Source organism: Mesorhizobium sp. WSM4306, assembly GCF_007003975.1.
In the GTDB taxonomy this organism is placed as follows: domain Bacteria; phylum Pseudomonadota; class Alphaproteobacteria; order Rhizobiales; family Rhizobiaceae; genus Mesorhizobium.
This window is the reverse complement of sequence record NZ_VFTC01000023.1, coordinates 56116-111768: the sequence shown is the minus strand read 5'-3', so window position 1 is coordinate 111768 and position 55653 is coordinate 56116. Positions and strand designations below refer to the sequence as shown.

The 55653-nt window shown below is 63.8% G+C and carries 56 protein-coding genes and 2 pseudogenes (1 of these 58 only partly in view); 32 read left to right on the top strand and 26 right to left on the bottom strand.

What is annotated here, in order from left to right; translation table 11 throughout:
• Positions 1–85: 85 nt before the first annotated feature.
• Positions 86–313 (top strand): annotated as a pseudogene (locus tag FJV77_RS23860) (ABC transporter permease); the annotation flags it as partial.
• 274 nt (positions 314–587) lie between these two features.
• Here the strand turns inward: FJV77_RS23860 and FJV77_RS23855 are convergent.
• Positions 588–1028, bottom strand: a complete 441-nt coding sequence (locus FJV77_RS23855) for a hypothetical protein (protein WP_142869053.1) — start codon at positions 1026–1028, stop codon at positions 588–590.
• A 420-nt stretch (positions 1029–1448) separates the two neighbouring features.
• On the bottom strand, positions 1449–2330 hold the full coding sequence (locus tag FJV77_RS23850) for a transcriptional regulator GcvA (protein WP_142869052.1): 882 nt from the start codon (positions 2328–2330) through the stop codon (positions 1449–1451).
• A gap of 127 nt (positions 2331–2457) precedes the next feature.
• Here FJV77_RS23850 and FJV77_RS23845 point away from each other — a divergent pair, with 127 nt between their 5' ends.
• On the top strand, positions 2458–3183 hold the full coding sequence (locus FJV77_RS23845; protein ID WP_142869051.1) for an SDR family oxidoreductase: 726 nt from the start codon (positions 2458–2460) through the stop codon (positions 3181–3183).
• A gap of 218 nt (positions 3184–3401) precedes the next feature.
• Here the strand turns inward: FJV77_RS23845 and FJV77_RS23840 are convergent, their stop codons facing one another.
• From FJV77_RS23840 to FJV77_RS23825, 4 genes are all read right to left on the bottom strand, one after another.
• The gene (locus FJV77_RS23840) at positions 3402–3761 is read right to left on the bottom strand and encodes a hypothetical protein (protein ID WP_142869050.1); all 360 of its coding nucleotides are present in this window, start codon (positions 3759–3761) and stop codon (positions 3402–3404) included.
• A gap of 88 nt (positions 3762–3849) precedes the next feature.
• Positions 3850–4998: an amidohydrolase gene (locus tag FJV77_RS23835; RefSeq protein ID WP_142869049.1), complete on the bottom strand. Its 1149-nt coding sequence runs from the start codon at positions 4996–4998 to the stop codon at positions 3850–3852.
• Positions 4999–5023: 25 nt separating this feature from the next.
• On the bottom strand, positions 5024–5440 hold the full coding sequence (locus FJV77_RS23830) for a hypothetical protein (RefSeq protein ID WP_142869048.1): 417 nt from the start codon (positions 5438–5440) through the stop codon (positions 5024–5026).
• A 35-nt stretch (positions 5441–5475) separates the two neighbouring features.
• A complete protein-coding gene (locus FJV77_RS23825; RefSeq protein ID WP_142869047.1) occupies positions 5476–5874 on the bottom strand; it encodes a hypothetical protein in 399 nt (132 codons plus the stop codon).
• Positions 5875–6143: 269 nt separating this feature from the next.
• On the opposite strand from FJV77_RS23825, the gene FJV77_RS23820 reads away from it, so the two are divergent.
• Positions 6144–7133, top strand: a complete 990-nt coding sequence (locus FJV77_RS23820; RefSeq protein WP_142869046.1) for a GlxA family transcriptional regulator — start codon at positions 6144–6146, stop codon at positions 7131–7133.
• Here FJV77_RS23820 and FJV77_RS23815 read toward each other — a convergent pair.
• From FJV77_RS23815 to FJV77_RS23805, 3 genes are read right to left on the bottom strand one after another with little or no spacing between them, the layout of a single operon-like run.
• The gene (locus tag FJV77_RS23815; RefSeq protein WP_142869045.1) at positions 7120–8439 is read right to left on the bottom strand and encodes an HlyD family type I secretion periplasmic adaptor subunit; all 1320 of its coding nucleotides are present in this window, start codon (positions 8437–8439) and stop codon (positions 7120–7122) included. The genes FJV77_RS23820 and FJV77_RS23815 overlap by 14 nt on opposite strands.
• A 3-nt stretch (positions 8440–8442) precedes the next feature.
• Positions 8443–10215, bottom strand: coding sequence for a type I secretion system permease/ATPase (locus tag FJV77_RS23810; RefSeq protein WP_142869044.1), 1773 nt, complete (start codon positions 10213–10215; stop codon positions 8443–8445).
• On the bottom strand, positions 10216–11640 hold the full coding sequence (locus tag FJV77_RS23805) for a family 16 glycosylhydrolase (protein WP_142869043.1): 1425 nt from the start codon (positions 11638–11640) through the stop codon (positions 10216–10218).
• Positions 11641–12057: 417 nt separating this feature from the next.
• On the opposite strand from FJV77_RS23805, the gene FJV77_RS23800 reads away from it, so the two are divergent.
• Positions 12058–12501: an SRPBCC family protein gene (locus FJV77_RS23800; protein WP_142869042.1), complete on the top strand. Its 444-nt coding sequence runs from the start codon at positions 12058–12060 to the stop codon at positions 12499–12501.
• Positions 12502–12575: 74 nt separating this feature from the next.
• On the opposite strand, the gene FJV77_RS23795 is transcribed toward FJV77_RS23800, so the two are convergent.
• From FJV77_RS23795 to FJV77_RS23785, 3 genes and pseudogenes are all read right to left on the bottom strand, one after another.
• On the bottom strand, positions 12576–13541 hold the full coding sequence (locus FJV77_RS23795; protein ID WP_142869041.1) for a hypothetical protein: 966 nt from the start codon (positions 13539–13541) through the stop codon (positions 12576–12578).
• A 136-nt stretch (positions 13542–13677) separates the two neighbouring features.
• Entirely contained in the window at positions 13678–15180 is a 1503-nt protein-coding gene (locus tag FJV77_RS23790; RefSeq protein WP_142869040.1) for an ATP-binding protein, read from the bottom strand.
• A 136-nt stretch (positions 15181–15316) separates the two neighbouring features.
• Positions 15317–15958 (bottom strand): annotated as a pseudogene (locus FJV77_RS23785) (glutathione S-transferase family protein).
• A gap of 151 nt (positions 15959–16109) precedes the next feature.
• Between FJV77_RS23785 and FJV77_RS23780 the strand changes: the two are divergent.
• The 3 genes from FJV77_RS23780 to FJV77_RS23770 all read left to right on the top strand — a co-directional run bounded on the left by FJV77_RS23780 (position 16110) and on the right by FJV77_RS23770 (position 16930).
• Complete coding sequence (locus FJV77_RS23780) at positions 16110–16340, top strand: hypothetical protein (RefSeq protein ID WP_142869039.1); 231 nt, start codon at positions 16110–16112, stop codon at positions 16338–16340.
• Positions 16341–16414: 74 nt separating this feature from the next.
• A complete protein-coding gene (locus FJV77_RS23775) occupies positions 16415–16675 on the top strand; it encodes a DUF982 domain-containing protein (protein ID WP_142869038.1) in 261 nt (86 codons plus the stop codon).
• 66 nt (positions 16676–16741) lie between these two features.
• A complete protein-coding gene (locus FJV77_RS23770) occupies positions 16742–16930 on the top strand; it encodes a DUF3606 domain-containing protein (protein WP_142869037.1) in 189 nt (62 codons plus the stop codon).
• Between the two features lie 47 nt (positions 16931–16977).
• On the opposite strand, the gene FJV77_RS23765 is transcribed toward FJV77_RS23770, so the two are convergent.
• Positions 16978–17463, bottom strand: a complete 486-nt coding sequence (locus FJV77_RS23765) for a hypothetical protein (protein ID WP_142869036.1) — start codon at positions 17461–17463, stop codon at positions 16978–16980.
• A 178-nt stretch (positions 17464–17641) separates the two neighbouring features.
• Between FJV77_RS23765 and FJV77_RS23760 the strand changes: the two genes are divergently transcribed.
• Positions 17642–18007 carry a RidA family protein gene (locus FJV77_RS23760; RefSeq protein ID WP_142869035.1) on the top strand — a complete coding sequence of 122 codons (366 nt, stop codon included), beginning with the start codon at positions 17642–17644 and terminating at the stop codon, positions 18005–18007.
• A 29-nt stretch (positions 18008–18036) separates the two neighbouring features.
• Positions 18037–19263, top strand: coding sequence for an amidohydrolase/deacetylase family metallohydrolase (locus tag FJV77_RS23755; RefSeq protein ID WP_142869034.1), 1227 nt, complete (start codon positions 18037–18039; stop codon positions 19261–19263).
• A gap of 154 nt (positions 19264–19417) precedes the next feature.
• Here FJV77_RS23755 and FJV77_RS23750 read toward each other — a convergent pair whose 3' ends face one another.
• Complete coding sequence (locus tag FJV77_RS23750) at positions 19418–21208, bottom strand: NAD(P)/FAD-dependent oxidoreductase (protein ID WP_142869033.1); 1791 nt, start codon at positions 21206–21208, stop codon at positions 19418–19420.
• 364 nt (positions 21209–21572) lie between these two features.
• Here FJV77_RS23750 and FJV77_RS23740 point away from each other — a divergent pair, with 364 nt between their 5' ends.
• From FJV77_RS23740 to FJV77_RS23710, 6 genes are all read left to right on the top strand, one after another.
• Positions 21573–21662: a K(+)-transporting ATPase subunit F gene (locus FJV77_RS23740; protein WP_023669708.1), complete on the top strand. Its 90-nt coding sequence runs from the start codon at positions 21573–21575 to the stop codon at positions 21660–21662.
• Positions 21663–21680: 18 nt separating this feature from the next.
• Positions 21681–23384 carry a potassium-transporting ATPase subunit KdpA gene (gene kdpA, locus FJV77_RS23735; protein WP_142869031.1) on the top strand — a complete coding sequence of 568 codons (1704 nt, stop codon included), beginning with the start codon at positions 21681–21683 and terminating at the stop codon, positions 23382–23384.
• 220 nt (positions 23385–23604) lie between these two features.
• Positions 23605–25698 carry a potassium-transporting ATPase subunit KdpB gene (gene kdpB / locus FJV77_RS23725; protein WP_142869029.1) on the top strand — a complete coding sequence of 698 codons (2094 nt, stop codon included), beginning with the start codon at positions 23605–23607 and terminating at the stop codon, positions 25696–25698.
• A gap of 12 nt (positions 25699–25710) precedes the next feature.
• Positions 25711–26277: a potassium-transporting ATPase subunit KdpC gene (kdpC, locus tag FJV77_RS23720; RefSeq protein ID WP_142869028.1), complete on the top strand. Its 567-nt coding sequence runs from the start codon at positions 25711–25713 to the stop codon at positions 26275–26277.
• Positions 26278–26330: 53 nt separating this feature from the next.
• Positions 26331–29066, top strand: a complete 2736-nt coding sequence (locus FJV77_RS23715; RefSeq protein ID WP_142869027.1) for a sensor histidine kinase KdpD — start codon at positions 26331–26333, stop codon at positions 29064–29066.
• Positions 29063–29755 (top strand): response regulator transcription factor, encoded by a 693-nt coding sequence (locus FJV77_RS23710; protein ID WP_142869026.1) that lies wholly within the window; start codon positions 29063–29065, stop codon positions 29753–29755. The genes FJV77_RS23715 and FJV77_RS23710 overlap by 4 nt, the downstream gene beginning before the upstream one ends.
• A gap of 15 nt (positions 29756–29770) precedes the next feature.
• Here FJV77_RS23710 and FJV77_RS23705 read toward each other — a convergent pair whose 3' ends face one another.
• Positions 29771–30349 (bottom strand): invasion associated locus B family protein, encoded by a 579-nt coding sequence (locus tag FJV77_RS23705; protein ID WP_142869025.1) that lies wholly within the window; start codon positions 30347–30349, stop codon positions 29771–29773.
• A 195-nt stretch (positions 30350–30544) separates the two neighbouring features.
• Here FJV77_RS23705 and FJV77_RS23700 point away from each other — a divergent pair, with 195 nt between their 5' ends.
• Positions 30545–30847, top strand: a complete 303-nt coding sequence (locus FJV77_RS23700; RefSeq protein WP_246691367.1) for a hypothetical protein — start codon at positions 30545–30547, stop codon at positions 30845–30847.
• A gap of 122 nt (positions 30848–30969) precedes the next feature.
• Positions 30970–31446 carry an NUDIX hydrolase gene (locus FJV77_RS23695; RefSeq protein WP_142869024.1) on the top strand — a complete coding sequence of 159 codons (477 nt, stop codon included), beginning with the start codon at positions 30970–30972 and terminating at the stop codon, positions 31444–31446.
• A gap of 3 nt (positions 31447–31449) precedes the next feature.
• On the opposite strand, the gene FJV77_RS23690 is transcribed toward FJV77_RS23695, so the two are convergent.
• The 5 genes from FJV77_RS23690 to FJV77_RS23670 all read right to left on the bottom strand — a co-directional run bounded on the left by FJV77_RS23690 (position 31450) and on the right by FJV77_RS23670 (position 36661).
• The gene (locus FJV77_RS23690; RefSeq protein ID WP_142869023.1) at positions 31450–32301 is read right to left on the bottom strand and encodes a citryl-CoA lyase; all 852 of its coding nucleotides are present in this window, start codon (positions 32299–32301) and stop codon (positions 31450–31452) included.
• On the bottom strand, positions 32298–33476 hold the full coding sequence (locus FJV77_RS23685) for a CoA transferase (protein ID WP_142869022.1): 1179 nt from the start codon (positions 33474–33476) through the stop codon (positions 32298–32300). The genes FJV77_RS23690 and FJV77_RS23685 overlap by 4 nt, the downstream gene beginning before the upstream one ends.
• Before the next feature lie 15 nt (positions 33477–33491).
• Positions 33492–35015: a tripartite tricarboxylate transporter permease gene (locus FJV77_RS23680; RefSeq protein WP_142869021.1), complete on the bottom strand. Its 1524-nt coding sequence runs from the start codon at positions 35013–35015 to the stop codon at positions 33492–33494.
• A 4-nt stretch (positions 35016–35019) separates the two neighbouring features.
• The gene (locus tag FJV77_RS23675; protein WP_142869020.1) at positions 35020–35556 is read right to left on the bottom strand and encodes a tripartite tricarboxylate transporter TctB family protein; all 537 of its coding nucleotides are present in this window, start codon (positions 35554–35556) and stop codon (positions 35020–35022) included.
• A gap of 127 nt (positions 35557–35683) precedes the next feature.
• Positions 35684–36661 carry a tripartite tricarboxylate transporter substrate-binding protein gene (locus tag FJV77_RS23670; RefSeq protein WP_142869019.1) on the bottom strand — a complete coding sequence of 326 codons (978 nt, stop codon included), beginning with the start codon at positions 36659–36661 and terminating at the stop codon, positions 35684–35686.
• A gap of 304 nt (positions 36662–36965) precedes the next feature.
• On the opposite strand from FJV77_RS23670, the gene FJV77_RS23665 reads away from it, so the two are divergent.
• Both FJV77_RS23665 and FJV77_RS23660 read left to right on the top strand, forming a co-directional pair.
• Complete coding sequence (locus FJV77_RS23665; RefSeq protein WP_142869018.1) at positions 36966–37718, top strand: IclR family transcriptional regulator; 753 nt, start codon at positions 36966–36968, stop codon at positions 37716–37718.
• A gap of 332 nt (positions 37719–38050) precedes the next feature.
• Positions 38051–40537 carry an EAL domain-containing protein gene (locus FJV77_RS23660; RefSeq protein ID WP_142869017.1) on the top strand — a complete coding sequence of 829 codons (2487 nt, stop codon included), beginning with the start codon at positions 38051–38053 and terminating at the stop codon, positions 40535–40537.
• A gap of 25 nt (positions 40538–40562) precedes the next feature.
• Here FJV77_RS23660 and FJV77_RS23655 read toward each other — a convergent pair whose 3' ends face one another.
• Both FJV77_RS23655 and FJV77_RS23650 read right to left on the bottom strand, forming a co-directional pair.
• Positions 40563–41663 (bottom strand): OmpA family protein, encoded by a 1101-nt coding sequence (locus FJV77_RS23655; protein ID WP_246691366.1) that lies wholly within the window; start codon positions 41661–41663, stop codon positions 40563–40565.
• Between the two features lie 119 nt (positions 41664–41782).
• On the bottom strand, positions 41783–42322 hold the full coding sequence (locus tag FJV77_RS23650) for a GNAT family N-acetyltransferase (protein WP_142869016.1): 540 nt from the start codon (positions 42320–42322) through the stop codon (positions 41783–41785).
• A gap of 249 nt (positions 42323–42571) precedes the next feature.
• Here FJV77_RS23650 and FJV77_RS23645 point away from each other — a divergent pair, with 249 nt between their 5' ends.
• The 4 genes from FJV77_RS23645 (at position 42572) to FJV77_RS23630 (ending at position 46234) form a co-directional block, all read left to right on the top strand.
• Complete coding sequence (locus FJV77_RS23645; protein ID WP_142869015.1) at positions 42572–43027, top strand: DUF2214 family protein; 456 nt, start codon at positions 42572–42574, stop codon at positions 43025–43027.
• A 162-nt stretch (positions 43028–43189) separates the two neighbouring features.
• Positions 43190–44167, top strand: a complete 978-nt coding sequence (locus FJV77_RS23640; RefSeq protein WP_142869014.1) for a tripartite tricarboxylate transporter substrate-binding protein — start codon at positions 43190–43192, stop codon at positions 44165–44167.
• Between the two features lie 87 nt (positions 44168–44254).
• Positions 44255–44716 carry a tripartite tricarboxylate transporter TctB family protein gene (locus tag FJV77_RS23635; protein ID WP_142869013.1) on the top strand — a complete coding sequence of 154 codons (462 nt, stop codon included), beginning with the start codon at positions 44255–44257 and terminating at the stop codon, positions 44714–44716.
• Positions 44717–44725: 9 nt separating this feature from the next.
• The gene (locus tag FJV77_RS23630) at positions 44726–46234 is read left to right on the top strand and encodes a tripartite tricarboxylate transporter permease (protein WP_142869012.1); all 1509 of its coding nucleotides are present in this window, start codon (positions 44726–44728) and stop codon (positions 46232–46234) included.
• Here FJV77_RS23630 and nth read toward each other — a convergent pair.
• Positions 46231–47037 carry an endonuclease III gene (nth, locus tag FJV77_RS23625; protein ID WP_142869011.1) on the bottom strand — a complete coding sequence of 269 codons (807 nt, stop codon included), beginning with the start codon at positions 47035–47037 and terminating at the stop codon, positions 46231–46233. The two genes, FJV77_RS23630 and nth, sit on opposite strands and share 4 nt — an antisense overlap.
• A 22-nt stretch (positions 47038–47059) precedes the next feature.
• Here nth and FJV77_RS23620 point away from each other — a divergent pair, with 22 nt between their 5' ends.
• On the top strand, positions 47060–47554 hold the full coding sequence (locus FJV77_RS23620; RefSeq protein ID WP_142869010.1) for a DUF2244 domain-containing protein: 495 nt from the start codon (positions 47060–47062) through the stop codon (positions 47552–47554).
• 9 nt (positions 47555–47563) lie between these two features.
• Here the strand turns inward: FJV77_RS23620 and FJV77_RS23615 are convergent, their stop codons facing one another.
• The gene (locus FJV77_RS23615) at positions 47564–48379 is read right to left on the bottom strand and encodes a class I SAM-dependent methyltransferase (RefSeq protein WP_142869009.1); all 816 of its coding nucleotides are present in this window, start codon (positions 48377–48379) and stop codon (positions 47564–47566) included.
• A 115-nt stretch (positions 48380–48494) separates the two neighbouring features.
• On the opposite strand from FJV77_RS23615, the gene FJV77_RS23610 reads away from it, so the two are divergent.
• From FJV77_RS23610 to FJV77_RS23585, 6 genes are all read left to right on the top strand, one after another.
• Positions 48495–49400 carry a methylated-DNA--[protein]-cysteine S-methyltransferase gene (locus tag FJV77_RS23610; protein WP_185970406.1) on the top strand — a complete coding sequence of 302 codons (906 nt, stop codon included), beginning with the start codon at positions 48495–48497 and terminating at the stop codon, positions 49398–49400.
• Between the two features lie 149 nt (positions 49401–49549).
• Positions 49550–50458, top strand: a complete 909-nt coding sequence (locus tag FJV77_RS23605) for a ribokinase (protein WP_142869008.1) — start codon at positions 49550–49552, stop codon at positions 50456–50458.
• On the top strand, positions 50455–51915 hold the full coding sequence (locus tag FJV77_RS23600) for an amidase (RefSeq protein ID WP_142869007.1): 1461 nt from the start codon (positions 50455–50457) through the stop codon (positions 51913–51915). The genes FJV77_RS23605 and FJV77_RS23600 overlap by 4 nt, the downstream gene beginning before the upstream one ends.
• 116 nt (positions 51916–52031) lie before the next feature.
• The gene (locus FJV77_RS23595; protein WP_142869006.1) at positions 52032–52646 is read left to right on the top strand and encodes a LysE family translocator; all 615 of its coding nucleotides are present in this window, start codon (positions 52032–52034) and stop codon (positions 52644–52646) included.
• Between the two features lie 86 nt (positions 52647–52732).
• Positions 52733–53047 (top strand): hypothetical protein, encoded by a 315-nt coding sequence (locus FJV77_RS23590; RefSeq protein WP_246691365.1) that lies wholly within the window; start codon positions 52733–52735, stop codon positions 53045–53047.
• 42 nt (positions 53048–53089) lie between these two features.
• Positions 53090–53431 carry a hypothetical protein gene (locus FJV77_RS23585; protein WP_142869004.1) on the top strand — a complete coding sequence of 114 codons (342 nt, stop codon included), beginning with the start codon at positions 53090–53092 and terminating at the stop codon, positions 53429–53431.
• Between the two features lie 64 nt (positions 53432–53495).
• On the opposite strand, the gene FJV77_RS23580 is transcribed toward FJV77_RS23585, so the two are convergent.
• Positions 53496–54437: a nucleoside hydrolase gene (locus FJV77_RS23580; protein WP_142869003.1), complete on the bottom strand. Its 942-nt coding sequence runs from the start codon at positions 54435–54437 to the stop codon at positions 53496–53498.
• Between the two features lie 144 nt (positions 54438–54581).
• Between FJV77_RS23580 and FJV77_RS23575 the strand changes: the two genes are divergently transcribed.
• Entirely contained in the window at positions 54582–55007 is a 426-nt protein-coding gene (locus FJV77_RS23575; protein WP_142869002.1) for an Hsp20 family protein, read from the top strand.
• A 65-nt stretch (positions 55008–55072) separates the two neighbouring features.
• Entirely contained in the window at positions 55073–55330 is a 258-nt protein-coding gene (locus tag FJV77_RS23570) for a DUF1150 family protein (RefSeq protein WP_023683072.1), read from the top strand.
• Positions 55331–55464: 134 nt separating this feature from the next.
• Here the strand turns inward: FJV77_RS23570 and ptsN are convergent, their stop codons facing one another.
• Positions 55465–55653 carry the final stretch of a PTS IIA-like nitrogen regulatory protein PtsN gene (gene ptsN, locus FJV77_RS23565; RefSeq protein WP_135898701.1) on the bottom strand. The gene runs 276 nt beyond the window's last position, so 189 of the gene's 465 nt are visible here — the last part of the coding sequence; its start codon lies off the right edge, out of view; its stop codon occupies positions 55465–55467.

Here is a 55653-nt window from a genome sequence, read left to right as displayed (position 1 = left end):
CGCCGAGCGCCCCTCCCTAGTACCTTGGGGTTATGGCCGCGCTGCGCCGGCTAAGTCATGGTGCCGTCAACTTCGAGAAATGCGATCGGAACTGCTGGTGCTACCCTCGGTCGCCGCCGCCGTGATCGGCGGCACCTCGATCTTCGGCGGCCGCGGCGGCTACACCGGCACCATCATCGGCGCGCTGATCCTGACCGTGCTGACGACGCTGCTGACGATCCTGCAGATGCCGGAGGGGGCAAGGCGGATTCTGTTCGGGCTGATCGTGCTGTTTGTCACGGCCGCGTATCTCAGGATTGTGGAGGAGCGGTAGGGACCGGCATTTCGGGCTTGCCGTCCAAGGCGCAGGCAATCGGATAGGGCGCTCCCCCTCTCCGTCTCGACTTCGTCGAGCCACCTCTCCCCCACTTTGTAGGGGCGAGGAACTCAAGCCTATGAATGCCGCGACCTCCGCGATTAGCGTTTCCTCGCCCCCATGAAATGGGGGAGAGGTGGCCGCGTAGCGGACGGAGAGGGGGCTGGCCGCTGCCCTAGGCGATTGCCGCCGCCCTAAGCGGTCTCACTCACCCGCCCTCGCAACTCCCGCCCTACTTCAACGAAATAGCCATCCCACTCAAATCCGCGTTCACCTGCAGCCCCACCTGCCGGCCCGTGAGCTCGAGCTGGGCGCCCTTGTCATTGGTCATGACGATTACCTGGGCGCCCTTGCCAAGCGCGCCGCCGCCGCCCGCCGCGCCGTAAACCCCGGTCGCATCCCGCACCCTGCGGATGTGCCGCACGGTGCCCCGGAAATAGGTCTTGGAAACGCCGAAGGCGAAGCCACCCGAGACGCCGCCGATCGAGATCGGGTAGCTGCGGCCATGAAAGGTCAGCGTCCCCTCGCCGCCGGAACCACCGACGAAGAAGGCCGCCTTGTAAACGGAAAAGCGGATCGTGCCGCTGTCGGCATGCGCGGCACTGGCAGCGCTGACAGCAACAGCGGCGACAGCCGCAACCGCGAGCGAACGAAAGCTGGATGAAATGGTCATGATGCAAGCTCCACAAAATCGCCGCTCACCCAACCGGCAGGCGGCGTCGAATAAAACTGGAACAGTTTAGGCTGGGATTTGGTTCCAGGCAGGCGGCGAGAGGATCGCTACGAAACGTGGGCAGGCGCTTGCTCCCTCTCGCCCGCTGTCCGCCTAATGCTGGTCATCGCTGCCGCGATCGGCGGCGATTCCATCTCCGGCCCGAGGGCGGCGCTGCTACGCGACAACATCATCTGGCCCTGGCCGCACTGACGACCGACGTGCCGCTCGCGCGACGGCGGCGATGTCGCGCGATTCCGGGTAGATGTAGGCCCACGTCGAGCTACCCTTTGCCGTCACGATGATTTGCCGGTGCCCGACAGCAGGCAGGCAGCTGGGCGACTTTTTTTGTGAAGACATAGTCCCACTGGAAGCCCGCCCCTACCCCACCTCCGCAAACAGCCAATCCCGAAACGCCTTTACCTTCCGCTGCCGGATCGCCTCCGGCGGGTACACCACGTAAAAACTCGAAATCGCCTTCAGCGCGTGGTCGAAAGGCCGCACCAGCCGCCCTGTCGCGAGGTCGGCTGAGACCAGCATGGTGCGGCCGAGCACCACGCCTTCGCCCTGCACGGCCGACTCGACCGCGAAGGTGGCGGAATCGAACGTCAGCCCGCTGTTGGGGTCGACGCCTTCGACGCCGGCGCTGGCCAGCCACGCCGCCCAGTCGATGCGGTAGCCGTCGCGGATCAGCGTGTGGTGTTTGAGATCCTGCGGCGTGCGCAGCGCGTGCGGTCCTTCGAGCAGCCTTGGGCTGCAGACCGGAAACACCTCCTCGCCGGTGAGGAATTCCGACGTCAGCCCGGGATAATGGCCGGCGCCATAGCGGATGGCGATGTCGATGCCGTCGCCGAGGAAATTGGTGAGCTTGCCCGATGTCGAGACGCGCACATCGATGTCGGCATGGGCGCGGTGGAAGCGGTAGAGCCGGGGCACCAGCCATTTGCCGGCAAAGCCATCTGAGGTGCTGACGTTCAGGCTCGTGTTGGAATGGCGCGATGTCGCAGCTAGCGTCGCCACCGTCAGCTGGTCCAGCATCTCGCGCACGGCGCGGGCATAGGGCTCGCCGACCGGGGTGAGGCGCACCGAACGCGTCGCTCGCTCGAACAGCTGCACGCCGAGCTGCTCCTCCAGATGCTTTATCGCCCGGCTGATGGCTCCATGGGTGAGGTTGAGCTCGTCGGCCGCCCTGGAGAAATTCAGATGCCGGGCGGCGGCCTCGAAGGCCGGCAATGCGTTCAGCGGTGGCAGTTTGCGGGGCATGTGCTGATGCCAGGTATCTGTGAGCGTTGGTAACAAATACTTGCCAAATTTTGGTTTGTCCATGCGGCTTTTGCCGGCCACAAATGCTCACAAGATTTGTGATCAAACCTCACTTTAGGAGGACGGCATGGCATCGCTCAACGGACAAAAAATCGTCATCGTCGGCGGCAGTTCCGGCATCGGTCTCGGCGTGGCGAAGGCCGCGGTGGAAGACGGCGCGGAGGTGGTGATCGTCGGCCGCTCGGCGGACAGGCTGAAGGCGGCCGAAAGGGCGCTTGGCGGCCGGGCAACAAGCATTGCCGCCGACATGACCAGCGAAGCGGAGATCGCCCGCCTGTTCGACGCGGTCGGCGCCTTCGATCACCTCGTCTCCACCGCCGGCACGCCGCCGCCCAACTATCCGATCGGCGATACCGACATGGATTTCGTGCGCGGCTTCGTCGACAACAAGCTGATCGGCGCGGTCATGCTGGCCAAGCATGCCGTGCGCGGCATGAAGAAGGGCGGCTCGATGATTTTCACCTCTGGCATCAACAAGGACCGCCCGCCGGTGCCCGGCGGTTCGGTGGTCTCGGCGATCGCCGGCTCGTTCAGCTATTTCGCCCGCGCGTTGGCGCAGGAGCTGGCGCCCAGCCGCGTCAACATCGTCTCGCCCGGCTGGGTCGACACGCCAATGTGGGATGAACTCGTCGGCGAGGCCAAGTCCGGCTACTTCGCCGCCATGGCCGGGCGCGTGCCGGCGGGCAAGGTCGCGGCGCCGGCGGATGTGGCGCCGGCCTATCTCTATCTAATGGCAAGCGAGTTCATGACCGGCGAGACGATCCATATCGATGGTGGGCAAAGGTTGGTTTGACGGGGCAAATCGCATAGGGCGCTCCCCCTCTCCGTCTCGGCTTCGCCGAGCCACCTCTCCCCACTCCCGTGGGGGCGAGGAACCCAAGCTTTTCGAGGCTGCGGCCTTCGCGGTTGGCATTTCCTCGCCCCCATGAAATGGGGGAGAGGTGGCCGCGCAGCGGACGGAGAGGGGGCTGGCGCGGCCTTATACGATTGCGCTGGCTACGATGAATAGCCTCAGGGATATTTCGCCGGCTTCGGTGCGTAGATTTGCGGATCGAAATCCAGATTCTTCGGCAGCGGCAGGCTCGAGCACTGCAGATGCACCTGGCGGGCAAGCAGCCTTCGCTGCTGCTGCTGATGTTCCTTGGCCGCCGCGACGAGGCCCATGCTGTAGGGCCCAAGCAGCACGCCGAAGCCCCATCCCGGCTGCCCCTTCTCGCGCTGGTCGTAATTCATGGCATCGGTGCGGGCCTGCTGGCATTCCGGCGTCGCCCATTTCGGATCCTGCGGCGAAAGCGATGCCCCGTACTGGACTGGAGAACTGACGCATCCCGCCACTGTCGCGGTCAACGCGACGACCACTGCAATTCTCATCCGCAAGCCCTCCTAATTTAGGGCGGCGACTACAGCACGATTCGAGCCGCAAAAAGGCAGCATCGGGATGCGGATTTCGCAGAGCCGCTCAGCCCAGCAGATTGCGCGCCGCGCGCATGAAGATCTTCGAGCCGATCGGAATCAGATCGTCGGGAAAATCATAGTCCGGATTGTGCAGCGAAGGGGTGCGCTCGCCGGCGCCGAGGAAGAACATCGCCGACTTGGCCTTGTGGCCGAAAATGCCGAAATCTTCCGAGGCGCGCATCGGCAGGGCTTCCTCGCTGCGCATGACACCTTCTTCGTCGAGCGCGCGGTTGAGATGCTCCACCGCATCCGGCGCATTGACGCTGGCGACGAAGATCTCGTGGTAGTCGCAGCGGACGGACAGGCGGTGCTCGACCGCGATCCTGGCGGCAAGCACTTCAGCGGCCGCGACCAGTTCCGCCATGCGCTCGTCGCGCCTTGTGCGCAGCGTCGCCCACACCTCGGCGTGAGCAGGCGCGATGCCGAACACGGCCTCGCCCATCGTCGCATGGGTGACGGTCACCATGCTGAAATCGTCGTCGGCGAAGGTGCCGCGCCCGAGCGCCGGCAGCGCCGGCATCAGCTGGCTGATCGCCGGCATCGGCGACACCCCGGTTTCGGGCATGGACGAATGCGCGGTCTTGCCGTCCAGAACGATGCGCATGCCGCGCGAGGCACAGTTCACCACGCCCTCCTTAACGCGCACCTCGCCGAACGGCACGCCGGGCAGATTGTGCAGCGAGAAGGCGAAGTCAGGCGCGATCTCGGCAAAGCGCGGATCGGCGACGACGCCGGCCGCACCATTGCCGGTCTCCTCCGCCGGCTGGAACATCAAGACGACGCGGCCGCGCGCCGGCCTTTCGCGGCCGAGCTGTCGGCCAAGGGCGGCGAGGATCGCGGTATGCCCGTCATGGCCGCACATATGTGATTTTCCTGATACCTGGGAGGCATGGTCGACGCCCGATAGCTCCTCGATCGGCAGCGCATCGAGCTCCGAGCGGAACAACACCGTCGGCCCTGCCTTGCCGCTGTCATAGACTGCCGCGACGCCATGCCCGCCCAGACCGGTCAGCACCTTGTCCGGCCCGGTATCGGCGAGGAAGGCGACGACTTCCTTGGCCGTGTTCTCTTCTTCGTTCGAAATCTCCGGCTGCTGGTGCAGCTTGCGCCGCCATTCGGTCAACTCGATGAGGTCTCGGTTGGTGAGGGTCATGGCGAGGCTCCGGTGATGGTGTCGGTCAAAACACGATAGGGTTTTTCTCGCGTCGTGCGACGCGGATCAACTCCGCTAGCTCAATTCCAAAATCCCGCACATCGGGATCGGGGCTCGATACGATGATCTTTAGTTCGCGCTCAAGTTCACCAAAGCTAGGCTCCTCGATAACATCTCCGCAATGACTGCCGGAATAGAGCACAAGCCGTTCCAAGGCTGATCCTTCACCGATAGTGTCGGCTATCCGCTCGCGCAGGTAGCCGACTTGGGCAATGTTTCCGACACGGAAATGGCAAGCCCTGACTACGTCGAGGGTAAGATTCACCCCCTCGGGATGGATCACTTCGCATTCGCCGGTCATCGGCTCTCGTTGAAACCGATAACCGGGAAATTCCAGCTCCATGGTCGAAGTGCCTTTGAAAACCGCAATATCGAGACCCATGCCGATCCTTCTGCCAGCTTAGTCGGAAATAAGGCCTAGCGTTGGTGACCGCTTTCGGCAGCGACCCGCAAAGCGTCATGGACTACGCGTGCGACAAAAGTCTTGATTTGCTCATCTGAGAATTCCGCGAGAGGCCAGGTCTCAGTAGTTCCCATCGCCCAGCTGGCCGGTCCAACGGTGACGACGCCCAGTTCGGTGCACCTGATATGCCAGTTGACGGAACTCTTGCCAGTACCGGAAGCGAGATAGATCGTCGGGTACATCGGACCTCTGTCACCGGTAGGGTCAAAAGACGTGCTGTAATCCTTGATACGCAGGTCGACTACGTCTTTCCAGGCCTGCTGCGCCTCCGAGAGCGCTGGCCACACCCGCTTGTGCAACGCCTTGCCGACAGGCTCCCAGATGCGAAAAGCTTTTTCGATGTCAGGCGACATTGAGATGGTCTCCACCAGAGATGCCCTCAAAAGCTTGAGAGTAAACCAGCATCGGCCGGCACGGAATGTGCGTAGCGCCCCACGGCGCCCGGGTCTTTTTTGCGCCGCCATGCCGGCCATGGCGCAGAAAGGCAAGTACGGAGGTGGTCGATCTCATCTCCGACATCCGGCGGCCGCTCTTGAAGGGCACAAGACGCAAGCCTGTGCCAAACCGGAAACGTCAGTGATAATAGGCTCCACTCAGCCGAGGGGCGGTTTCCGGGAACACAATGGCCAGGCGGTTTGCGTTTCTCTTGGTTCGCGACTTCACGCTGTCGCCGCTGTCGCTGTTCATCGACACGCTGCGGCTGGCCGGCGATGAGGGCGACCGCAGCCGCCGGATCGAGTTCGACTGGGAGATCGTCGGCGAACGCGGCCTGCCGATCCGGGCGAGTTGCGGCGTCGAATTGCTGCCGACCAAGGCGATGGGCAATCCGGAGGAGTTCGACAATGTCGTCGTGGTCGGCGGCCTGCTCGACACCAACCGCAGCCTGAGTTCCGAAAAGGAGGCCTTCCTGTTGCGCGCCGCCGAAAAGGGCGTGCCGCTGACAGCGCTCTGCACGGGCAGCTTCGTGCTCGCGCGCTACGGTTTGCTCGACGGCTACAGCGCCGCTGTGAGTTGGTTCCACATCAAGGATTTCCGCAGCCAGTTCCCAGACGTGAATGCCCATGCCGACAGCCTGTTTTCCGTCGATCGCGGCCGTTCGACCTGCGCCGGCGGCACCGGTGCGGCCGACCTTGCCGGCCATTTCGTGTCTGAGTTCATCGGCCGCAAGGCGGCGGAAAAAGCCGCCAAGATCCTCGTGCTCGACCGCATCCGCTCGAGCCGCGACGTGCAGCCCGTCGGCGACCTCTTTCCCGCGGCGTCGAGCCGCGCCGTGAAGCGGGCCTTGCTGCTGATGGAAAGCAATCTCCAGGAGACGCTGTCGGTCGCCGAGATCGCGAGCCGCTTGAATTCATCGCGGCGCCAGCTCGAACGCCTGTTTGGCGCCGAACTCGGCATCGGCCCGATGGCCGCCTATCTTGCTCTGCGCGTCCATCATGCCAAGTCGCTGCTGGAAGGAAGCGACTTGGCAATCGGCGAGATCGCCTATCGCTGCGGCTTCCCCAATGCCGGCCATTTCAGCCGCGTCTTTCGCCAGCAGACCGGCACCACGCCGACCCATGTCAGACATCCGAGCCGAATGCCGGGTGAGGCACCCTCGCCTACCGCTCCGTGAACGCCCGCGCGAACGAATCCAGCATCGGGCGCGCCAGATATTCGAAGAAGGTCCGGTCGCCGGTGCTGATAAACGCCTCGACCGGCGTTCCCGGGTAAAGCTGCCCGGCCTTCACCCCCTGCGGCAGCGTGTCCGTAATCTTCAGCCTGGCGCGGAAATACGCCTCGTGCGTGGTTTCATCGATCAGCCGGTCGGCGGAGATTTGGGTCACCGTCGCCGGTACCTCGGGCGTGAGGCGCGCGTTCAGGGCCGACAATCTGAGTTTCGCCGGCTGGCCGACGCGAACCAGATCCACGTCCCTCGGCCGCAGCTTCGCGTCGACGATGAGGCCTGACGCGGTGGGCAGGATCTCCATGATCTTTTGCCCGGGGGCAATCACGCTGCCTTTGGAATTATAGGTTGACGACACCACGATACCGGCTGCCGGCGCCTTGATCGTCGTGCGCTTCAGCACTGCTTCGGCCGCCGTGATCTGTTCCCCGATGTCGGCCAGATTGGTGCGAACCTCGTCAAGCTTGGTGAGCGCCTCCTCGACGCGCTGCGTGGTCGCGCGCTCGACCTGCGCCTGCGCTTCGACGATCTGTGTCCTGGTCGCCGCCAAGTCCGCCTCCAGCGCGCCGGACTGGCCGACCAGATCGGCCTCGCTGCGCAGAAGCTGCGAATATTCGCTGCGGTTGGTGAGGCCCTTGTCGAGCAGCCCGGTCTTGATGCCGAGCTCCTTCTTCACAATGTCGGCCTGCTGCTGGATTGCCAGTTTCTGCGCGTCCAGGCCCAGTGCCGACTCGCGATGCATGGCCACGCGCTGCGCCAGGATCGACTGCTCGGACCGGAACCGGGCGAGCCTGGCGTCGAACTCCTTCTGTTGTTCGCGCACCAGATTGTCGAAATCGCTCTGGAACGGCGCGGGGGCTGTATCGGTGATTGGCGCCAGCCTGTCCGATCCGTCGCGTTCGGCCTCCAGCCGCGCAGCACTTGCCCTGAGCGCGATCGACTGTCTGGTCAGCCGGTTGAGGTCGGCCTCGGTCGCCGTGCGGTCGAGGAGGACCAGCGGCTCGCTTTGTTGCACGCGGTCGCCCTCATGCACCAGCAACTGCTCGATGATGCCGCCCTCGGGGTGCTGGATGAGGATGTTGCCGCCGGTCGCCGAGATCGTGCCGGACGTGATCACCGCGCCGGCGAGCGGAGCGCTCGCCGCCCAATAGCCGAAGCAGCCGGCGAAAAGCGCTATGGCCGCGTAGCCGACGACGGCCGTGCGGCGGAAGTCGGTGCGCGGTCGGCTTTCGAAGGCAAGGCTCTGCTGCATCATCGTCTATGATCCGAAGCGGACGCTGTGCGGGCGCACGGTCGGCACGAACGAGCCCGTCACCACCGCGTTCCCGGCAACGCCCTTGCCGGCCGCCGATTGCCGCAGCACCTCGCTCGCGGGGCCGAAGGCTTCGATCGCGCCGTTGCGCAGGACCATCACACGCTCGCAGGCCGCGGCAATCGACGGGCGATGTGTTATCACGAGCACCGTGACGCCCGCGCCGCGCGCGACCGACAGCATCGCTTCGAGCGCCGCTTCGCCGCTGCCGTCGAGATGGGCGTTGGGCTCGTCCAGCACCAGCATGCGTGGCTTGCCGTAGAAGGCCCGCGCCAGCCCGATCCGCTGCCGCTCGCCGCCCGACAGCACGGTATGCGACGAGCCGATCATGGTCTGATAGCCATCGCGCAGCGTAAGCACCAGCTCATGCGCTTCGGCATGCCTGGCCGCTTCGACGATCGCTGCGTCATCGGCAGCGGAGTCGAAGCGGGCGACGTTTTGCGCGATCGATCCGGGGAAAAGCTCCACCTCCTGCGGGAGATAGCCGATATGCCTGCCAAGCTGGGTTTCGTCCCAGCTCCTCAGGTCGGCGCCGTCGATCCTGACCGCGCCGCCGGTCGGCTGCAGTGCCCCGACAAGCAGTTTCGCCAGCGTCGATTTGCCGGCGCCGCTCGGGCCGACGATCGCCACCGCTTCACCGGCGCCGATGGCAAAATTCAGCCGCTTGAGGATGGGCTCCGCGCCGAATGCCGCATTCGGCGCGATGAAGAAAAGATCCTGTACCGAAATCGCACCGGACGGATCGGGCAAGACGAGCTTGCGCCTTTCCGAAGGCTGCGCCGCAAGCGCGGTGTCCAGCCGCTTCCAGCATCGCCTGGCGTCGACGATCTGCCGCCAGGATCCGATCAATTGGTCGAGCGGCTGCAGCGCGCGCGACGACACCAGCGAGGACGCGAAGATCATGCCGGCGGTCATCTGCCCTTGCAGCACCAGCCACGCGCCGGCGCCGAGGATCGCCAGCTGCAGCATCATGCGCAGCGACCGCGATGTCGCGCTGAAGATCGCGTTGGCGCCTCCGGAACGGTCGTGCAGGGTTAGCGCTTCGGCCACGTGCTGCCCCCAGACCGCGGCCGCATTTTGCACCATGCCCATGGCGCGCAACGTGTCCGTGTTGCGGGCAAAGGCCTGCTCCGCCTGGCTGGCCACGGCAGTGCGTTCCGCCGACATGGCATCGTTCCTGCCGATGGCAAGCTGGTTGGCCACGACGAGGAGAAACAGAAGCACGGCGCCGGCGAGCGTCAGCCAGAACAGGACGGGATGGATGAAATAGAGCAAGGCGAGGAAGACGGGAGCAAACGGCAGGTCGAACAGCACCGCCACGCCGCGTGACCTGATGAAGGCGCAGGCCGTGGCAAGGTCGTTCAGCGGCGACAGCGCACTGCCGGCATATCTGGCGCCAAGCGAGGCAGCGAATGTCCGCGCACCCAGTTTCTGGTCGACGATAGCCGCAATACGCTGCGCGTAAATGGCGCGGACCGCATCCAGCAGGCCGAGGAAGGCGAGCGCGACGACCGCCATGGCCGAGAGATAAAACAGCGTCTCGACGCTGGAGGACGGCAGCACCCGGTCATAGACCTGCAACAGATAGAGCGGAATCACCAGGAGCAGGATGTTGATCAGCAACGAGAAGACGCCGATATCGGCGATGGCGCGCAGGAAGACCGGGCGCAGGCCGGGCCGGATGGCCGCATCCCTGAGCGGCGCGCGGTCCCGCGACATCTAAACCGCGTGCTCGCCTGTTGCGCTCAGATGGCTCTGCTGCAAATCGTTCAGCGTATAGGCGTGGATATAGTCGATCTTCATCTGCGCGGGCGTGGCGAGATGGTCGGGCGGCGCGCCGGCTTGACCGCCGATCGCAAGGTCGACCAGCATATACATGGGCTTGTTCATATCGGACGGCGTCGCCGCTTCCGCGACCTGGACGCCATCATAGGTCCAGACCAGCTTGTCCGGCGCCCACAAAAGGCCATAGGTGTGGAAGCCGGCGGTGTCCGAGACATTCACCGTCGACGAGACCGTGGTGTGCTGCCCCGTCTCATTCGTGTGCGCGGTCATCAGAAGCTGGTTCGGGTTCTGGCCGTACATTTCCACGACGTCCAGCTCCGGCGGCCATGAGCCGTCTTCCGGCAACAGCCAGAAAGCCGGCCAGGCGCCGGTGTTTTCGGGCAGGTCGGCCCGCATTTCGAAATAGCCATAGGTCTGCGAGAAGGAGTCGTGTGTGGTCAGGAGCCCGGAGGTGTATTCGTAGTTGTTGATCAGCGGCTTGATGTCCGCCGGCGTCTGCGCCGCGGTGATGGTGAGAACGCCGCTTGCCACACTGAACGGATGAACCGAGCTCGTTGGCGCGTAATTGGCGTCGATATACCACTGCAGCTCGTTGTTCTGGGTCAACGTGCTGCCGTTCGGCGCGCCCCACCAGAAGTTGGTGTCCCACGTGCCGCCTTGGCTATTGTGAAGGCTCAGCGTGTTGAAGTCGTCGGAGAACGACAGCGTCATGCCGGATTTGTCGACCGGCAGCTCGAACTGGCCGGGCTGCAGCTTGTCGATGGTGGTGTTGTTGAACACCAGCACCTCGTCGGATCCGAGGGTCAGCGCAACGTTCGCTCCCGCCTGCGTCATATGCGCCTTGACGGCGTCGAACGACATGAAGTCGTAGCCATTGAGGCGAATGGTGTCGTCCGCGCCGAAATCGGTGATCAGGTCGCTGCCGTGGCCCTTGGTGATGATGAAGGTGTCAGCGCCGCCACCGCCGATCAGCACGTCGTTACCCAGGCCGCCGTCGAACGTCTGGCTGCTGGTGCCGCCCTTGATGATGTTGTCGAGCGAATTTCCGAACGCGTAGTGATTGGCGCCGGTGACGACGAGGTTCTCGAAATTGTCGGGGAGCTTGTAGCTCATCCAGGTGTCGATCGTGTCGATACCCTCGCCGGGCAGCTCGACCGCTTTGTTGATCGTCGAATAGAGGTGGTAATAATCGTCGCCCGCGCCGCCATACATGGTGACCTTGACGCTGGTGTCGCCCCAGAAGGAATCGTTGCCCGAAGTGCCGTAGAGCTGCGGCCCGGCCCCGGTCGCCGAAAACCAGTGGGTGGAAGCCCCGGTGTAGGGAAGCGGAATGCCTTTGGCGTTGAGGACGGTGCTCATTCGGACACTCCGCGCGTGCTGCCTTGGTCGCTCGACAACCTCCGAGCGACCACTTTGGATCAACTTTTAAATTGATCCATCGCTTCAGGGAATCATCATATAGTACACAAAGAAGATCGTCACCCACAATTTGATAGATCATAGCGAAGCTAATAAGCTGATCCTAATACAATTTAAAGGCGAGACTTTACAAATTTTAATAAATATTGTGAAACTTGTGCCGAAAGATTAGGCAGATTGTCGATGATGCATGCAATTCGTTCGCGACGCGACCGCCCGCCCGAAGCGGCGGTTCGAAAATTGCGGGACGGAAGGCCGCAGGCAAGGGCCCAAAAAATTTGACAGGCCATGTCGGACCGGGTGAAGTCCACCCGTCCTTGGGGCATCGACCAACGAACCACAAAGGATACCGAAGACATGCCAAGCACCGTACGTTTGCACCGCGTTCTGGCGACCAGCGCGGAGAAGGTCTACCGCGCATTCACCGAAGCCGATGCGCTGGCGAAATGGCTGCCGCCGAACGGCTTCACCTGCACAGTGCACAGCTTCGACGCGAAAGTCGGCGGCGCCTTCAAGATGTCGTTCCGCAACTTCACCACGGGCGGCAGCCATTCCTTCGGTGGCGAATATCTCGAACTCGTCCCTGGCGAGCGCCTGCGCTACACCGACAGGTTCGACGATCCCAACCTGCCCGGCGAGATCGTGGTGACCGTGACCTTGAAGAAAGTGTCGGTCGGCACGGAACTCGATATCACGCAGGCGGGCATTCCGGACGCCATTCCGGCCGAGGCGTGCTATCTCGGCTGGCAGGAGTCGCTGCGCAACCTGGCAAAGCTCGTCGAACCCGAGATCAATCAGTAGAGCCACCCAATCGCAATCGACGGCGGCGCGGCCCAGCCCGCGTCGCGACAATGCCGAGCCGAGCTCTCATCGCCTCACGGCCCGCTGCAGATCGGCAGCGGCTGCGGCGGCGGTGGCGGGTTGTCCTTCTTGTATTGCGCGATGATCGGCTCGAGGCGCTGGCGCGGCCAGAATTTCGGCTTGCCGATCTCCTTCAGGCAGGATGCGTTCCAGTAGGCGCCGGATTTGCCAACGGCGGCTATGTCGCGCGATTCGGGATAGATGTAGAGCGTCGTCGGATTGCCCTTCACCATCGAAATGATCTGGTCGGCATCGGCCGGCGACCAGCTGGTGCAGCCATTGCTGCGGCCGCCGGCGTAATCGACCAGCTTGCCGTAAGGCACAAAGCCGTCATGGTCGGCGTAGGAACTGTTCGACTTCTTGCGCAGGCACATGCCGCGCAAGAGCCGCGCCGCGTGGCCGCCGATCACACGCTGTCTGGCATTCGCCGCCTCACCCTCGCCGTCGAACTGGATAAAGGTGCGTTGCAGAATCTGATCCTGCTTCGCGCCAAGGCGATAGAAACCCTTGAATGACGTCTTTGCCTCGCTGGTCATATAGGCGCCGCCCATCGTCAAGGACGAGTCCAGGGCATTGCCGAAGTTTTTCGCACAGCGTTTCCCGTTGGAGAAATCGACGACGCCCTTCAGATTGCGGCCGCCGCCATGCCCTGACGAAATCGCGCGAAACGACTGCTTGGCTTCGCAGATGACATAGTAGCGGCGGCCCAGCGCACCGCCGCCGAGATCGCCCGGACGCGTCGCATCCATGGCGAAATAGCAGCCATTGTGGACAGCGCCCTGAGACTCCTTCTTCTGATAAAGCGCGCGCGCCCGTTCCAGCACCACTTGAGAGATTTCGCCGTCACCATCGCCGACATGGGCCTGCAACCAATCCGGTATACCGGAGGACGCGGCAAACGACCGGGCTGCCACAGTCAGAGCGATAACGGCGACGGCAAGGATGCCGAGGACAAAGACAGCCAGAGATTTCAACCGCACCGAACAACCCTCCCGCCCGAACCGTTCTGCGATTCTCAGAAACCATCATAATTCGCCGCTCACCGATCGGCGAAACACATCTTGTTCAGAACCGCCTACATAAGCGATGAGGCTAGGCTACCCAAAGCGCCCGCAATCACAGCGCCAAACTCCCCTGGTCCGCCTCCGCGGCATTGGGATCGCCAGGCGCCGTCGCCCAGGCGAGTTCGACCAGCGTCACTGTGCGCCGGCCGGTGCCGTCGAGCTGGCAGACGATGAGGCCTTGCTCCTCGATATAGGTGAGCAGCCGCCTGGCGCGCCGCAGCGAGTGTGAACCGTAGGCACGCGCGATCGCTGCGTCGCTCGGGCACGGCCAGCCCTCCTTGGCGGCGCGCGCGATCATCATGAACACGCCTTGCATGTCCTCGGGCAGCAGCGAGGCGCGGACGGAAACATCTTGCCAGGCATCGTCGCCTGCCATGTCTGCACCAAGCCCGGCGCGCGCACGCGTCAGCATGCGGCGGAATTCGGAGAGGTCCGGTACCACCGAGGCAAGGCCTTCGATGCGGCAACGAACCACGAACTCCTGATAGAGCACGCCGATGACGCGAAAGCCCGCATCGGGCTGCGCCAAGATGGCGCGCAGGACACGGTCCACCCGCTCTCGCCGCTCGGCCAGATCCTCGGCGCTTACCGCCGGCTCCGCCGGTTCGGGGCGGATTTCCAACGCCGCCGACTTGGCCGCCATCAGCTGATCGAGCAGGTCGGGCGATGCCACCCGGCGCGGGGCGCGCATCGTCTCGGGCGGCGGCGCCGCCAGGATGATCGCGCGGGCGTCCTCAAGAGCCGATTCCGGCATCGCCATCAGCCGCGGCGTGCCGTTGCGCGGGCTTGTCTCGGTCTGGCCGATGCGCACGCCGAGCGGACGGCGCGACAGCGCCGGGCCGAGCGCCATGAACTGCCCGCGCTCGAGGTCGCGAAACGCCTCGGCCTGGCGCCGCTCCATGCCGAGAAGGTCGGCGGCGCGCGCCATGTCGATATCGAGGAAGGTGCGGCCCATGAGGAAATTGGAGGCTTCCGCCGCGACATTCTTGGCGAGCTTGGCCAGCCGCTGGGTGGCGATGATGCCGGCAAGTCCGCGCTTGCGGCCGCGGCACATCAGATTGGTCATGGCGCCGAGCGAGAGTTTTCGCGCTTCGTCCGACACCTCGCCGGCCACCGCCGGGGCGAACAGCTGCGCCTCGTCGACCACCACCAGCATCGGGTACCAGTGCTCGCGGGCGACTTCGAAGAGGCCGCCGAGGAAGGCGGCGGCGCGGCGCATCTGGTTCTCGGCATCCAGCCCTTCGAGATTGAGCACGGTGGAGACGCGATGGATGCGCGCCCGCTCGCCGGCCGCCTGCAGCCCGCGCTCGGTATGCTCCTCGGCATCGATGACCAGATGGCCGTAGTGGTCGCCCAGCGAGACGAAATCGCCTTCGGGGTCGATGATCGTCTGTTGCACCCAAGGTGCGCTCTGCTCCAAGAGCCGGCGCAAAAGATGCGATTTGCCGGAGCCGGAATTGCCCTGTACCAGAAGCCGGGTTGCCAGCAGCTCCTCTAGGTCAAGCGCCGCCGGCGCACCCGCCGTCGTCTGTCCCATCTCGATGGCTACGGTCATGTCACGACTCTCCTTGAGGAGAGGGCTTATCAACCTGACCGCAAGCCGTCGAGCGCACCAAGGCAACAGGCCCGGTGTTCCACACCTATGCTGCCAAAGCGCCACACTTGGCCGACCTGGTCGGTTGAAAAGCTGGCTAGACCGGCTTCACCGGCGGCAAAAGCGGCGCATCCAGCCCGTCAAAGGGATCGCGCCAGGCGTCGATGGCCTCGAGCCGGCGATACCAACTGAGGACCGATGGATAATCATCCAACGGCAGGCCGGCGACATCGTTGAACGGCAGAAACGTCGCCATGCGGAAATCGGCATAGGAAAGCGACTTGCCCACCAGCCATTGCCGCCGGGCAAGCTCCGCCTCGAGGATCGCCGCCGCAATGCGGAACTCGGCCAGCCCGTCCTCGACCTTGCCCTGGTCGATCGGGCCAATCCCGTAGCGCTGCTTGGTGCCGCGCTCGAAATGCACGGTGTCGCAGGCCCTGACGAAATTCTCCTTGCCCCAGCTCAGCCAGCGGATCATGTCGGGTTCCTCGTCGCCGCTGCGCCAGAAGTCCGAACCCGCCGCGCGCTACAACTTGCAGGCTATGGCGTCGGCTTCCCACAGGCTGCCGCCCAACCATGCCAGTATGGGGACGGAAAGATTGGGATTGAGCGGCCGGAAACGGTCGGCCTGCCCCGGCGCGAAGGGCGCCGCGAACTCAAACTCGACCGTCGCCTGCAGATGGCGTGCCGTTACAACGGCGAGGCGCGGATTGGGGTTGCGGCTGAAGAAAAGTTTCATATCCGGGCAGCCCTTGGACGCTGTTTGTTCGATCCTATCAAACACGCAAACGTGCCCTCTCGGCAATCTGGTCGGACCACGATTCCGCTGGCGCAAGCCGCCGTTCGGCGTATCATTCCTGCGGGAGAGGGTTATTGGCAGGAGGAAGCCAATGAACGTTGTAACAAGCGTACCTGTCATCGATCTGACAGCCCAGAACCTTGTTTCCTCTGCGCTTTCCAAATTCCGCGCCGGCGATACTGTCTCGACCCGAGCGGCGCTCGACGCCATCCGCCGTATGAATCCGACTTGTGTCGACAGCGACGACGATCTGGTCGAGATGATCGTCATGGCAGCAATTGGTAAGACCATGGCAGTCGTGTTCGACCACCGCTCCCGCTAGCCCTGTGGAACGAAACGCGGGTTGCGCCGTTTCGATTGTCTTCAAGTTCGAGTTGAGTTCCAGGAGTAGCGTCAATGCGTGATGAACAATTCGACGTTCCCGTGACCATAGAAACTAAACACAGCGGCCGGTTGCTGACAGTCACAGGCACGGTGCAGGCGGCTGCGCTGCTGGTCGACCGGTGGCCGGACGAAGAGCGCGGGCCGAAATATCGCTCGGCGCTGAAAGCGATGATGGATGCGATGGAACAGCGCCGGGCGGTCGGCACGGCGCGAAGGGCATTTACTGCTGCCGCCAGGGAGGCGCGTGTATTCGTCGGCGAAGGCCGCCGCTAACAGCATGTTCTGGGAACTCCCGGAAAGCCTGGTCGTTATGCTCCGGTCGAAACGAGGAGCGCACTCATGGCCGACGACAAGACCAGGACAGACAACCGCGACCGCTCGCAAGTGGCTGGGGACGAGGACTATGAGGTCAGGCATTTCGCCGAAGAGGCAGGCATCACCCCGGACCAGGCCCGGACACTCATTAAGCGCCACGGCACCGATCGCAAGGTGCTGCACGAAATAGCCGAGAGCATAAAAGGGCAGTAGGACCAGGCAGAGCCGACTTCGCGATACCTCGCGGAGGCGATCCCTCTCTAGTTCCCCAAGGGATGCGGCATGTAGCCGACGAAGCCGGCGATCTTCCAGCGCCCCGACACTTTCCTGCAGAAATACAGCGTCTGCCATTTCAACCGGTCGACGCTGCCGTCTGCCTTGGCCACTGAACCGTTGAACTTCTTGTGGAGCACTGCCCGGTCGCCATCGACATCGATGTCGCGCATGTTGGTGACGCGAAACAGCGCCTCGCGCAGCGGCTCGGCGAACTTCGTCGCCGCCGTCTCCTTGGCCTGCCGCAGCCACTCGTCGCGATAGACGGCAAGCGATGGAAATTGCAGCCGCCAGGCGTCGGCGTCGTTGAGGAAATGCGCGTGCATGCCGAAGAAACTGTCAGCGATGAAATCATCCTCGACCATCGACCAGTCCTGGCCGATGAAGGCGTCGATGTCGCGCCGCACCAGCATTTCCCAGAGCGCGTAACGATCGGCATCGCCTTCCGGGAACGGGTTCTTGTCGAAAGTCATTCAAAAATCTCCTGTCGGGAAAATGCGCCGCGCGAAGATGCTGGCCGTCCCCTGATAAAGCAACACGCATCTGGAAAAATCTTGCTTTCCCAAAACGCCCCTATGAGGATCACCGGGACAGGCGTAGAGCGGTCGGCGAAAACGGGGCGCAGCCCGCCATTTCGAACAGGAGTTTCCCTTGCCCAAAGAGTGTTTTGGAACATCCCATGTGCCGCTGTCGCCGGCGGTGCGCGCCGGCGATTTCGTCTACATCTCCGGTCAGGTGCCGGTCGACGCCGACCGCATCGTGGTCAAGGGCGGGATTACCGAGCAGACCGAGCAGGTGCTGCAGAATGTAAAGGCAGCATTGGCGCTGGCCAGCTGCACCATGGACGATGTCGTCAAGACCACGGTCTGGCTCGAGGATGCGCGTGACTTCGGCGCCTTCAATGCCGTCTACGCCAGGCATTTTCCCAGCAACCCGCCGGCCCGCACGACCGTCGAATCCCGGCTGATGATCGACATCAAGATCGAGGTCGAAGCCGTCGCCTATCGGCCGGTTTGATCAGTAGATAGACACCAGCGGAGGCGCCGATGCAGTTCGATCTCCTGATCAAGGGCGGCCGCCTGATCGATCCGGCCTCGGGCCTGGACGCCGTGCGCGATGTCGCCGTCGCGAACGGACGCATCGCGGCAATCGAGGCGGCGATCGACGCCGAGCACGCCATTGACGTCGTCGATGCCCGCGATTGCATCGTCACGCCGGGCCTCATCGACCTGCACAGCCATGTCTATTGGGGCGGCACCTCGCTCGGCGTCGACGCCGACCGGCTGGCGGCCAAGAGCGGCACCACCACCTTCATCGACGCCGGCAGTGCGGGTGCGGGCAATTTCCTCGGCTTTCGCCGCCATGTCATCGAGCGCTCGAAGGTGCGCATCCTCGCTTACGTCAACATTTCCTTTGCCGGCATATTCGGCTTCTCGCAGACGGTCTCGGTCGGCGAATGCAGCGATCTCGGGCTCTGCGAGCCGCGCGAGACCGTGGCGGCGGTGCGCGAGCACGCCGATGTCGTCGTCGGCGTCAAAGTGCGCTCCGGCAAGCATGCCGGCGGAACCAGCGGCATTGCGCCGGTCGATCTCGCGCTGGAGGCTGCCGACCAGGCCGGCCTGCCGCTGATGGCACACATAGATGAGCCACCGCCCGGCCGCTCCGAAGTGCTGCCGCGCCTTCGCCCCGGCGACATCCTCACTCACTGTTTTCGCCCGTTCCCCAACGCGCCGGTCTTCGCCTCCGGCGCCGTGCGCCCAGACATGCGGCTCGCCCGCGAACGCGGCGTCATCTTCGACATCGGCCACGGCATGGGCTCGTTCGACTTCGAGGTGGCCAAGGCGATGCTGGCCGAGGGCCTGGCGCCGGACGTCATCTCGAGCGACGTGCATCTCTATTGCGTCGACGGTCCCGCCTTCGACATATTGGTCTGCATGTCGAAGCTGATGGCTCTCGGCATGCCGTTGGTCGAGGTTTTGCACGCGGCGACGCAGCGCCCGGCCGAGGCGATCGCCAGGCCGGAGCTCGGCACGCTGAAGGTTGGCGGCATCGGCGATATCGCGGTGCTCAGGCTGCGCCCCGGCCGCTTTACCTTCGTCGACGCCGTCGGCGCAGCACTTGTCGCCGACCAGCGGCTGACTTCGGACGGCATCGTTGTCGGTGGTGTCTGGTGGCCGAACGAGGCCGGCGATCACAACGAGACCGAGAGGTTCGAGCCTCACGCGAACCATACGCATGTGGATGTGGCGGCGCGGCATTTTAGGCGCGGATAATCTCCCCCCTTGAGGGGGAGATGTCGCCGAAGGCGACAGAGGGGGTCGCCGCGCGTGAAGTGCTAACTTTCAGATGCCGCAAGAGGACGAGCCCAGTCGAACCGACCCCCTCTGTCCTGCCGGACATCTCCCCCTCGAGGGGGGAGATCGAACGTCACCGCCCCGCATTACTCACCGCCCCATAAACCGGCGTCGCGATCCCCTCCATCCGCGCCTTGATCTGCAGCGCCACATATTTCGAATAAAACCGCGACAGCGCCAGGTTGCCGCCATGGAACCACAGCGCCTCCTGCGCCGTCGGCTTCCACATGTTGCGCAATTCGCCTTGCCACGGTCCGGGGTCGCCCTTGACGCCGGAGCCGAGGCCCCAGCATGGCCCGACCTTGTCGGCGACCTCGCGCGAGACGATCGCCGCCACCGTCTCGTTCATCGACTGATAGCCGGTGCACGAGATGATCGCATCGACCGCCAGCTCGCTGCCGTCGTCGAAGGCAATGCCGGTCGGCGTCAGCGATTTGATACCGACGCCGCTCTTCACCTTGATCTCGCCATTGATGATCAGCTCGCAGGCGCCGACATCGATATAATAGCCGGAGCCGGTGCGGTAGGCCTTCATCAGAAGCCCGGTCTCATCCTCGCCGAAATCGATGGCGAAGCCTGAAGCGCGCAGCCGGTCGTAGAAGTCGGTGTCGCGTTCCTTGATCACCTCGTAGAGGTCCCGCTGGCCCTTGGGCACCAGCGCGAACGGCGTCGAGGCGACGATCATGTCGGCCTTGTCGGTGGTGATGCCGCGCGCCAGCGCGTTTTCCGAAAAGATCTCGAAGCCGACTTCCATCAGCGTGTCGGACTTCACCACCGTCGTCGGCGAACGCTGGATCATGGTGACGTCGGCGCCGCTCTCCCAGAGGTCGACGCTGACGTCATGGCCGGAGCTTGCCGCGCCGATGACCGCGACCTTTTTACCGCGGAATTTCTCGCCGCTCGCATACTGGCTGGAATGCAAGAGCTCGCCCTTGAAAGTCTCGGCGCCGAGCAGCGCGATCTTCCGCGGCGGGCCGTAGGCGCCGGTGGCAAAGACGATGTGTTTCGGCTTCAGCGTGATGTGCCGGCCGACACGGTCGACCACCACCGTCCACACCTTCTCGGCCTCATCATAGGAGGCGCTGACGCATTTGGTGGCGACCCAGTAGTTGAGCTCCATCACCCTGACATACATCTCCAGCCAGTCGCCCATCTTGTCCTTGGGCGTGAACACCGGCCAGTTCTCAGGGAACGGAATGTAGGGCAGATGGTCGTACCAGACCGGATCGTGCAGCACGAGCGAGCGGTAGCGGGTGCGCCAGGAATCGCCGGGGCGCGCATTCTTCTCGATGATGATGGTGGGCACGCCGAGCTGCCTCAGCCGCGCGCCGAGCATGATGCCGCCCTGGCCGCCGCCGATGACCAGGCAACAGGGCTGCTCGGTGGCGCCGAGGTCGCGCGTCTCGCGTGCCCGCGCCTCCGCCCATGTCTCCCGCGCCGGATCGGCCTTGTGACGAATACCGAGCGGCCGCGCCGGTCCCTTTTGTTCCTCGAATCCCTTGAGCTCGCGCATCGCCGTGAACAATGTCCGGCAGCGGCCATCCCTGAGGCGCACGATCCCCTCGCCGCGCGCGACAGAGGTTTCGAACGTGAACCAGGCTTCGACGGTGCCTTCGTCCGACGTCGCTTCGCCAGACAAGGTCCAGTGCGACGGCTTCACCGTCACGAGCGTTGCCTGCAGCATGTCGCGGATGGCGTCGCGACCTTCCATGGTCGTGATGTTCCAGGTGAAGGTCAGAAGATCGCGCCAGTAGCAGTCCTTGACGAACAGGTTGGCGGCGGCCTCGATGTCGTCCGCTTCCAGCGCCCGTGCAAGGGCGGAAAGCCATGTCGCCGCCTGTTTCGATGGGGCCATGTCGAGCATCTGTTGTCCTCGTCTTTCGCTGACATTGTTTCGAAACACGGCGCCGCCGCAAGAGGGCTGTGCCCGCGAGCGGCCCAAATCTTTATAGGAATTTTATATCTTTCCCCTCGGCCCCGTCTCGAACCTTTATGGCCATCGGGTCCATATTCCAGCCAAGCAAAACGCTCCGGCCGCCGTGACCGATCGAGGTACGGTGGATCGTTCTCATGGAATTTCTGGCTCGCCAGCAGCTGGCGCCAAATACAAGCAGAAGCAAGGACCAACACAATGGACATTGTCGTCATCGGGATCGACGTTTTGTTTTTCGCTCTTTCTCTCGCCTACATCAGAGCCTGCGACGCGCTTTAAGCGGAAGGATCACACCATGCTTGTCGATTACATCCTCGGTGGCGGCGTCACCTTGTTCCTGCTCGTCTACCTCACATACGCCCTCGTTCGCCCGGAACGCTTCTGAGCACGGAAAGCTATTCTCATGACTCTCAACGGATGGATACAGATCCTCGTCTATTGCGGGATCGTCGTTTTGCTCGCGAAGCCGCTCGGCGGCTACATGTACCGCGTCTTCAACGGCGACCGCACATTCCTGTCGCCGGTCCTCGGCCCTATCGAGCGCGGCCTCTATCGCATTTCGGGCACCAGCGAGCGCGAGGAGCAGCACTGGACCGCCTATGCCTCAGGCATCATCTTCTTCAGCCTTGCCAGCTTCCTGGTGCTTTATATGCTGCAGCGCCTGCAAGGCGCCCTGCCGTACAATCCGGCGGGCATGACCGCTGTCGAGCCCAACCTCGCCTTCAACACCGCCGTCAGCTTCGTCACCAACACCAACTGGCAGAATTACGGCGGCGAAAGCACGATGTCCTACCTCGTGCAGATGGCCGGCCTTACCGTGCAGAACTTCATGTCCGCCGCCGTCGGCATCGCCATTGCGGTGGCGCTGATCCGCGGCTTCGCCCGCGCCTCGGCAAAATCGATCGGCAATTTCTGGGTCGATATGACCCGCTGCACGCTCTACATCCTTTTGCCGCTCTGCATCGTGCTGACGCTCGTCTATGTCTGGCTCGGCATGCCGCAGACGATCGGGCCATATGTCGACGCCACCACGCTGGAGGGCGCCAAGCAGACGCTCGCACTTGGACCGGTCGCCTCACAGGCCGCCATCAAGATGCTCGGCACCAATGGCGGCGGCTTTTTCAACGCCAATGCCGCCCATCCCTTCGAGAACCCGGACGCCATCTCCAACCTGATCCAGATGGTGACGATTTTCGCGCTCGGTGCGGCGCTGACCAACGTCTTTGGCCGCATGGTCGGCAACCAGCGCCAAGGCTGGGCGATCCTGGCCACGATGGGCGTGCTGTTCATCGCCGGTGTCGCCGTCTGCTACTGGGCGGAAGCCGCCGGCAATCCGCTGGTTCACGCGCTTGGCATCGGCGGCGGCAACATGGAAGGCAAGGAGAGCCGCTTCGGCATTGCCGCCTCGGCGCTGTTTGCCGTCATCACCACGGCCGCAAGCTGCGGCGCCGTCAATGCCATGCATGATAGTTTCACCGCGCTTGGCGGCCTGATCCCGATGGTCAACATGCAGCTCGGCGAGGTCATCGTCGGCGGTGTCGGCGCCGGCTTCTACGGTATCATGATGTTCATCGTCGTCGCCGTCTTCGTCGCCGGCCTGATGGTCGGCCGCACGCCGGAATATCTCGGCAAAAAGATCGAGGCCAAGGAGGTCAAGATGGCGATGCTCGCCATCCTGTGCCTGCCGCTGGCAATGCTGACCTTCACGGCGATAGCCGTGGTGCTGCCAAGCGCCGTGGCCTCCATGGCCAATGGCGGCCCGCACGGCTTCTCCGAGGTTCTCTATGCCTACAGCTCGGCGGCGGCCAACAACGGCTCGGCCTTTGGCGGCCTCTCAGGCAATACGCCCTGGTACAACATCACGCTCGGCATCACCATGCTGATGGGCCGCTTCCTGGTCATCATCCCGGCGCTCGCCATTGCCGGCTCGCTGGTGGCGAAGAAGACGGTGCCTGCCTCGGCCGGCACCTTCCCGACCGATGGTCCGCTGTTCGTCGGCCTGCTCGTCGGCGTCATCCTGATCGTCGTTGGCCTGACCTTTTTCCCGGCACTGGCGATCGGACCGATCGTCGAACACCTGGCTACCATCAACGGGCAGACCTTCTGAGGCTTGTCATGTCCTGGTTCAACCCAAAACGCAGGAAGCGCCGGCCGCGAGCCGGCACCGACGGGGAGGAAACTCCCCCTCCCTTCCCCAGCGTGTCCACCTTCCTCGGCCTCGCGGCAGTCATGATCGTAATCTGGCTGCTGGCCTACGGGCCGCCGCACCTTTTCTCGGCATCCGATCGTTCGGTGCCAGCCAACAGTTCAGATACTGGAGCCACCAAATGAGCCAGTCCAAATCCGCTGTCATCATGGATGCCAGCATCCTGTGGCCCGCCATCGGCGGCGCCTTCAGGAAGTTGGACCCGCGCACCCTGATCAAGAACCCGGTGATGTTCGTCGTCGCCATCGTTTCACTGCTGACCACTGTCCTCTTCGTCAGGGATCGCTTCACTGGTGGCGGCGATTTCGGGTTCACCCTGCAGATCATCATCTGGCTGTGGTTCACCGTACTGTTCGCCAACTTCGCCGAAGCCGTTGCCGAAGGCCGCGGCAAGGCGCAGGCCGACTCGCTGCGCAAGGCACGTACCGAGACCCAGGCCAAGCTGCTTGCCGGCGAGGACCGCTCCAAATTCAGGCTGGTGCCCGGCACCAGCCTGAAGGTCGGCGACATCGTGCTGGTCGAAGCCGGCGACATCATCCCGTCCGACGGCGAAGTGATCGAAGGCGTGGCCTCGGTCAATGAGGCGGCAATCACCGGCGAGTCCGCACCCGTCATCCGCGAATCCGGCGGCGACCGTTCTGCCGTCACCGGTGGCACGCAGGTTCTGTCCGACTGGATCCGCGTGCGCATATCGGCCGCTTCTGGCCACACCTTCCTCGACCGCATGATCTCGCTGGTCGAAGGTGCCGCTCGCCAGAAGACGCCGAACGAGATCGCACTCAACATCCTGCTCGTCGGCATGACGGTGATCTTCGTGCTGGCCACCGCGACGATCCCGAGCTTTGCCTCCTATTCCGGCGGCTACATCCCGGTGACTGTGCTGGTCGCGCTGTTCGTCACATTGATCCCGACCACCATCGGCGCCCTGCTGTCGGCCATCGGCATTGCCGGCATGGATCGCCTGGTGCGTTTCAACGTGCTGGCCATGTCGGGTCGTGCCGTGGAAGCCGCCGGCGACGTCGACACGCTGCTGCTCGACAAGACCGGCACCATCACGCTCGGCAACCGCCAGGCTACCGAGTTCCGCCCGGTCAAGGGTGTCACCGAGCAGGAACTGGCCGATGCGGCGCAGCTGGCTTCGCTTGCCGATGAGACGCCTGAGGGACGCTCGATCGTCGTGCTGGCCAAGGAAAAATACGCCATCCGCGCCCGCGACATGGCGACCTTGCATGCGACCTTCGTTCCCTTCACCGCGCAGACCCGCATGAGCGGCGTCGACATCGATGGCTCGTCGGTGCGCAAGGGCGCCGTCGATTCGGTCCTCGCCTATGTCAACCAGTCGACATCGGCCACCCATGGCGCGCGCCCCGGCAGCGACACCGTCAAGGATCTCCAGACTATCGCCGACGAGATCGCCAAGTCGGGCGGCACGCCGCTGGCGGTCGAGCGCGATGGCCGCCTGCTCGGCGTCGTCCACCTCAAGGACATCGTCAAGGGCGGCATTCGCGAGCGTTTTGCCGAACTGCGCAAGATGGGCATCCGCACCGTGATGATCACCGGCGACAATCCGATGACGGCGGCGGCGATCGCGGCCGAAGCCGGCGTCGACGACTTCCTTGCCCAGGCAACGCCGGAGGACAAGCTGAAGCTGATCCGCGACGAACAGGCCAAGGGCAAGCTGGTCGCCATGTGTGGTGACGGCACCAATGATGCGCCCGCCCTTGCCCAGGCCGATGTCGGTGTCGCCATGAACACCGGCACGGTCGCCGCCCGCGAGGCCGGCAACATGGTCGACCTCGACTCTGACCCGACCAAGCTGATCGAGATCGTCGAGATCGGCAAGGCGCTGTTGATGACGCGCGGCTCGCTGACGACCTTCTCGATCGCCAACGACGTCGCCAAATACTTCGCCATCATCCCGGCGATGTTCGCCGTCTTCTACGTCGCGCCGGGGCAGAGCACCGGACCGCTGCAGGCGCTCAACATCATGCACCTGGCGACACCGCAAAGCGCCATCCTGTCGGCCATCATCTTCAACGCGCTGATCATCATCGCGCTGATCCCGCTGTCGCTGAAAGGCGTCAAATACCGGGCCATCGGCGCCGGCGCCCTGCTCAGCCGCAACCTGCTGGTCTACGGCCTCGGCGGCATCATCGTTCCCTTCGTCGGCATCAAGGCGATCGACATGATCGTCACCGGCCTCGGCCTCGCTTAAGGAAACACGTCCATGCTTAAACAGTTAAGACCCGCGATCATCATGATCGTCTTCTTCACCATCCTGACCGGCCTGGTCTATCCGCTGGGGATGACCGGCATCGCCCAGGCGCTGTTTCCACACCAGGCCAATGGCAGCCTGATCGAGAAGGACGGCAAGGTCGTCGGCTCCGAACTGATCGGCCAGGGCTTTGCCGGCGAAAAATATTTCCATGGCCGCCCTTCGGCTGCCGGCGACGGCTACAACGCCACCGCCTCCAGCGGCTCCAATCTCGGCCCGACCAACCCCAAGCTGATCGCCCGCATCAAGGGCGACGCCGACAAGCTGAAGGCGGAGAATCCGAACCGGCCGGTGCCGATGGACCTGGTCACCACCTCAGGCAGCGGCCTCGACCCCGACATCAGCCCTGAGGCCGCCTATTTCCAGGTGGCCAGGGTGGCCAGGGCCAGGGGCTTCGACGAAGCCAAGGTCAAGGCGCTTGTCGACAGCCATGTCGAAGGCCGCGAGCTTGGCTTCCTCGGCGAGCCGGTCGTCAATGTTCTGGCGCTCAACCTGGCGCTGGACGATACCAAGCAATGAGAGAGTGGGCCGGGGATCGACACGATCCCCGGCGCCGTTCATGATCGAGCCAGATGCCGGACGACAGAAGCAACGACAACAGACCCTCTCCGGACGCGCTGCTCGAGCATGCGGAACGGGAAGAGCGCGGCCGTCTGCGGATATTTCTCGGTGCTGCCCCCGGCGTCGGCAAGACCTACGAGATGCTGATGGCCGGCCGCGCCAGGCTGGCGGACGGCGTCGACGTGGTGATCGGCATCGTCGAAACCCACGGCCGCCAGGAAACCCTGGCGCTGGTCGAAGGCTACGAGGTCATTCCGCGCCAGAAGGTCAGCTACAAGGACCGCGTGCTGGACGAGATGGACATCGACGCTATCCTCGCGCGCCGTCCGGCGCTGGTGCTTGTCGACGAGCTTGCCCACACCAATGCGCCAGGCAGCCGCCACCCCAAGCGCTATCTCGACGTCCAGGAACTCCTGGCGCGCGGCATCGACGTCTACACCACGCTCAACATCCAGCATGTCGAGAGCCTGAACGACGTCGTAGCGCAGATCACTCGCGTACGAGTGCGCGAGACGGTTCCCGACTCCATCATCGACCAGGCTGACGACATCGAGATCATCGATCTCACCCCCGACGACCTGATCAAGCGGTTGAAGGAAGGCAAGGTCTATTTCCCCAACACCGCCCAACGCGCGGTCGAAAACTATTTCTCGCCCGGCAATCTGACGGCGCTTCGCGAACTGGCGCTGCGCCGCACCGCCCAGCGCGTCGACGAGCAGTTGCTCAACCACATGCAGTCGCATGCCATCCAGGGTCCGTGGGCCGCCGGCGAAAGGGTGCTTGTCTGCGTCGACGCGCGTCCGGGCGGCGCGGCCCGCATCCGCTATGCGCGCCGGTTGGCCGACCGGCTTCGCGCGCCCTGGACGGCGCTGCATGTCGACACGCCCCGTTCGGCCACCATGTCCGAGGAGGACAAGGACCGGCTGGCGACGCTGCTGCGCCTGGCCGAGCAGCTCGGCGCCGAGGTGACGACCATTCCAGGCCAGAACGTCGCCCAGGACATCGTGCGCCACGCGACGGCCAACAACTTCACCCATATCGTCGTCGGCAGGCCAACCCGGTCGCGCTGGCGCGAGCTGATCGAAGGCTCGCTCACCTACGATCTCATCCGCAATGCCGGCGACATCAGCGTCCATGTCATTTCGGGAACCGAGCGCGGCAACGAGGCGGCCTCGCGGAACGTCAAGGCGGCGGACGAACAATGGCAGTTCGATGTCTGGCCCTATCTCAAGGCGACGGCCTTCGTTGCCGGCTCGCTCGGTTTCGCCGCCCTGCTCGACCAGTTTCTCGACGTCCGTAATCTTGCGATCATCTTTCTCATCGGCGTGCTGACATCGGCGGTGGCCGGTGGTCTGTGGCCGGCTCTATACGCCTGTGTGGCCAGCGCCCTTGCCTTCAACTTTTTTTTCCTCGAGCCGCGTTACACGCTCACCATCCGGGATCCGGAAAGCATCGTGGCGCTCGCCGTCTTCCTCGTCGTTGCCGTCATCGCCAGCAATCTGACGGCGCGCGTGCAGCGCCAGGCGGTTGCCGCCCGTTCACGCGCTCGGGCGACGGAGGATATCTACCTATTCTCCAAGAAGCTCGCCGGCGCCGGCACGCTTGACGACGTGCTGTGGGCCACGGCCTTCCAGATCGCCTCGATGCTGAAGCTGCGCGTCGTGCTGCTTTTGCCAGAAGATGGCACGATCACCGTCAAGGCCGGCTATCCACCCGACGACACACTGGCCGAGGCCGACATCGCCGCCGCCCGCTGGGCCTGGGAGCACAACCGTGCCGCCGGCCGTGGCGCCGACACGCTGCCCGGCGCCAAGCGCCTCTATCTGCCCTTGCGGACGGGGCGCACGGCCATTGGCGTCGTCGGCCTCGACAACGACAAGCAAGGGCCGCTGCTGACGCCTGAGCAGCAGCGCCTGCTCGACGCGCTGGCCGACCAGGCGGCGGTCGCCATCGAGCGCATTCAGTTGGTCGCCGATGTCGACCGCGCCAATCTGGCGGCCGAGGCCGACCGGCTGCGCTCGGCGCTGCTGACCTCAATCTCCCATGATCTGAAGACGCCGCTTGCGGCCATCATGGGCGCGGCCGGCACGCTGCGGGAATACGCACCCTCATTGCCCGAGAGCGATCGAGCCGAGCTGCTGACCACCGTGCTCGACGAATCGGAGCGGCTGAACCGCTTCATCGCCAACCTGCTCGACATGACCAAGATCGAGTCCGGCGCCATGGAGCCGAATTTCGCTCTTCACTATGTCGGCGATGTCGTCGGCTCGGCCTTGCAGCGGGCGCGCAAGATCACTGCCGGGCACAAGACCGAGATCGATATTCCACCCGATGTGCCGATGCTGAAGCTCGACCCCGTCCTGTTCGAGCAGGCGCTGTTCAACCTCCTCGACAATGCCGCAAAATACGCGCCGCCGGGGTCAACCATCCGCGTGCAGGGCTGGGTCGACAATGGCTCCGTCGTGCTGCAGGTCATGGATGAAGGACCAGGCATTCCACCCGCCGACCTGGAGCGCATTTTCGACAGCTTCTACCGGGTGCGCAAGCGCGATCAGGTCCAGGCCGGCACCGGGCTCGGCCTGTCGATCTGCCGCGGCTTCATCGAGGCGATGGGCGGCACGATCACGGCGGCAAATCGCAGTGACCGCCCCGGTGCCGTCTTCACCATCCGCATGCCGCGACCGTCACAATCGCCCGGCATCGACGAACAAAGCGCGGACGGGCAAGCATCCGGTGATCTGGCATGACAAATTCCAACGTCAGCATATTGGTGGTCGATGACGAGCCGCCGATCCGCAAACTGCTGCGCGTCGGCCTCGGCAGCCAGGGCTATGCGGTCAGTGAGGCGCCCAACGCCAGGGCCGCGATCGAGATCGTCGATACGCAAAAGCCGGATCTGATCCTGCTCGATCTCGGCCTGCCCGGCATGGGCGGCCTCGATCTCTTGCGCAAATGGCGCGACGACGGGTTCGACGTCCCCGTGGTCATCCTGTCCAGCCGCACCGACGAGGCCGGCATCGTCGCCGCACTGGAACTGGGCGCCGACGACTATGTCACCAAGCCGTTCGGCATGAACGAGCTTGTCGCCCGCATCCGCGTGGCGCTGCGCCACAAATTCCAGCAACAGGGCGAGAAGCCGGTCTTCCACACCGGCGATCTCAGCGTCGACCTTGTCAAGCGCATCGTCAAGGTCGAGGGCAAGGAGGTAAAACTCTCGCCAAAGGAGTACGACATATTGCGTATTCTGGTGCAGCACGCCGGCAAGGTTCTCACCCACCATTTCCTTTTGAAGCAGGTGTGGGGCGATTCGACCGACGTGCAGTATCTCCGGGTCTATGTCCGCCAGCTCCGGCAGAAGATCGAAAAATCGCCCGACCAGCCGCGCTACATCACCACCGAGACCGGCGTGGGGTATCGGCTGCGCGAGGTTGAATGACCGGGCGCTCGCCGCTCAGTCCGCGGACAATTCCGCTGTCCGCGCAAGCGCGCCGCCGAAGCCATTCAGCGGAATGGTGAAGCTCACCGCTTGCCCGGTGTCGGCGGCGAAGGCGCCGATCTTCAGCGTGGTGGCTGCCTTGAGCAGCGGCGTGACGCTGGCCTCGAACGCCACCGGCACCAGACATCCGACGGCCTGGCAGGTGTTGAACGGCAGGCTGCCATCCAGCTTCTGCTCGTCGATGGTCAGGCTGACGCCTTTGGCCAGCGCCAGGCCGAACGGCAGCCCCAGTGTTCCGGCCGCATCCTCGCCGCTATTGCTCGACAGCTCTATTGCCAGCAGGCGCTGGTTGGTTTGCTTGTTGAACTGCTGATGCGACAGGCTGCAGGCCTTATTGGTCCCCGTTATCTGGCAATTGACCGTCCAGTCGCCATGGGTTTCGGACAGCGCCGACGCGCCGCCAGGCAGTGTCGGGCCTGCGGCAGCGGCGGCAGGTGCTGCCCTGTCGGTCTTGGTCTGCGCGGCGACCGCCGCCGGGCCAAGAATGCAGACGCTGCCCAGTAGCGCTGCGAAATATGCTTGCCTGCTTTTCATCAATATCTCCCGATTGTGCCTCGAGCCAGCCGCCATTGAGCCCAAGGACCGCGCCCGATAGAGCGTTCATTCGCTCTTTTCTGTCAAGCGCGGGCAGGTCGCATCCGCCACCGGCTCCGCCGATTTCGCAACCATGGCAGATCGGGACGAACGCCCTATATAGAGGCGAGGTTATGTCTGTGCGGGAATGAACCAATGTCGACGCTTCGTCTATCGACAATTCTGATGTCGGCGATGCTGGCGGCGGCGACGTTGCCGGACATGGTGCAATCTGCCTCGGCGCAGGCCGTCAATCCCGGCACAAACCGGCTGGTCCAGCAGAACGAGCTGCAGCAGTTGCGCAACAGCCTGCAGCGGCAGCAGTTCCAGCAACAGCAGCAGCAATATCGCGAGCAGGACCGCCGGATCGTGCCGCAGCCGCGCCCTGAAGTGCCGGTCGTCAGGCAAGCTTGCCCGATTCAGATCGTCGGCAACCAGATAGTGCGTGTTTGCCGTTGATATCGGTCGCTTGCGATTTACTTAGTCGACTTATCTAATAAGAATGCTTCATTGCCTCGCGGGCATTTTTGGGGTTTGCAGGCGGCGTGCGGCGGTGCGCCCGTCGACCGGGTTATCAGCATATGGCGACGACGAAGAAAAAGGCGGTGCGCAAGGCAAGGCGAGGTGAACGGATTCGCCAGGTCGCCGCCATACCCTTTCGCCTGGACGTTGACGGCAATTTCGAAGTGATGCTGGTGACGTCGCGCACGACGAAGCGCTTCATCGTGCCCAAGGGCTGGCCGATGAAAGGCAAGGGCGGGCGCAAGGCCGCCACCATCGAAGCCCGCGAAGAGGCGGGTGTGCTCGGCAAGATCCGCAAGGCGCCGGCCGGCGGCTATTCCTACTGGAAACGATTGGAAAACAGTTTCGTCCGCGTCGACGTCGTCGTCTACCTGCTCGAAGTGTCCGAGGAACTGGCCAACTGGCAGGAGGCCAAAAGCCGCCAGCGCGCTTGGCTCAAGCCGCAAGACGCGGCCTTGCTCATCGATGAGCCCGATCTTTCGACATTGATGGCAAACCTGGCGACCACGCAGCCAGCGGTGTCAGACCCGACCTGAGCCTCACTTGCCCTCGTCGCCTTCAGCGGGAAACGGCCGCACGGGCGTGCCTGTATAGGCCCACAGCCATTCGCGCGGCAGCGGCCCCTTGTTGCGGTCGCTCTGCTGCGACTGCTCCCAGGCATGCGCCAGGATGCCGACCGAGCGCGACAACACGAACAGGCCGCGCGTCAGCGGCGGCGGAAAGCCGAGTTCGCCATAGATGACGGCGGTGGCGCCGTCGATGTTGAGCGGTATCTTCTTGCGCTTGCGCCGCGCCACCTCCGCCTCGACCGCCTCGGCGATGTCTGCGAAGCGTCCGCTGACGACGCCGCGCGCGGCAAAATCGCGGGTCACCTCGATCAGCCGCGGCGCGCGCGGATCGATCGGATGGAAGCGGTGGCCAAACCCCGGCACATAGCCCTTCTCCTCGGCGAAGAAGCGATCGAGCCGGGCCGATACGGCTTCGCTGAGCGCAGCACCCTGGTCTAGCGCCACGGCAATGTCGGCGTAGAAGGACAGCGCCTGTTCGCCGGCGCCGCCATGCACGTCGCCCAGCACGTTGACGGCCGAGGCCATGGCGCTGTTGATGGCGACGCCACAGGTGATGGCCATGCGGGCAATGGCGATCGACGGCGCCTGCGGCCCGTGGTCGACGGCCGCCCCCAGCGCAACGCCGAGCAGCGCCGCCTGGTCCTCGCTTGGCAATTCGCCTCGCAGCATCAGCCAGATGACAGCCGGAAAGCTGACGCGGCCGATCAAATCCTGGATTTCATAGCCGCGTAGCCGGATGATGCCCGGGCTCATCTCGATGATGCCGGTCTGCCACCATTCCTCACCGCGCTCGCGGCCGGTTTTTTTCTCAAGCTCGCTCACGCGCTTCTCCTGGTGCGCGGCGGCAGGGCTGAAAAAACCTCGTCCATGTGTTCGCCGAGCACAGGCGGCGGCAGGACCGGCAAAGGTGCCTGGCCATCGACCATGAAACCGCCGCGCACGACGGTCAGCGGCTGCTCCATGCCGGGCAGGCCCTGGAAGCGGGTGGTCATGTCGCGCTCGGTCACCTGCCGTTCGCCAAGCACCTGCGGGATGGTCAGGATCCGGCCTGCCGGTACGCCGGCGCGGTTGAGCTTTTCTTCCCAGGCGGCGGCCGAGGCGCTGGCCAGAGCCGCCTCGATCAGCGCCTTCAGCGCCGCGCGGTTCTGCTTGCGGGTCTCGCGTTCGGCAAAGCGAGGGTCCGATGCCAGCTCCGGCTGGCCGATCAGCCGGCAGAGCGTGACGAACTGTTCCTGCTTGTTGGCGGCGATGTTGAGCAAGCCGTCACCGGTGCGGAACGCACCGGAGGGCGCCGCCGTCATGTTCTCATTGCCCATTGGCTTCGGCTCGACGCCGGCGGTCAGGTAGTTGGACACCGGCCAGCCCAACGCCGACAGCGTGCATTCGAGCATCGAGACATCCAGAAACGCGCCCTCGCCTGATGTCTTCTGCTTCACAAGTGCTGCGGCAATGGCAAACGCCCCGACCAGCCCGCCCAGCGTGTCGGCAACGGGATAGCCGACCCGCAAGGGTGCGGTGTCCGGCGTGCCGGTGATGCTCATAATGCCGGAAAGCCCCTGGATGATCTGGTCATAGGCTGGATTGTCGCGCATCGGCCCGGTCTGGCCGAACCCCGAAATGGCGCAATAGACGAGACCAGGGCGAACCTCTTTCAGCTTCTCATAGCCGAGCCCCAGGCGCTCCATCACGCCGGGGCGAAAATTCTCGACCAGCGCGTCGGCCGAGGCGACCAGATCGAGGAAGCGTTCGCGGTCGGCTTCTTTCTTCAGATCGAGCACCACCGATCGTTTGCCGGCGTTCTGCGCCAGGAACGACGCGCCCATGCCGGCTTTGTTGAGCGCTGGCGAGGCGCCGAGTTGGCGCGCCAGATCGCCGCCTTGCGGCGCCTCTACCTTGATGACATCGGCGCCAAGCAACGCCAGCTGGTAGGCGCAGTAAGGCCCGGCCAGCACATTGGTCAGGTCGAGAACGCGGATGCCGGCAAGCAGATCGGTCATGACGCTCCAGATCGCTCAGGCATCGCCCGGCACATGCTCCGGTCCACGCCGGCGCCTATGCTCGATGAAGGCCCAGATATGCGGACCGGCCAGCCCGATGAAGGCGAGGATCAGCAGCACCAGCGACAGCTTGTGGGTGTAGAACACCGACCAGTCACCATTCGAGATCGTCATCGCCCGGCGGAACTGGGTTTCGGCGAGCGGTCCCAGGATCATGCCGATGATCACCGGCGCGGTCGGGAAATCGAAGCGCCGCATCAGGAAGCCGGCAGCCCCCAGAAGGTAGAGGATGACGAGGTCGATCGGCGATTGCGAGATGCCATATGTGCCGACGGTGGCAAACACCAGGATGCCGGCGTAGAGCTGCGGCGCCGGAATTTTCAACAGCCGCACCCACAGCCCGATCAGCGGCAGGTTGAGGATGACCAGGATGACGTTGGCGATGAACAGGCTGGCGATCAGGCCCCAGACCAGATCGGCCTGCGTCGTCAGCAGCAACGGTCCAGGATTGATGCCATAACTCTGGAAGGCCGACAGCATGATCGCGGCTGTCGCCGAAGTCGGCAGGCCGAGCGTCAGCATCGGCACCAGCACGCCGGCGGCCGACGCGTTGTTGGCGGCCTCCGGACCGGCAACGCCCTCAATGGCGCCGACCGTGCCGAACTCCCTCTTGTGCTTGGACAGCTTCTTTTCGATGGCATAGGACAGGAAGGTCGGGATTTCGGCGCCGCCGGCCGGCATGGCGCCGATCGGGAAGCCGATGAAGGCGCCGCGCAGCCATGGTTTCCACGACCTCCGCCATTCGGCCGCCGTCATGTAAAGTGAGCCCTTAAGCGGCACGATCTCGTCCTTGCCCGCATAGCGGCGCGAGGCCATATAGAGCGTCTCGCCGACCGCAAACAGGCCGACCGCGGCAATGATGACATCGACGCCATCGAGCAGGTCGTTCATGCCGAAGGTGAAGCGCGGCTGGCCGGTCTGCAGGTCGACGCCGATCATGCCGATGACAAAGCCGATGAACAGGCTGGTGAGGCCGCGCACCGACGACGAGCCAAGCACCGCTGACACCGTGATGAAGGCGAGCACCATCAGCGAGAAATATTCGGCCGGCCCGAAAGCCAGCGCGAACTTCACCACCACCGGCGCCAGGAAGGCGACGCCCAGCGTGCCGATGGTACCGGCGACGAAGGAGCCGATCGCCGATGTCGCCAGTGCCGCGCCACCGCGTCCGGAGCGGGCCATCCTGTTGCCTTCCAGCGCGGTGACGATGGTGGCGCTTTCGCCGGGCGTATTGAGCAGGATCGACGTCGTCGAGCCGCCATACATGGCGCCGTAGTAGATGCCGGCGAACAGGATGAAGGACGCCTCAGGCGCCACCTGGTAGGTAATCGGCAACAAAAGCGCGATGGTCAGTGCCGGCCCGAGGCCTGGCAGCACGCCGATGGCGGTGCCGAGCGTGGTGCCGACCAGGCACCACAACAGGTTCATCGGCGAGAAAGCGACGGAAAATCCGTGACCGAGATGGCTGAGTGTCTCCATGGCGTCAGCCCCCCAACGTGGTGATGATCGCGTCGATCACCGTGTTCAGCTGGTTTTCGATGAAGCCGGCGCCGATGTTGACGCCGAGCGCCCTGGCAAAGCCGAAATAGGCTACCAGCGCCAGGATCAGGCCAGTCAGCGCATCGCGCAGCGTGTGCCTGCTGCCGAAGCCGTAGCAGACGAGCACGAACATGATGACGGAGGCGGCGGTGAAGCCGAGCGGCTGGATCAGCACCAGATTTGCGACCAGGCCGGCAACGACGATGCCCATCGCCTTCCAGTCGGTCGGCGTTTCCTTTTCCTCCTGCGGCTGCCAGCCGCCGCGCACCGCGGCGAGGATGAGCAGCAGCGAAAGCACGATCATGCCGGTCATGGTGATGTAGGGAAAGACGGTCGGCCCGACCTTGGAATAGAGCGGCGACACCGGGATCGCCAGGGTCTGCCACGCCACGGCCGCGGCACAGGCGAGAAGCCCGACGCCGATCAATAATTCGGGCATGGCAAGGCGCGGGGGCGCCGGCTGCTGGTCGCTGCTGCTCATCAATGTCCTCCCAATATGGCCGGCATCCTCCCGCCGGCCGCATCCGCAGTTTCACTCCCACCGCATGATATGTCCATGCCGCAGGCGAAAGTCGGAAGGGGGCGGCCTTGGCCGCCCCCTTGAAGGTTTAGGCGAGGCCTAGATCCTTGAGGATCGCGGTGATGCGGGCGGTGTCGTCGGCGAGGAATTTTGCATAGTCGTCGCCGGTCAACAGGATGGGCGTCCAGTTGCGGTTCTTGCACTCGGTTGCCCAGGCGTCGCTCTTGGCCATGGTTTCGATCATCGTGACCATCGCCGCCTTGTCGGCATCGGACACGCCGGGCGGTGCGAAGACGCCGCGCCAGTTGAACAATTCGACATCGATGCCGGCTTCCTTCATCGTCGGTGCGTCGATGCCGTCCTGGCGCTTGTCGGCGGAGATCGCCAACAGCCGAAGCGCGCCCGCCTTGATCTGCTCGGAGAACTCGCCGAAGCCGGAAATGCCTGCAGCAACCTGGTTGCCGAGCAGCGCCGAAAGCGCCTCGCCGCCACCGGCGAACGGCACGTAGGAGAGGTTGGTTGCCGGAACGCCGACCGTCTTGGCGATCAGGCCGAACAAGATGTGGTCGGAACCGCCGGCCGAGCCGCCGGCGACCGGAACCTTGGTCGGATCGGCCTTGAGCGCGGCAACGAAATCGCCGGCCGTCTTGAACGGCGAATCCGCCGGCACCACCAGCGCCTCGAACTCGCCGGTGAGGCGGGCGATCGGCGTGACTTCGGAGAGGTTGTTGGCGGATTTGTTGGCGATGATCGCGCCCACCATGACCATGCCGGCAACCATCAGCGAATTGCCCTTGCCCTTCCACTGGCTGATGAACTGCGGCAGGCCGACCGTACCGCCGGCGCCGCCGACATTGGTGATCTGCGAGCCGGAGATCAGTTTTTCACTGCGCAGCACCTGGTCGATGGTGCGCCCTGTCTGGTCCCAGCCGCCACCGGGCGCCGCCGGCACAAAAATCTGGATCTGCGGTGCATCCTGGGCGAAGGCGGGTGTCAAATGCGTTGCGACGAAACCGGCAGCGCCTGCGGCCGCGGTGCTCATCAAAAATCTGCGTCTGTTCAGCATGGGATTCCTCCAAATCACGACACCTCCTCCGGTGCCTGCCAGAAACGTAGCCTGAAATAGACCCGCTCGGCAAAAATTCATGCCGATTTCGGCACGTTCTGTCAACAGGAACGACGTTCTACTAGACAGAACGCCGGATGTGCGGCACAATCACGCCGATCGGCCTAGAGCAATTCCAGGAAAAGTGTGATCGGTTTCCCACAGGAATTGCGTAAAAACAAAGAGATAGAGCGGTTCGCAATTTCCCTGGAACGGTGAAACGCTCTAGCCTGAACGAGTAAACCGGAATGAAACCGTCCGTGAGATGACCGAAGCGCGATCCCAGCCGTTACAGGCAGATGGCGTCGCCGCGCTTGACCGCGCGATCGCCATTCTCGACGCTTTCGCGACCGCCGAGCGCTCGCTCAGCCTGGCCGAAATCGCGGCGCGCACCGGGCTCTACAAGAGCACAATATTGAGGCTGGCGAACTCGTTGCTGCGTGGCCAGTTGCTGGAGCGGCTCGACGATGGCCGCTACCGCATCGGGCCGGCCACCTTCCGGCTCGGCGCGCTCTACCAGCGCTCGGTGGTGGCGGTCGACATCCTGTTGCCGATCATGCGCGACCTAGCCGAAAGAAGCTGGGAAAGCGTGGCCTTCTATGTCCGCTCGGGTGACGCCCGCACCTGCCTCTATCGCGTCGAATCCAAGCACCAGATCCGCTACACGATCCGGGAAGGCGACCTATTGCCGTTGCTCGCCGGCTCGGGTGGCCGCGTGCTGGCGGCGTTTTCAGGCCAGCCGGGCGAGCCTTACGAGACCATTCGCCAGGCCTGCCACTATCTGTCGATCGGCGACCGCGACCCGGAGACGGCGGGCGTGTCGGCGCCGGTGTTCGGGCCCGGGCACATTCTGCTTGGGGCATTGACGCTTGCCGGTCCGAGCACGCGTGTCGACGCGGCGTTCCTGCGGCGCATGACGCCGACCCTTCTGGAGGCGGCCGCCCGTGCCACACGTGCCTTCGGCGAGGACGCGTCAGCCCTTGAACGCGCTGGCGTGAAAGCAGGCAACCTCACCTAGCGCAATCAAGCCCCGCAACGCAATCAAGCATGCGGTCATACAGTGTTTCCGCCGCTCTTGCAGACCCCCGACCGAGAATGTATTCTTGTAGTTTACTCGAATACAATGCAGGTTTTGCGAAAGATTGCGCCCCTGACGCCGCGTAAGCGAATTGTACAGAAATCGGGCCAATCCGGAAGCAAGTAGCCGAAGAATTTATTGGCTGTTAATGCCGGTAGGCTAGTCAAACAACCGTCGCCGGATATGGGCGACATGGGGAGAGGGCGTCGGCTGGCCGGCATCTGGTCGGCAGGCAATTCGCGAGGAGCCATGGCTATTCCCATGGAAGCTTGATGAGGCTGTCACCAACAGACACCAGCCCCCGTCTTCTCGGGCTGGTCTGGCCATTCATCCTCGTGGTTCTTGTCCAGGCCCTGGTTGCCAGCGGAAGCCTTTACACGCTCTCGGCGGTACGCGCCTATGTCGGCGGCGAGAGCCACTGGTCCAAGGGACAGAAGCAGGCCATCTATTTTCTCAGTCTCTATGCCGAAACCGGCAAGGAAGAATTCTTCAACGAGTATCGCGAAGCCATCGCCGTTCCGCTCGCCGATCGGTCGGCTCGACTTGCCCTCGAGCAGCCCGAACCCGACATCGGCGCCGCCCGCGCCGGCTTCCTGCAAGGCGGCAACCACCCCGACGATCTGACGGGATTGATCTGGCTGTTCCAGAATTTCCGCGAGGTGAGCTATCTCGACATTGCCATCCAGCATTGGACGGCCGCTGACAGCATGATTCTTGAAATCGATCGGCTCGGCACCACGATCCACCAGGGATTTTTAGAAGGGGCAGTTTCAGCCGCGCAAATCAACACCTGGAAAGCGCAAATCCATCAACTCAACCATCTGATCGGCCCCCTTTCCAAGGCCTTCTCCGACAGCCTCGGCGAGGGATCCCGTTTCATCAAGATGGTGCTGACGCTCGCCAACCTGGTTACAGCCGCCTTGCTCATCCTGCTCGCCGTGTGGCGCACCCGCAAACTGCTGGCGCAGCGCCGGGCTTTCCAATCCGCCCTCAACGCCGAACGCGAGCGCGCCCAGATCACCCTCGCCTCGATCGGCCAGGCTGTCATCAGCACGCAAGCGGACGGACTGGTGGACTACATGAACCCCGTCGCCGAGCGGCTGCTGGCACACTCGCTCCACACAGCCAGGGGCAAGCCGATCGCCTCGCTGTTCCGCTTGCTGGACAAGGACACCGGTGTCGAGGAACTCGGGTTGGCGGAACGCCTGCTGGCTGGCGAGCCACGTCGCCCCAACGTCCGCCCGCAACTGCTGCAGCGCGACGACGGCTCGGTCATTCCCGTGGCGCTGACCGGGGCGCCACTGCTCATTTCCGGCCATGTGGTTGGCGCAGTGCTGGCTTTCCACGACATGACGCGCGAACAGGACTACATCGAGCGGCTCTCCTGGCAGGCTTCCCATGATGCATTGACCGGACTTGCCAACCGCCACGACTTCGAAAGCCGGTTGGAGTCGGAAATCGCCGAATTGCGTCACAAGTCCCGCCAGCACGCTCTGATGTACCTGGATCTCGATCAGTTCAAACTTGTCAACGATACGTGTGGCCATGCGGCCGGCGATCAGTTGCTACGGCAGATTTCCGTGCTCCTCGGCAATGCGCTGCGGCCGGGCGACATGCTGGCGCGGCTGGGTGGCGACGAGTTCGGCGTTCTGCTGTTCGATTGCAGCCCGGATCTCGCTGTTGATATCGCCGAACGCCTGCGTGCCACGGTGCAGGACCTGCATTTCACCTGGGAAGCCAGACCGTTCAACAGCAGCGTCAGCATCGGCATGGTTCAGATCACCAATGCCGAAATCACGCTTGAAGAGACCCTGCGGGCTGCGGACGTCGCCTGTTACATGGCCAAGGAAAAAGGCCGCAACCGCGTTCAGCTGCACAGCGACAGCGATGTCGCCTTGCGCGAACGCTTCGGCGAGATGGCCTGGGTTCAGCGCCTGCATGCCGCGCTGGAAGAAAACCGCTTTGCGCTTCATGCCCAGGAGATCTGGCCGCTGAATGAGGCGGCCGCCGAAACCGGCGCACATATCGAGATCCTGCTGCGGCTGACCGACGAGGACGGTCTCGTCGTCTCGCCCGCCAGCTTCATTCCGGCGGCCGAGCGCTATGGGTTGATGCCGTCGATCGACCGTTGGGTCGTGCGCAACACCTTCGGCGTCCTGGCGGCACGCCTCGCCGATCCAACGGCCTTCCCCATCACCACTTGTGCCATCAATCTTTCCGGCGCCAGCTTCGGCGACGAAACCTTCCTCGGCTTCCTGCGCGAGCAGTTTCTTGCCTATGGCATTCCGCCGAAAATGATTTGTCTGGAGATCACGGAGACCAGCGCCATCGCCGATCTCGCCAATGCCATGCGCTTCATTGCCGATCTGCGCGGCTTGGGTTGCCGCTTCGCCCTCGACGACTTCGGCTCCGGCATGTCGTCCTTCGCCTACCTGAAACACCTTCCCGTCGACTATCTGAAAATCGACGGCAGCTTCGTCAAGGACATGCTGGAGGATCGGATCGACCGTGCCATGGTCGAGATGATCCATCATATCGGCAAGGTGATGGGCAAGCGCACCATTGCCGAATTCGTCGAAAGCGACGGCATCATCGCGGCACTGAAGACCATCGGCGTCGACTATGCGCAAGGCTATGCGATAGCCAGGCCGCAACCTTTCAAGGCCTCCATGACGCTGCTGAATCCAGCGGGGCCGGCAAAGGGGACGGACAAACCTCGTTGGAACGGCCTTGCGCGAAAATTGCGCAAGGCCGGATGACAAGAAAAGCCGTCGCCGGACTTCGTCAGTTCGCCTTGACCAGCACCACGCGGCGGTTCTTGGCGCGGCCGGTTTCGTCGTCATTGCTGGCGACGGGCGCCATCATGCCGGCGCCGGCGGCAGTCAGCCGTCCGCCGTCAATGCCGTATTTCGAGACAAGCGCCGCCTTCACCGACTGCGCCCGCCGCGACGACAGGTCGATATTGTAGTCGAACGCGCCCTGATTGTCGGTGTGGCCGACGACGATCACCGCCATGCCGGGTTCGTTGGTCAAAAGCGTCGAGATCTCCTTCAGCGTCGGCTCCGATTCCGGCTTGATGTCTGACTTGTCGGTGTCGAAGAAGATGCCGTAGAGCGAGATCGAGCCGGTGGTAGAGAGCGAATCCGCCATCTTGGCGGCCTCGACGACCACCATCTTCTTGTCGCGCGCCTTCGGCTCCAGCACCTGGACGACGGCGATGGTGCGGCCGTTGAGTTCCTTGCAGTAGAGGTCGTTGATCAGGGAATAGGCCTGCACGGTGACGTAGGCGTCGCCGCCGTCCTGCGGCACCTTGGCGGCGAAAAAGCGCTGGTCGTTGAGGCCCGCAGTCAACGCACAGGCGCCATTGGAAAAGGCCGCGTCCTTGACGTCGCTTTCATGGAAGAAATACATCATCAGGCTCATGTCGCCGCCGCCGCCGCTCGACGACCGGTCGGCAGCGCCGCCGCACTCTTCCTTCTTGCATTCGAACAGGACTTCGCCGCCGGCGGCCTCGATCACATCCTGGTAGTTGCGCAGCACTTCCAGCGGCGAGCGCTCGGCCGGCAGCACATAGGCGATGCGGGTCAGCGCACCCTCGACCTCGGCCTTGTTGTCCGGCGTATAGATGCGATTGTTCATCGTATCGCGCGCGTCCGCATCGGCACTCGGCTTCAGCGGCGACAGCGGCACGGTGAAATCGGTATAGGCGAATTTTTCGTAGGAGACGATGAACGACCCCTCATAACGCTTGGCCAGATGATTGTCGGCCGCGCCTTCGATGTCGGCGGTCGGCACCGTCGCATCGGCGCAAGCCAGCCGCACGGTCGCAAAGATGAGCAGCCCTGCCCAGAAAAGCTTCAGAAGCATCGTATTGATCGCACGCATTGGCCGGCTCCCCCACGAGCAATTCCAGGAAAAGTGTGAGCGGTTTTCCCACAGGAATTGCGTAGCTAGATCAGGATGGCAATTTTTGCAGAACGAGGCAATTGCGTCGATGAAGTGCTTCACACCCGCCGTTCGAGCAGGATCGTCGGGCCATCGTGATAGGTGGTTTCCAGCACTTTGGTGTAGCCGCATTTTGCCGCGACGTTCAGCGAGCCGGTGTTTTCCGGATCGATGATGCAGACGGTTCTGGCGCCGGCAAAGGTTTCGTCGCCCCAGGCCAGCGCCCGCCTGACGACTTCGCTGGCAAAACCCCTGCCATGCGCCTGCGGCGCCAACGCCCAGCCAGCTTCGGGGATGCCTTCGAGCGACGGCTCGATATCGCGCTTCAGATCGTGAAATCCGGCCTCGCCGATGAAGCGGCCGCTGGCCTTGTCCTCGACCGCCCAGAAGCCGTAACCGAGCAGCGACCACAGGCCGGCGTGCCGCAGGAACCGCATCCAGCTTTCCTCGCGCGTCCGCGGCTTGCCACTGATGAAGCGGGTGGTGACGGGACTGGCCCACATGACGGCATAGTCGTCGAAGTCATCGAGCCGGTGCGCCCGCATGATGGTCCGCTCCGTTTCGAGGACCGGAACGCCGGCTGTTTTTGGACTGCCCATGAAACTCTGCCTCCGTTGACGTGGCAGCGCTTAGCAAACCAGCGCGCCCGGACAAGGGCCAAGCCGGATCATCGTACGGCCAGCGAAACCATCTCGATCAATCAAAGCTAGCTGTCAGGATGTGGCGTCAATGACACTGATGACTGGACCAGAAGCAGCCCGCCTCTGGGAATTCCGCCGAACGATGCTACCTTCCGCAACCGGTCCGGCTAGGGCCGGTCTCGATACCGCCAATGGGAGGAGAACGCCATGGACACCACCGATCTTGTGCTTGCCATTTTCCATCATCTCTTGGTGTTCTCGCTGGCCGGCATCATCGGCGCCGAATTTGTCCTGATCCGCGGCGACCTGTCCGCCACCACGCTCAAACGGCTTGCCGGCATTGACCGCCACTATGGCATCATCGCCAGTCTGATCATCATCATCGGCATTGGCCGTGTCATCTATGGCCTGAAGGGCTGGGAGTTCTACGTCTACAACTGGGTGTTCTGGGCCAAGATGGCGGCATTCGCTGTCGTCGGTCTGCTGTCCATCGTGCCCACCATCCGTTTCCTGTCCTGGAACCGGCAGGCCAGCGCCAGTCTCGGCTTCCAGGTGCCTGCGGCCGAGCTCGCTTCGGTGAAGACCTATGTGCGCGCCGAGGCCTTTGTCTTCCTGCTGATCCCGATCTTTGCAGCGGCGATGGCGCGCGGCTACGGTTATTGAAGCAACGCCAACACGAAATCCCGTCTCCACCGGGCATACTCCCCATTGATCGCCTTTTGCGGTTTGCGTCAGGCGACAATCTGTTAGCCTGCCTATGTTGCACATCGCTGGCGGGGGTTCCGGGCAACGGTTGGAAATTGATATCCTGGGAGGAGAACTACGATGAGGAAATTTGTTGCCGCCCTGGCCGCCGCCGCGGCCGTCACGCTTTATTCCTTCACCGCCTCAGCACAGACCTATCCCGAGCGCACCATCACCGTCGTCGTGCCGTTTGCAGCCGGCGGTCCGACCGATACGGTCACGCGCCTTGTCGCCGAGGCCATGTCGAAGGATCTCGGCCAGCAGATCATCGTCGAGAATGTCGGCGGCGCCGGCGGCACGCTGGGCGCCGGCCGCGTCGCCAACGCCGACCCGGACGGCTACACGCTGCTCCTCCATCACATCGGCATGGCGACAAGTGCCACGCTCTACAGGAAGCTCGCCTACGACACGCTGAACGCCTTCGAATATGTCGGCCTCGTCACCGAGGTGCCGATGGCCATCGTCGCCCGCAAGGACCTCGAGCCTACAGACCTGAAAGGGCTGGTCGAATACGCCAAGACCAACAAGGACAGCATCACCGTCGCCAATGCCGGCATCGGGGCTGCCTCGCATCTGTGCGGCATGCTGTTCATGAGCGCCATCGGCACGCCGCTGGTCACGGTGCCCTACAAGGGCACCGGCCCGGCCATGACTGACCTTCTCGGCGGCCAGGTAGACTTGATGTGCGACCAGACCACCAACACCACCAAGCAGATCCAGGGCGGCACGATCAAGGCCTATGCCGTCACCACGCCGGAACGCCTCGATGTGATGAAGGATGTGCCGACGACCATCGAAGGCGGTCTGCCGGCAGTGCAGGTCTCCATCTGGCACGGTCTCTATGCGCCGAAAGGCACACCGGCCGCGGTTACCGAGCGCCTGTCGAAATCGCTCCAGGTCGCGCTGAAGGACCCCAATGTCATCGCCCGCTTCGCCGAACTCGGCACCAAGCCGTCATCCGAAGCCGACGCGACGCCGGCGGCGCTGAAGGCCAAGCTGGAAGGCGAGATCACGCGCTGGAAGCCGATCATCGAAGCCGCCGGCCAGTACGCCGACTGAGGACTTGAACGGGGCACGACCAGCGCCCCGTTTTCGCTTCGGTTTTCACATTTGCAACGGCAGGCTCGGGTGCCTGGGAGGACCGTCATGAAACCTTTCGCTATCGACAGGACAAACGGCCTGTGCGCCGCGCTGTTCATCTTTTTCGGCGCCTTTTTCGCGATACAATCGCTCGGCCTTGAGATCGGCACCGCCTTCCGCATGGGACCGGGCTATTTCCCGCTGGTGCTGGCGATCGTGCTGATCGTGCTGGGCGCCATCATCCTCGTCCAGGCGGTGCGCATCGAGGGCGAGCCGATCGGCTCCATTGCCTGGCGGGGCATGCTGTTCATCCTGCCGGCGCCGATCTTCTTCGGCCTGACCGTTCGCGGCCTCGGCTTCGTCCCGTCGATCTTCCTGACGGCGCTGATCGCCTCCTTTGCCAGCGGCCGCATGAAGCCGCTGACCGCACTTGTGTTGTCGGCCGCACTGACGTTGTTTTCGGTCCTGGTCTTCAGCTATGCGCTCGGGTTGCCGTTCCAGCGCTTCGGCCCCTGGCTGCCATTGTGAGGTGCTGATATGGACCTTCTCAATAACCTCGCACTCGGCTTTTCGACGGCCACAACGCCGGCCAATCTTGGCTTCTGCCTGATCGGCGTTCTGCTCGGCACGCTGATCGGCGTCCTGCCCGGCATCGGCGCCACCGCAACCATCGCCATGCTGTTGCCGATCACCTTCCAGATCGGCGATCCGGTTTCCTCGCTGATCATGCTCGCCGGCATTTATTACGGCGCCCAATATGGCGGCTCGACCACCGCCATCCTCATCAACATGCCCGGCGAATCCTCCTCGGCCGTCACCGCGATCGACGGCTACCAGATGGCCCGCAACGGCCGCGCCGGGGCAGCGCTCGCCATCGCTGCGATCGGTTCATTCTTCGCCGGCACGGTATCGACCTTCCTGGTCGCTGTCTTTGCCCCGCCGCTGACGGCGATAGCCCTGCAATTCGGCGCGGCGGAGTATTTTTCGTTGATGATCGTCGGCCTCGTCTCGTCCATCGCGCTCGCCCATGGCTCGATCGTCAAGGCAATGGCGATGGTGGTGCTCGGCCTGCTGCTCGGCATTGTCGGCACCGACATCTACACAGGTACGCCGCGCTTCACGCTCGGCATCCGTGAATACGCCGACGGGCTGAACTTCGTCGCGGTGGCGGTCGGTGTCTTCGGCGTCGCCGAGATCCTGCGTAACCTCGAAAACGAGCACGAGCGCTCGGTGCTGATCAAAAAGGTGTCCGGCCTGATGCCGACCCGCGACGACTTCAAGGCCATGGCGGCTCCCATCGTGCGCGGCACCATCATCGGTTCGGCGCTCGGCATCCTGCCCGGCGGCGGCGCGGTGCTTGCCGCCTTTGCCTCCTACACGGTCGAAAAACGTGTGTCGAAAACCCCCGGGGAATTCGGCAAGGGCGCCATCGCCGGCGTCGCCGGACCGGAATCGGCCAACAATGCCGGCGCCCAGACTTCGTTCATCCCGATGCTGACGCTGGGCATTCCGGCCAACCCCGTCATGGCGCTGATGATCGGCGCCATGATCATCCAGGGCATCGTGCCCGGCCCCAATGTCGCGACCGAACAGCCGGCGCTGTTCTGGGGCATCATCGCCTCGATGTGGATCGGCAATCTGATGCTCATCGTTCTGAACCTGCCGCTGATCGGGCTGTGGGTGAAGCTGCTGACCATCCCCTATTACGTGCTGTTCCCGATCATCATGGCGTTCTGCTCGATCGGCGTTTACAGCGTCAACACCAACGCCTTCGATCTCCATGCCGTCGCCTTCTTCGGCCTGCTCGGCTACGTCCTGACCAAGCTGCGCTGCGAACCGGCACCGCTGCTGCTCGGCTTCGTGCTCGGCCCGTTGCTCGAAGAAAACCTGCGCCGCGCCATGATCCTGTCGCGCGGCGACCCCTCGACCTTCGTGACCCGGCCGATTAGCGCCAGCCTGCTGCTCGTGGCATTGGCCGTGCTCGTCGTCGTCTTCCTGCCCTCGGTCAAGAAGAAGCGCGAAGAGGTGTTCGTGGAGGAGAACTAGTTATCCGGGACGTCCGAAGGGCCGAGCGCAGCGATTTCCACCAGCGGCGCGGGCACATCGGTGGTCTTCTCCGCCGCCTTGCAGATATCGGCGATGACGCAGGCCGGGCAGTCCGGCTTGCGCGCCTTGCAGACGTAGCGGCCATGCAGGATCAGCCAGTGATGCGCGTGGCGCAAATACTCGTCCGGGATGATCCGCAGCAGCCCTTGCTCGACCTGTTCCGGCGTCTTGCCGGGCGCTAGGCCCAGCCGGTTGCCGATGCGAAAAATGTGGGTATCGACCGCCATCGTGTGCTGGCCGAACGCCATGTTGAGCACGACATTGGCGGTCTTGCGTCCGACCCCCGGCAGCTTGACCAGTTCATCCCTGTCGCCGGGCACCTCGCCGCCATAGTCGCGGATCAGCGCCTCCGACAGCGCAATCACGTTCTTGGCCTTGTTGCGCCAGAGCCCGATGGTTTTGATGTACTCGCCGACCTTGACCTCGCCCAGCGCCAGCATTTTTTCAGGCGTGTCGGCGACCTTGAACAGCGCCCGCGTCGCCTTGTTGACGCCGGCGTCTGTGGCCTGCGCCGACAGCACCACCGCCACCAGCAGCGTGAAGGCGTTGACGTGCTCGAGTTCGCCCTTCGGCTCCGGTCGCTGCACCGAAAACCGCCGGAAAATCTCATGCACTTCGGCGGCGCTGTAGAGCGAACGAACCCTTGCCGGCCGTGGCCGCGGCTTCGCGTTCGAGCCGTCGCGGCGGCCTGGCGACAGTTCACTTTTGGGCATGGAAGAATCTTTGGACTTGGGGCTAGCCATTTCCCTCCTATAATATCCCGCCATGAGCGACACAAACGCCTCGTTTCAGGCTGACGAGCCCTTCTTTCACGCATTGTTGACCCCACACCGGTCGCTGGGAAGGACGGGCTTCCTGATCCTGATGGGCGCACTGCTGTTCGGTTGGGTGGTGACCGGGGCGTTTTTCCTGTCGCGCGGCGCCTGGCCGGTGTTCGGCTTCTTCGGCTTCGATGTGATCGCCCTCTACATCGCCTTCCGCGCCAATTACCGCGCCGCCCGCGCCCGCGAGGAAGTGTCGGTGTCGCGCACCAGCCTCGACATTCGCAAGACCGCCCCCTCGGGCAAATCGGTGGCGCATCGCTTCAACCCGTTCTGGGCACGCTTTTCCGTCGCCCGCCATGCCGAGATCGGCATCACCAGGATGGCAGTTGAAGCACAAGGGCAGAATGTGCCGATCGGGTTATTCCTGGACCCAGATTCCCGTGAGAGTTTTGCCACCGCGTTCTCGCGCGCTCTTGCGACCGCTAAGACGCGCTGAACCGGCGCCTCAGAAACGGAAGCGCAGAATCCTGCCGACCTTGCGCAATGCGGGGATGTTTCTCCAGAGCCCGATGAACAGTTTCGCGGACCAGCCCATGTGAGCTGTGCGTTCGGCGCTATAGGCCGAGATATCGTCGACGAAGCGCAGCTTCGGAACGGCGCGCTCCAGTTGGTGCGGGTCCTCGATCGCCCAGTGGACCTCGGCGCCGGTCGCCCTGATGGTCGGATTGAGGCGAAGCATCTTCAGGCCGAATCGGCTGTAAGCGTCGAACATCAGCTCGCCGCCCGAAAGATGCGAGACGAGGCGCGACAACAGCCGCGGCCCTTCCTCTGCTGGCAGATACGGCGTCAGCCCCTCCATCACCACGACGGCCGGACGATTGCGTGGCACCTCAGTCAGCCAATCCGGGTCGGTGACTGACGACGCGACCAAATGATAGCGGTCCCGAGACGGATAAAGCTTGCGCCTGAGGGCGATGACGTCTGGAAAATCGACATCGAACCACTCCACGCCATCAGCCGGATCGATACGCAAGATGCGCGTGTCGAGCCCGCAGCCGAGATGCAGGACGATGGCGCCGGGATTCCTGGCGATGAAGTCCTGAACGCGAACATCAAATGTCCTGGCGCGGATCGCCAGGCCGATGCCGAGATTGCTGTCGACCTTGAGCCGCGAAAAATCGTAGTCGATCTTGCGCACCGCCTCGTCGGCGAAACGGTCTCTGAGCAGCGAATGCGGCAGCCGGCTCTCCAGCGCCTTGCCGTAGAGCGTCATCAGCAAGGTCTCCCTTGCCCCGGTCAGATTTACCCTTTCGCCGGCCATCGGCATCTCCTGGCTCGCAGTCCAGTCTCTATCTGGGAACGGATGGAAACAAGGCAAGTTTCGGGTGGTTGCAAAGGGCGGAAAGAACGATATTCGCGGTCAAGGAGATATTGCCATGAACGCCCAGATGACCATGAATACGCAGATGAAACCGACAGCGATCCTGCAGCACGACATCACCCCCGAAGGCAGCGACTACGAGGTCGTGCGCCGCGCCATCGAGAAGATCAGCCTCGACTATCGCGACCAGCCGTCGCTGGAAGCCTTGGCCGCCGATGTCGGCGAGACGCCGACCGGGCTGCAAAAGCTGTTCACCCGCTGGGCCGGCCTGTCGCCGAAAGCCTTCCTGCAGGCGGTCACTCTTGACCATGCGCGCAAGCTGCTCGATTCCGGCATGCCGCTGCTCGAGACCTCGTTCGAACTCGGCATGTCCGGCCCCGGCCGGCTGCATGATCTGTTCGTCACCCATGAAGCGATGTCGCCGGGCGATTACAAGACGCGTGGCGCCGGCCTGACCATCCGCTACGGCTACCACATCTCGCCCTTCGGCATCGCTCTGATCATGGTCACCGACCGTGGGCTTGCGGGGCTCGCCTTCAACGATCCGGGCGGCGAGCGGGCGGCCTTCGCCGACATGTCGGGCCGCTGGCCGAATGCCACCTATGTCGAGGACATGAGCGCCACCCAGCCCTATGCCGCGCGCATCTTCGATCCGACGCTGTGGCGCGCCGACCAGCCGCTGCGGGTGGTGATGATCGGCACCGACTTCCAGCTGCGCGTCTGGGACGCGCTGCTGAGGATCCCGATGGGCAGGGCCTGCACCTACTCCTCGATCGCCGCCGGCATCGGCGCGCCGAAGGCGAGCCGCGCGGTGGGCGCGGCAGTCGGCGCCAACCCGTTGTCCTTCGTCGTCCCATGCCACCGGGCTATCGGCAAGTCCGGTGCGCTCACCGGGTACCACTGGGGCCTGACCCGCAAGCGCGCCATCCTCGGCTGGGAAGCAGGCCAGACCGCATCCTGAAGACACCCCGCATCAAACAACGCCGGTGAAAACCCTTCGCCGGTGTTTTTGTTTTGCGAACCCTCGGAAATCGCGCAAAATATCCGCACGCTCTGGCAAGCCGCCGGCTTACAGGTTAGCTTCCCGCGCATCCCGCAGGAGGCCTTTTCTTGATCATCGTTATCGGCTCGATCAATCTCGACCTTATTGCCAATGTCGACCGCTTGCCCTCGCCGGGCGAAACGGTTCGCGGCTCCGGTTTCACCACCGCTCCCGGCGGCAAGGGCGCCAACCAGGCGCTGGCCGCGGCGCGTGCCGGCGCCAAGGTGCGCATGGTCGGCTCCGTCGGCAAGGACAACTTTGCCACCGAGGCGCAGGCGCTGCTTGTCGCGGGCAAGGTCGATCTTTCCGGCGTTGGCCAGAGCTTCGCCTCCACCGGCACGGCGCTGATCCTGGTCGGTGCCGATGGCGAGAACGTCATCGCTGTGGTGCCCGGTGCCAATGATTCGGTGCTGCCGGGCGATCTTGCCAAGGCTTTCCTTGCGAAAGGCGACGTCGTCCTCCTGCAACACGAAATCCCGCTGCAGACGGTCGATGCCGCGCTTGACGCCGCCCGTGCCGCCGGCGCAATCACCGTGCTCAACACCGCGCCCTTCCGCGGCGAGGCGGCGGCGTTTCTCGGCAAGGCCGATTACGCCGTCGCCAACGAGACCGAATTCGACCTTTACGGCGAGGCGCTGTCGCTCAAAGGCCGCGACCGCCCGGCGCGCATGCGCGACTTCGCCGGCAAGACTAGCCGCACCATTGTCGTCACGCTCGGCGGCGACGGCGTGCTGGCGGCGACGCCGGACGATTTCCTGACCGTGCCGGCGCTGAAGATCACCCCGGTCGACACGGTCGGCGCCGGCGACACTTTTTGCGGTTATCTCGCTGCAGGGCTCGCGTCCAACCTGCCGCTCGAACAGGCTCTCACCCGCGCCGCAGCTGCCGGTTCGCTCGCTTGCCTGAAGCCCGGCGCCCAGCCGGCGATCCCGCTGGCGGCGGATGTCGATGCCGCCCTGCGCAACACCGCCGGATGACAGCCATGCGCCCCGCCACGAAGCATGCCGTGCCGCCGGCCGGCGATATTTGCCGCCTCCCCGCCATCGACCTGGCCGAGGCGATCCGGCTTCGCCGCCTGTCCGTACGCGACGTGGTCGCGGCCTTCCTCGACCGTATCGAAGCGGTGAACCCGCTGGTCAACGCCATCGTGTCGCTGCGCGAGCGCGCCGACATTTTGCGCGAGGCCGACGAGGCTGACGCGCATCTGGCACAGGGCAAGCCGACCGGCACGCTGTTCGGCCTGCCCATGGCGATCAAAGACCTCGCCATGACCCGAGGGCTCAGGACCAGTTCCGGCTCGCCGATCTTCGCCGATTTCGTGCCGCAGGAAGACGATTTCTTCGTCGAGCGCATCCGCAAGGCCGGCGCCATCATCATCGGCAAGACCAACGTTCCCGAATTCGGCCTGGGGTCCAACACCTATAACAACGTGTTCGGCCCGACGTTGAACGCTTTCGATCCGGCGCTCACCGCCGGCGGATCGAGCGGCGGCGCTGCGGTCGCGCTTGCGCTGGACATGGTTCCTGTCGCCGACGGCAGCGATTTCGGCGGCTCTCTGCGCAATCCGGCCGCCTGGAACAATGTCTATGGCTTCCGCCCGTCCCAGGGTCTTGTCCCCGGTGGACCGGACGTCGAGGTCTTTCATGCCCAGATGGGCGTCGACGGGCCGATGGGCCGCAGTGTGCGTGAAATGGCGCTGCTTCTCGATGTGCAGGCGGGCTATCATCCGCAGGCGCCTTTGTCCTTTGAAAAGCCGGGATCGTTCCTCGACGGGCTGGCAACACCGGCAAGCGGCGGCCGCATCGGCTGGCTCGGCGATCTCAACGGCCATCTGCCGCTGGAGCCCGGCATCCTCGATCTGTGCGAGGCAGCGCTTGGCCGGTTTGCCGATGCATCCTTCCCCAGCGAACCACTGCTGCCGGATGTGGATTTCGAAGCGCTATGGCAGGCTTTCGTCACGCTGCGCCAGGCGACCAGCGGCTCAGCGCTCAAGGTCCACTATGACGACCCCCACAAGCGCAGCCTGCTGAAGCCGGAAGCCGTCTGGGAAGTGGAGAACGCCATGCGGCTGACGGCGCCCCAGATCCGCGCGGCCTCGGTTGTCCGCACCTCCTGGCATCGCACGCTGCTGTCGCTGTTCGAGCGCTTCGATCTCATCGCGGTGCCGACGGCACAGGTCTTTCCCTTCGAAATTGCCACGCATTGGCCGCGCGAGGTCGCCGGACGCGCCATGGACAGCTACCACCGCTGGATGGAGGTTTCGGCCTTTGCCACGCTCGGCGGCTGTCCCGCGCTCAACGTGCCGGTCGGCTTCGACGACAAGGGCCGGCCCATGGGCATGCAGCTGATCGGGCGACCGCGCGGCGATCTCGCCGTGCTGCGTGCCGGCGCGGCCTATGAGGCGACGTTGCTATGGCAGGTCGGAGCGTCCTGACGTTCGTCCAGGGCCGCAGGTGACCTGCCCTGCCGCGCTTGCACCGGCGTTACCGCCGTGCATTAATCAGGCTCTGACGCGCCCGTGCGAGGCGCATCCTGCCGAGGAATCCCCCCATGTCGCTGGAACTTTACGCCGCCTATGTCCTTGCCTGCATCGTCATCATCCTGGTGCCCGGCCCCACCGTAACGCTGATCATCGCCAACAGCATTCGCCATGGCACGCGCGCCGGGCTCGCCAATGTTGCCGGCACCCAGGCCGGGCTTGCCGTGATGATCGCCATTGTCGGCATTGGCCTCAACACGCTGATCGCAGGCATGGGCCACTGGTTCGAATGGGTGCGCCTGATCGGCGCCGCTTATCTGATCTGGATGGGCGTGCAGATGTTCCGCGCCAAGGGCACGCTGAACGCCGACGGCACGGCCAGGAAGCCGCGCGGCGGCTTCTTCCTGCAGGGCTTGGCTGTGGCGCTGAGCAACCCCAAGACGCTGGTCTTCTTCGGCGCCTTCTTCCCGCAGTTCATCGCCCCTCAAGGCAATTACACGCTGCAGATCGTCGTCATGGGCCTCACCGCCATGATCTTCGCCGCCGTCTCGGATTCGACCTACGCGCTCGCCGCCAGCCGCGCCGGCCGCCTGCTCTCGGCCAGCCGCATCAAGCTGATGTCCAGAATCAGCGGCAGTTTTTTGGTCGGCGGCGGCCTGTGGCTGGCGTTTTCAAAGGCGAAGTAACGGCTACGTTCCCAATGGCAAATGAGGGCTGATTGACAGTCAGCCTTGACGCCACCACATGAATCAGCATTGGGGGATTCATGTCGATGTCCTGGACCTACGTTGACATTAAAAGGAACGCGCCGGGCGTGATCCTGTCCATCGCCATGTTCGCGGTGCTTATTCCCATGGCTTTCTACAAAGGGGCGAATGACGCGAGCCCTATCCGGTCGGTCGAGCCAATCGGCGCAACGGTCAAGAGCGCCCATTCCGACGACGGCCGCACCCTCTATCTGGTTTCTCTCGAAAACGGTTCGTCCATTTTTGTCGATGACGACCGCCCGCATCTGATCGGCGCGCCGGCAAACATGGAGCGTGTCACACGCGACAATGGCGTCGTCTTTTATCGATTTGCAGAGTGAACGGCGACGCGCATGGCCAAGGCTCGGCATTCGCTTGCCTGGATGACCCTGCAGGAGAACCTCAGGGGCATCCTCATCACCATTCTTGTTGTGGGCGTTTGCGCGCTGGCGATCGGCATCCCGATTGCAAGGCAAAGCAGTCCGATCGTCAATGTCGAGCGCCTGACCGGTACAGTGGTCAACGTTCTCAACGCTCCTGCAAGTCCCGAAGTCGCGATCGGCAGCGGGTTCCGCTACTTGTATGGAATTCGCCTCGATGAAAATGACCGCCTGGTGTTTGCCTATGACAACACGACGTCGCCGCGAGCCATCGGCTCGAAGGTTTCGCTCGAGCGACAGCATCGCCGCAACGACACCGAAACATACCGCCTGCAGCGTGAATAGGCGCACAGGTATCGCCCAGAGGCGCCAGGCCCCTGGGCGGTGACGTGGATCAGCTCATGGGGTTTTACAGCCGCGCCAACCGCTCCACCAGCAGCGCGAAAAAGGCGTCATGGTCGATGTCGCGCATCACCATGGCGTTCTTCGGCCGCTTGGTGACGCCCCACCAGTCGATGACGGTCATGCCCATGGTGAGTTCCGAGGCCGTTTCCACCGTCACGTTGCAGTTGCGGCCCTTGAACAGCTCCGGTTTCAGCAGATATGCGATGACGCAGGGGTCGTGCAGCGGCCCGCCATCGGTGCCATATTTCTCCTCATCAAAGCGCTCGAAGAACTCCAGCATCTCGGCCGTGGCGGTGCCGACCCTGGTGCCGAGCTTGCGGATGGCCTGTGTGCGCTTGGCCGTGGTCAGCGCCTTGTGGGTGACGTCGAGCGGCATCATGACGATCGGGATGCCGGATTTGAACACCACATCGGCGGCCTGCGGGTCGACATAGATGTTGAATTCCGCGGTCGGCGTGACATTGCCGCCTTCGAAGAAACCGCCGCCCATCAGCACGATTTCCTTGATGCGCGGTGCAATCTTCGGTTCGCGGATCAGCGCCAGCGCGACATTGGTGAGCGGGCCGAGCGCGCACAGCGTGATCGTGCCGGCCTCTTCCCTCATCAGCGTCTCGACGATGAAATCGACCGCATACTGGTGCTGCAGCTTCATCTTCGGGTCGGGCAGTTGCGGGCCGTTGAGGCCGGTCTTGCCATGCACTTCCTCGGCGGTGACCAGTTCGCGCGCAAGCGGACGGATGGCGCCGGCATAGACCTTGATGTCGGGCCGGCCGGCCAGTTCGCAAATTTTTCTGGCGTTCTTCTCGGTCAATTTCAGCGGCACGTTGCCAGCAACAGCGGTGATGCCGACGATCTCCAGCTCGGCGCTGCCGAGCGCCAGCAATATGGCGACGGCATCGTCCTGGCCGGGATCCGTGTCGATGACGATCTTGCGGGTTTGGGGCATTTCATTTCCTTATGCGGGGGAGTCTTTTTGGCGGGGGTTTTAGACGGCTTGAACTTCGCCGCGGCGCGGACCATATCAAGACCATCGGGAAAAATGCCATCCGGGTTTTTCCAGTTTATGTCGCTCCAAAGAGGACAGTGTAACATGAGCCGAATGACGCCCTTCTCCAGCCCGCTTCTCCTGGGTTTCGATGCCATGGAAAAGACCCTGGAACGATTGGCGAAATCCGGTGACGGCTATCCTCCCTACAACATCGAGCGCCTCAGCGGTGCCGACGGCAAGGCCGAAAGGCTGCGCATTACGCTCGCTGTGGCGGGATTCGCCGAAAGCGATCTCGATGTCACCACGGAGGAAAACCAGTTGGTCGTGCGCGGCCGTCAGACCGACGACACCGAGCGCGAATTCCTCCACCGCGGCATCGCCGCGCGCCAGTTCCAGCGCTGTTTCGTGCTGGCCGACGGCATGCGGGTGATCGCAGCGGAACTGAAGAACGGCCTTTTGTCGATCGATCTCGATCGGCCGGAGTCCGAACGACTGGTACGGAAAATAAATATATCGGTGAAAGACTGATCTTTACCGATGGCTCTCATGCGGGATGGCCTTGAGCGGCGTCCTCGCGCCAAGGAGGCTTTGAAATGACCAGAACTGACGAAACCATCACCATGACCAGCGGCGAATTCGCCCATCTCGGCGAAGGCTCGGTCGCTTACCTCCGCAAGGTCTCGAGCGACGAACTGCTCGGCCGCTTCCCCAATCTCGGCGAAATCGCGCCCGGCATGGTCTTGTGGGCCCTGTTTGCGGCCAACGGCCAGCCGATCCTGCTTTCGGACGCCAAAGACCGGGCTCTGGCCGGCGCCATGGAAAACGACCTGACCACTGTTGCTATTCACTAAAACCATGATCCCGAAAAGGGGGAACCGGTTTTCGGGCAAGATCATGGTTGACCGATAGAATAGCCGATTGTCAGGATCGGAAATGCAAAGGGCCGCCTTTGGCGGCCCCTGGAAGAGTTAATCCCCAAAAGACTTCAGGCCGCGTGCGAGGCCTGCGTGTCCGACAGCAGCGCGTGGATGGCGACCGCATCGCGCGTGCCCCTGATCTTGGCTACCGTGTCGGCGTCACGCAACACCCTTGCGATGCGCGACAGCGCCTTGAGGTGATCGGCGCCGGCGCCTTCCGGGGCCAGCAGCAAGAACACCAGATCGACCGGCTGGTC

Coding starts and splice junctions, on each gene's coding strand:
- FJV77_RS23855 (WP_142869053.1), bottom strand. CDS start 1,028: ATGACCATTTCATCCAGCTTTCGTTCGCTCGCGGTTGCGGCTGTCGCC.
- FJV77_RS23850 (WP_142869052.1), bottom strand. CDS start 2,330: ATGCCCCGCAAACTGCCACCGCTGAACGCATTGCCGGCCTTCGAGGCC.
- FJV77_RS23845 (WP_142869051.1), top strand. CDS start 2,458: ATGGCATCGCTCAACGGACAAAAAATCGTCATCGTCGGCGGCAGTTCC.
- FJV77_RS23840 (WP_142869050.1), bottom strand. CDS start 3,761: ATGAGAATTGCAGTGGTCGTCGCGTTGACCGCGACAGTGGCGGGATGC.
- FJV77_RS23835 (WP_142869049.1), bottom strand. CDS start 4,998: ATGACCCTCACCAACCGAGACCTCATCGAGTTGACCGAATGGCGGCGC.
- FJV77_RS23830 (WP_142869048.1), bottom strand. CDS start 5,440: ATGGGTCTCGATATTGCGGTTTTCAAAGGCACTTCGACCATGGAGCTG.
- FJV77_RS23825 (WP_142869047.1), bottom strand. CDS start 5,874: ATGTCGCCTGACATCGAAAAAGCTTTTCGCATCTGGGAGCCTGTCGGC.
- FJV77_RS23820 (WP_142869046.1), top strand. CDS start 6,144: ATGGCCAGGCGGTTTGCGTTTCTCTTGGTTCGCGACTTCACGCTGTCG.
- FJV77_RS23815 (WP_142869045.1), bottom strand. CDS start 8,439: ATGATGCAGCAGAGCCTTGCCTTCGAAAGCCGACCGCGCACCGACTTC.
- FJV77_RS23810 (WP_142869044.1), bottom strand. CDS start 10,215: ATGTCGCGGGACCGCGCGCCGCTCAGGGATGCGGCCATCCGGCCCGGC.
- FJV77_RS23805 (WP_142869043.1), bottom strand. CDS start 11,640: ATGAGCACCGTCCTCAACGCCAAAGGCATTCCGCTTCCCTACACCGGG.
- FJV77_RS23800 (WP_142869042.1), top strand. CDS start 12,058: ATGCCAAGCACCGTACGTTTGCACCGCGTTCTGGCGACCAGCGCGGAG.
- FJV77_RS23790 (WP_142869040.1), bottom strand. CDS start 15,180: ATGACCGTAGCCATCGAGATGGGACAGACGACGGCGGGTGCGCCGGCG.
- FJV77_RS23780 (WP_142869039.1), top strand. CDS start 16,110: ATGAACGTTGTAACAAGCGTACCTGTCATCGATCTGACAGCCCAGAAC.
- FJV77_RS23775 (WP_142869038.1), top strand. CDS start 16,415: ATGCGTGATGAACAATTCGACGTTCCCGTGACCATAGAAACTAAACAC.
- FJV77_RS23770 (WP_142869037.1), top strand. CDS start 16,742: ATGGCCGACGACAAGACCAGGACAGACAACCGCGACCGCTCGCAAGTG.
- FJV77_RS23765 (WP_142869036.1), bottom strand. CDS start 17,463: ATGACTTTCGACAAGAACCCGTTCCCGGAAGGCGATGCCGATCGTTAC.
- FJV77_RS23755 (WP_142869034.1), top strand. CDS start 18,037: ATGCAGTTCGATCTCCTGATCAAGGGCGGCCGCCTGATCGATCCGGCC.
- FJV77_RS23750 (WP_142869033.1), bottom strand. CDS start 21,208: ATGCTCGACATGGCCCCATCGAAACAGGCGGCGACATGGCTTTCCGCC.
- FJV77_RS23740 (WP_023669708.1), top strand. CDS start 21,573: ATGCTTGTCGATTACATCCTCGGTGGCGGCGTCACCTTGTTCCTGCTC.
- kdpA (WP_142869031.1), top strand. CDS start 21,681: ATGACTCTCAACGGATGGATACAGATCCTCGTCTATTGCGGGATCGTC.
- kdpB (WP_142869029.1), top strand. CDS start 23,605: ATGAGCCAGTCCAAATCCGCTGTCATCATGGATGCCAGCATCCTGTGG.
- kdpC (WP_142869028.1), top strand. CDS start 25,711: ATGCTTAAACAGTTAAGACCCGCGATCATCATGATCGTCTTCTTCACC.
- FJV77_RS23715 (WP_142869027.1), top strand. CDS start 26,331: ATGCCGGACGACAGAAGCAACGACAACAGACCCTCTCCGGACGCGCTG.
- FJV77_RS23710 (WP_142869026.1), top strand. CDS start 29,063: ATGACAAATTCCAACGTCAGCATATTGGTGGTCGATGACGAGCCGCCG.
- FJV77_RS23705 (WP_142869025.1), bottom strand. CDS start 30,349: ATGAAAAGCAGGCAAGCATATTTCGCAGCGCTACTGGGCAGCGTCTGC.
- FJV77_RS23700 (WP_246691367.1), top strand. CDS start 30,545: ATGTCGACGCTTCGTCTATCGACAATTCTGATGTCGGCGATGCTGGCG.
- FJV77_RS23695 (WP_142869024.1), top strand. CDS start 30,970: ATGGCGACGACGAAGAAAAAGGCGGTGCGCAAGGCAAGGCGAGGTGAA.
- FJV77_RS23685 (WP_142869022.1), bottom strand. CDS start 33,476: ATGACCGATCTGCTTGCCGGCATCCGCGTTCTCGACCTGACCAATGTG.
- FJV77_RS23680 (WP_142869021.1), bottom strand. CDS start 35,015: ATGGAGACACTCAGCCATCTCGGTCACGGATTTTCCGTCGCTTTCTCG.
- FJV77_RS23675 (WP_142869020.1), bottom strand. CDS start 35,556: ATGAGCAGCAGCGACCAGCAGCCGGCGCCCCCGCGCCTTGCCATGCCC.
- FJV77_RS23670 (WP_142869019.1), bottom strand. CDS start 36,661: ATGCTGAACAGACGCAGATTTTTGATGAGCACCGCGGCCGCAGGCGCT.
- FJV77_RS23665 (WP_142869018.1), top strand. CDS start 36,966: ATGACCGAAGCGCGATCCCAGCCGTTACAGGCAGATGGCGTCGCCGCG.
- FJV77_RS23660 (WP_142869017.1), top strand. CDS start 38,051: ATGAGGCTGTCACCAACAGACACCAGCCCCCGTCTTCTCGGGCTGGTC.
- FJV77_RS23655 (WP_246691366.1), bottom strand. CDS start 41,663: ATGCGTGCGATCAATACGATGCTTCTGAAGCTTTTCTGGGCAGGGCTG.
- FJV77_RS23650 (WP_142869016.1), bottom strand. CDS start 42,322: ATGGGCAGTCCAAAAACAGCCGGCGTTCCGGTCCTCGAAACGGAGCGG.
- FJV77_RS23645 (WP_142869015.1), top strand. CDS start 42,572: ATGGACACCACCGATCTTGTGCTTGCCATTTTCCATCATCTCTTGGTG.
- FJV77_RS23640 (WP_142869014.1), top strand. CDS start 43,190: ATGAGGAAATTTGTTGCCGCCCTGGCCGCCGCCGCGGCCGTCACGCTT.
- FJV77_RS23635 (WP_142869013.1), top strand. CDS start 44,255: ATGAAACCTTTCGCTATCGACAGGACAAACGGCCTGTGCGCCGCGCTG.
- FJV77_RS23630 (WP_142869012.1), top strand. CDS start 44,726: ATGGACCTTCTCAATAACCTCGCACTCGGCTTTTCGACGGCCACAACG.
- nth (WP_142869011.1), bottom strand. CDS start 47,037: ATGGCTAGCCCCAAGTCCAAAGATTCTTCCATGCCCAAAAGTGAACTG.
- FJV77_RS23620 (WP_142869010.1), top strand. CDS start 47,060: ATGAGCGACACAAACGCCTCGTTTCAGGCTGACGAGCCCTTCTTTCAC.
- FJV77_RS23615 (WP_142869009.1), bottom strand. CDS start 48,379: ATGGCCGGCGAAAGGGTAAATCTGACCGGGGCAAGGGAGACCTTGCTG.
- FJV77_RS23610 (WP_185970406.1), top strand. CDS start 48,495: ATGAACGCCCAGATGACCATGAATACGCAGATGAAACCGACAGCGATC.
- FJV77_RS23600 (WP_142869007.1), top strand. CDS start 50,455: ATGACAGCCATGCGCCCCGCCACGAAGCATGCCGTGCCGCCGGCCGGC.
- FJV77_RS23595 (WP_142869006.1), top strand. CDS start 52,032: ATGTCGCTGGAACTTTACGCCGCCTATGTCCTTGCCTGCATCGTCATC.
- FJV77_RS23590 (WP_246691365.1), top strand. CDS start 52,733: ATGTCCTGGACCTACGTTGACATTAAAAGGAACGCGCCGGGCGTGATC.
- FJV77_RS23585 (WP_142869004.1), top strand. CDS start 53,090: ATGACCCTGCAGGAGAACCTCAGGGGCATCCTCATCACCATTCTTGTT.
- FJV77_RS23580 (WP_142869003.1), bottom strand. CDS start 54,437: ATGCCCCAAACCCGCAAGATCGTCATCGACACGGATCCCGGCCAGGAC.
- FJV77_RS23575 (WP_142869002.1), top strand. CDS start 54,582: ATGAGCCGAATGACGCCCTTCTCCAGCCCGCTTCTCCTGGGTTTCGAT.
- FJV77_RS23570 (WP_023683072.1), top strand. CDS start 55,073: ATGACCAGAACTGACGAAACCATCACCATGACCAGCGGCGAATTCGCC.